Genomic DNA, 56,733 nt, shown 5'->3' on the forward strand with positions numbered 1-56,733 from the left:
CTGCACGATCCCGCTGATGCCGCCGGGCGGCGTGTTCGCGATGGCCCGCGCGAACAGGTCGGGCCAGTCGCGCAGAGGCCGGATGCCCATGTTGCCGCCCTCCAGGGCCTGGGGACCGTTCGACGAGGCGGCGGCGACGCCGGCGAAATCGGCGCCGGACTTGAGCTTGCGCAGGATGGCCTCGGCCTGCTTGCGCTTTTCCTCGACGACGCTGCTGGCGGCGTAGTCGGGGACCTCGATCAGGATCTGCGCCAGTTCGACCAGTTCGGGGCCGGTCGGGGCCGGCGCCGGTTCGGGCGCTTCCGCCGGCGCGGGCGCGGCGGCGGGCGGCTCGGCCAGCGGCCGGCCGGCGTTCATGGACAGGAAGGCGTCGATGTCGCTGTCGCTGATGGTGATGCGGTCTTCGACGAAGCGCTGGCGCAGGATGTCGTCCTGGATCTGGGAGCGCAGGTCGGCGCGGTAGTCGTCCCAGTTCATGCCGCTGTTGGCGATCTCATGCCGCAGCTGGTCGACGGTGATGCGGTTGCGCTGCGCGATGGTCTGCACCGCGCGGTCGACCTGGGCGTCGGACACATGGATGCCGACACGCTGGGCCTCGTGGTCCTGGAGGGCCGCGTTGATCATCTGCTGCAGCACCTGGCGCCGCAGCACGGACGCCTCGGGCACCGGGATGCGCTGCTGCTCCATCTGGCGGCGCACCTGGACCGCCTTGGCGTCGACCTGGGCGAGCGTGATGACTTCCTTGTCGACGACGGCGGCGATGCCGTCCACGAATTGCTCGGACGCGGGGGCGGGCGCCGCCTGGGCGGGGGCCGGGCGGTGCGCCGGCTTTCCGGCCGCCAGGGCGGACGCCGACACCCAGGCGCCCAGCACGATGGCCAGCGACAGGGCGCGGGCGGGATGACGCAAGCCAGACATCATTCGTACCTCTCGAAAACGGTTTTTTCAGGCGTGGGGGGAGTCACGGGCTGGTAGCCGATGACGCGATCGGTCAACAGGGACATGGGATCGGTGCCCAGGGAGCCCAGGCCGGTGAGTTCCAGCTGCAGGAACAGCGCCGTGTTGGTCTTCTGGGCCGACACCGCGTAGCGCTGCATCACCACGCGCGCGGCCCAGCCGCCGTCGCCCCGGTATTCCAGGCCCATGATGGACTGCGTGTTGCGCTTCTCGGCCAGGGAATAATCATAGCGGCCCACCCCGTACCAGCGCCGGGACAGCGGCCATTGGCCGCTCAGGCTGACCTGTTCCCTGGTCTCGGGGACGGTGCCCCGGGGCAGCACCCCGTAAGGATCGGCGTAGCTGTTGACGTCGCGCTCGTAGCGGTAGGACAGCGACACCGTCGCCAGGCGCTTCGGGGTCCAGCGCACGCCGCTGCTGAGCCGGTTGCGCTTCTGGGTTTCGTGGTCGAACAGGCCGTCGAAATACACCGAGAACTTGTCGGTCAGCGCCGCCTTGGCCCCGACCAGGTAATCCGACTGGGTATCGATGCGGGGCGTTTCGCTGGACAGCGTCACCCGCTGGTTGTCGAAGTAGAAGCGCTGGGCGAGCGACAGGGACAGACGCTCGAAGCCGGTGTCGGCGTCCAGCCAGCGGCTCGTCAGACCGACGGTCAGTTGGTTGGCGTTGGAAATGCGGTCCCAGCCGCCGCTGAAGATGTTCTCGTCGAAGGCCTGCTGGTAGTTGAAGGTCGCCAGCCCCGTGTCGAAGACGGGCAGGTCCGACTGGTCGCGGTACGGCACGTACAGGTAGTACAGGCGCGGCTCCAGCGTCTGGATGGCCGCGTTGCCGAACAGCGAGGCGTCGCGCTCCAGCGTCAGGCCGGTGTCCACCGAGGCGATCGGCAGCACCCGCGACTGGCTGCGGGGACGGCCGGCGAATTGTTCCATGCCCGGCGTGCCGGAGAACCATTCCGTCTCGTACTCGCTCATGTGCAGGCCGACCTTGGGCGTCAGATAGGCGCCGGGCAGCACGAAAGGCCGCGCGATCGAGGTATAGGACGTCAGGCGCGTGCCGTTGGGCATCAGGCGCCGGCCGGATTGCTCGGGGAAGGCGTCGCCGCGGTAGATCGGCGCGATGAAGCGGGTCGCCGTGTTCGTGGACACCACGTCCAGGCCATGCCAGCCGTAGCGCTGCGCGGTGAAGGTGAGCTGGGGCAGCATGTCGTAGGGCGGCGCCAGGAAGGACCCCGTGCTGTCCTGCAAAGTCTGGTAGCGGTAGAACTGCAGCGAGCCGGACAGATAGTGGTTGTCCGACCAGGACAGCAGCGCCTGGCTGGGCATGTAGGTGATGGCCGCGTCCGTCAGCCCGAAGGACGAGAAGTCGCGGAAATAGTTGTCGTCCGAGACCTTGCGCGCATCCAGGTAGGCGCTGAAGCCCTTGCCCAGCGTCTGGGTGTGCTGCACCGAATACATCCAGCGCTTGTCGCCCGTTTCGCGGTCGCGCATGATGTAGGTGCCGAACAGTTCGGAATGGGAATTGGCGCTCATGTGCCGGAATTCCGTGCCCAGCAGCAGGCCGCGCTTGCTCAGGTAGCGGGGATACAGCGTGGCGTCGTAGTCCGGCGCCAGGTTCAGGTAGTACGGGGTGGTGATCTCGACCCCGCCGTTGCTGGACGTGCCGTAGGTCGGCAGCAGGAAGCCGGTCTTGCGGTCCTTGCCGAGCGGGAACGTCAGGTAGGGCGAATACAGGATCGGCGCGCCCTTGAAATACAGCACGCCGTTGCGCGCCGCGCCCTCGTTCTCATCCAGGTACAGATCGACGCGGCTGGAATCGATGTACCAGGCCGGATCCGGCCCCGTCCAGCCGCTGTAGCGCACGTTCTTCAGACGCATGTGCTGGCGGCTGAGGATTTCCGCCTCGTCGGCCGTGCCGGCGCCGGCCGAGCCGCCCAGCCAGAAACGCGGCTGCTCGATCAGGCCCTTTTCGGTATCGACGTTGTAGCGCAGGTGCGGCCCGCGCACGAGATTGCCGTCGCGGACCACCAGGCCGTTGCCGCGGACGTCGGCCTCGCCCGTGGACTGCAGGTAGTCGATGCGGTCGCCCTTGATCACGGAATCCAGCCGGCGGACCTGGGCGTTGCCGCGCAGGATCACCCGGCCATCGGCGTCGCGGCTGATGTCGTCGCCGATCAGGAACGACGGCAGGGCGTCGTCCTTCAGGCCCGGATGCAGCCGCAGGCTGCCGACCATCCGCATACCGTCCGCATCCGGCGAGGGCTGCGCCGCGAGGACCGGCGCCGGCAGGCACAGGCCCAGGAAGATGATGCGACCGATCCAATGCGCCAAGACCCGGTTCCCCGAAATGATTGAAAGAGACGACGGCCGATCGGCCCACCCGTGACGACCAGCGACCCAGTATTATAGAGAAGAAGCCGGACCGCATCGCGCCCCGTCCGTTCGGCCGGCCGATCCGTCTCCTTTCCCTTCCCCCTGTTTTCGCCGAATTCCGCGCATGATCCCTACCCCTACCCCGGACTCCCGCCTGGACGCCCTGCGCCGCTGGCTGGACCGGCACTCCGACCGGCTGGGCCTGGTCCAGGACAGCCTCGCTCCCGTCTCCGGAGACGCCAGCTTCCGCCGCTATTTCCGCCTGCGGGCCGCGGGCGGCACCCTGATCGTCATGGACGCCCCGCCGCCCCACGAGGACTGCGCGCCCTTCGTCCGCATCGCGGGCCTGCTGGCCCGGGGCGGGCTGCGCGTCCCCGAGATCCTGGCCCAGGATCTCGAGCAGGGCTTCCTGCTGCTCTCCGACCTGGGAGACCGCACCTTCTACGAGGCCCTGCGCGACGGCCTGGACCGGGACGAGGCCGCCCTGCAGCGGCACTACCGGGGCGCCCTGCGCGCCCTGGTTGCGCTGCAGCGATGCCCGGCCGACGGCCTGCCGCCCTACGACGAGGCCCGCCTGCTCGAAGAGCTGGCCGTCTTTCCACAGTGGTACCTGCGCACCCACCTGGGCCATGCGCCCGACGCCGGCGCCGAGGCCGCGCTGGCGGACATCTTCGGCCTGCTGGCGCGGCGGGCGGCGGCGCAGCCGCGGGTCCTCGTGCACCGGGACTACCATTCGCCCAACCTGATGCTCGGCCCCGACGGGCCGGATCCCGCGCCCGGCGTCATCGACTTCCAGGACGCCCTGAACGGTCCGATCAGCTACGACATCGCCTCGCTGGCCATGGACGCCCGCACCACCTGGGACGAGGCCCGCCAGCTCGACTGGGCCATCCGCTACTGGGAATACGCCCGGGCGGCGGGGCTGCCCGTCCCGGACGACTTCGCCCATTTCCACGTCGACTACGAATGGATGGGGCTGCAGCGCAACCTGCGCATCCTGGGGGTCTTCGCCCGCCTGTCGCACCGCGACGGCAAGCACCACTACCTGGACCACATGCCGCGCGTGCGGGCCTACGTGCGCCAGGTCGCGGGGCGCTACGCCGTCTTCCGCCCTCTGCTGCGCCTGCTGGACCAGGCCGAACGGCTGCCGCAGGCCGACGGATACTCGTTCTGATGCGCGCCATGATTCTGGCCGCCGGGCGCGGCGAACGCATGCGCCCGCTGACGGACACCTGCCCCAAGCCCCTGCTGCCCGTGGGCGGCCGCCCCCTGATCGCCTGGCACCTGGAACGCCTGGCCCGGGCCGGCATCACCGACATCCTGGTGAACCACGCCTGGCTGGGCGAGCGCATCGAGGCCGCGCTGGGCGACGGCCGGGCATGCGGCGTGCGGCTGAGCTATTCGGCCGAGTCCCCCGCCCTGGAAACGGCGGGCGGCATCGCGCGCGCGCTGCCCTTCTTCCAGGGCCGGCCCTTCCTGGTCATGAACGGCGACGTCTGGTGCGACTGGGACCCGGTGCGGGCGATCCGGCTCGCGGCCGCATGGCCGGCGGACCGCCTGGCCCACCTGGTCCTGGTGGACAATCCCGGCCACCACCCCGAAGGCGATTTCGTGCTGCATGCCGACGGACTCGTCGCACCGCGCCCGGATGCCGGCCCCGGCGGCCATCCGGACGGGCACGGGCGCACGCCGCCCGACGACGTGCCGCGCACCCCGGCCCCCGCGCTGACCTTCGCCGGCATCGGCCTGTATCGCCCCGCCCTGTTCGCCGGCACCGATCCGGACCGGCCCGCGCCGCTCGCGCCGCTGCTGCGCAGGGCCATGGCGGCGCGCGCCGTGAGCGGCGAACGGCATGCGGGACGGTGGATCGACGTCGGCACGCCCGCGCGCCTGGCGGCGCTGGACGCCGAGCTGTCCGGGCGCGCCGGACTCCTGACCACATCCGGAAAATCGCAACCGGATGTAGGCGCGGTCCCAGCGAAACCGCGAAACCGTTTATCCTAATTGGTTTCGCGCCCGCGTCCTCACGCGGCGCGGCGCTTCGTGCAAGCCTCAAGCAATTCAGGAATTCGTCATGTCGCTCGGCCCCAAACGCCCCACCTTCAAGCCCACGCCCTACGGCTACACCCGGCGCAGCCGCGGGATTCCCCGCTGGCTGCTGCTGCTGATCACCGGCGTGATCCTGGGAGCCGGAGGCGTGCTGTTCCTGCAGCGCAGCTACGGTCCGCAGCGCCTCACGGTCGAGCAATCCGAACAGCTGCGCACGGACCTGAACACCGCCAACATGGAAAACCAGCGCCTGTCCGTGGAATCCGAGAAGCTCCAGGTCCAGATCAAGCAGGCGCGGCAGGACCAGCAGGAACAGGCCGCCCGGGCCGAACAGCTGCGCAAGCAGGCCGCCGACATGGAAGCCGGCGTCGCCAGCCTGATCCAGGCCATTCCCCCCGATCCGCGCGGCACCTCGCCGGGCATCCGCGGCGCCGACATGGTCACGCGCGACGGCGGCGTGGACTACCGCATCCTGCTGATCCAGGACCTGCCGGAGGGCCAATCCGAAGCCCCCACCCTGCGCGGCCGGATCAAGCTGATCGCCCAGGGATCCTATCCCAACGGCAACACGGCCTACGTCGAACTCGCCGAACAGCCCCTGGACATGGGCCGCTACATCGTCGTCGACGGCCGGGCCGAATTGCCGAACAAGGCCTTCCGCCCGCGCCAGGTGACCATCCAGATCATGGCCGACGGGTCGGACAAGGTCATCGCCACGCGCACCTTCCGCGTCACCGCCGCGCGCTGATCAATCAGGAGACGTGCTGCAGGAAATCGCGCAGGCGCTGGCTGGGCGGCTGGCTGAGCAGGGTCGCGGGATCGCCGTCCTCGGCGATCTTGCCCCCGTCCATGAAGATCAGCCGGCTGCCGACCTTGCGGGCGAATTCCATTTCGTGGGTGACCACGATCATGGTCATGCCTTCCTCGGCCACGTCCTGCATCACCTTCAGGACCTCGTGGCGTAGTTCCGGATCCAGCGCCGAGGTCGGCTCGTCGAACAGCATCAGCAGCGGCTTGATGGCCAGCGCGCGGGCGATGGCCACGCGCTGCTGCTGGCCGCCGGACAGCTGCCCCGGATAATGGCCGGCGCGCTCGGCCAGCCCCACCTTGGACAGCAGTTCCAGCGCCTGCTCACGGGCCTGGTCCCGGGGCGTGCCCCGGGTGTGGATGGGGCCGAACATGACGTTCTCCAGCGCCGTCAGCTGGGGGAACAGGTTGAACTGCTGGAACACCATGCCGGCCTCGCGGCGCAGCTCGCGCACCTGCGCCGGCGGGCCCAGGACGCTGTGGCCGTTGACGATGATGTCCCCGCCCTGGATGGTTTCCAGCACGTTGATGCAGCGCAGGAACGTGGACTTGCCCGACCCGGAGGGCCCGACCACGACCACGACCTCGCCCGCGTCGATGCTCAGGCTGATGCCGTCGAGCACGACGTTGTCGCCGAAGCGCTTGGTGACGTTCTTGAATTCGACGATGCTCATACGATGCGCGTCCTGTGTTCGATGTATTTCAGCGCCAGGGCGATGCAGCCCGTCATGATCAGGTAGATCACCGCCACCGCGCCCCAGATTTCCACGGCGCGGAAGTTGCCGGCGATGATTTCCTGGCCCTGGCGGGTCAGCTCGGCCACCCCGATCACGATGAACAGGGAAGAGTCCTTGAGGCTGATGATGCACTGGTTGCCCATGGTCGGGATCATGCGCCGCAACGCCACCGGGCCGATGATGCGGGCCAGGATCTTGTGGAACGGCAGACCCATGGCCTGGCCGGCCTCGTACAGGCCCTTGGGCACCGACAGCAGGCCGGCGCGCACGATCTCGGCGATGTAGGCGCCCGAATTGATCATCAGCGTCACGGTCGCGGCGGTGAAGCCGTCGATGCGCAGGTTCACCAGCAGCGGCAGCGCGAAATAGATGAACATCACCTGGACCACGATCGGCGTGCCCCGGATCACCAGGATGTAGACCTGGGCCAGGAAGGACAGCACCAGCGGAATCCAGGACAGGAAGCGCCAGGCCAGCAGGACCAGCACCGCCAGCCGCAGCGCCCACCAGACACCGTCAGGCACGCCGGACAGGGGGCCGGCATCCAGCCAGGCCGCCAGCCGCAGCAGGATCGCGGCGGCCGCCAGGACGACGACGCTCCATGCCAGGGTGCGGCGCGTCACGGGCACCGGCACGTACGTCACCACGACTCCGGACAGGGCGCCGATGATCGTGCCGCCGATCAGGCCCAGCAGGGTGATCTGGATCGTCATCCACGAACCGGCCATCAGGTCGGGCCAGGCGGCCCAAATGGCGGACCATTCAAAAGTCACGGTCTTTCCTCGTCAAAATGAAAGAAAACGGCGACCGGACGCATGCATCCGGCCGCCGCCGTCGGATCGGTCGCCCGCGCTCAGTTCACGGCGCTGGCTTTCTGGCCGAACCAGGTTTCATACAGCTTGTCGTAGGTGCCGTTGGCCTTCAGCTCGGACAGCGCCTTGTTGACGACGGGCACCAGTTCGCTGCCCTTGGGGAAGGCGATGCCGTAGAAGTCGCCGCTCTTGAGCGAGCCCACGACCTTGACCTTGCCGTTGCCGGCGGTCTTGGCGTAGTACTGGACGTTGGGCGTGTCGTGCACCACGGCGTCCACGCGGCCCGTGGCCAGTTCCAGGAAGGCGTTGTCGATGTTCGGGAAGAGCTTGAGCTTGGCCGAGGGCACGTTGGCCTTCATGTAGTCCACCGTGGCGGTGCCGATCTTCACGGCCACCGTCTTGCCTTCCAGGTCCTTCGCGGTCTGGATGGGGCTGTCGCTGGCGACCAGGATGGCCAGGCCGGACTCATAGTAGGGTTCGGAGAAGTCGATAACTTTGGCGCGATCCTCGCGGATGGTGATCCCGGCCAGGGCCACGTCCACGTTGCGCGTCTGCAGGCCCGGGATGATGCCGTTGAAATCCATCGGCTGCAGGCGGTACTTCAGGCCGGCCTGCTTGGCGATGGCTTCCCACAGCTGGACGTCGAAACCGGTGTACTTGCCGTTCTGCTTGAATTCGAAGGGCACGAAGGCCGTGTCGGTCGCGACGACCAGGTCCTTGGCGGAAGCCTGGGTCATCGGCAGGGCCAGGGTAAGGGCCAGCCCCGCCAGGGCGGCCTTGAGGGTCTTGGACAGCATCATGGTGTGAAGTCTCCTTGTGGGATTCGTCTGCTGCGGCCGATTCGCCGCGTCCTTGCCCATGTTAACTGAAATGCCCGTGATTCCCGCGCCCCGGAAGGCCGGAATCACGGGCACGGGCCGTGATTTTCGGGAAATCCCCTAAATCAGAACGCCGGGACGATGGCGCCCTTGTAGTGTTCCAGGATGTAGTCGCGGACCTTGGCGGAGTGCAGGGCGTCGACCAGCTTGCGGATCGCGGGATCGTCCTTGCGGTCGGCGCGGGTCACCACGATGTTGGCGTAGGGGGAATCCTTGTCCTCGATGAACAGGGCGTCCTTGACCGGGTTCAGGCCGGCTTCCAGCGCGTAGTTGGTGTTGATCAGGGCCACGTCCACGTCGGGCAGCACGCGCGGCAGCGTGGCGGCTTCCAGTTCGCGGAACTTCAGGTGCTTGGGGTTTTCCGACACGTCGCGGGCGGTCGCCAGGATGTTGGTCGGGTCCTTCAGCTTGATCAGGCCCTGTTTCTGCAGCAGCAGCAGGGCGCGGGCGCCGTTCGAGGGATCGTTCGGGATGGCGACCTGGGCGCCGTCCTTCAGGTCCTTGATGTCCTTGATCTTCTGCGAGTAGGCGCCGAAGGGCTCGACGTGGACCAGGCCCACCGGCACCAGCTTCGTGCCGTGTTCCTTGTTGAAGGAATCCAGGTAGGGCTGGTGCTGGAAGAAGTTGACGTCGATCTGCTTGTCGGAGACCTGCAGGTTCGGCTGGACGTAGTCGGTGAACACCTTGATGTCCAGGTCCACGCCTTCCTTGGCCAGGTCGGGCTTGACGAATTCCAGCAGCTCGGCGTGCGGCACGGGGGTGGCCGCCACGGACAGCTTGGCCGCCTGCGCCGGAGCGGCGAAGGCCAGGGGCAATGCCAGCGCCAGGACCGGCGCGAATTTCTTGAACATGAAAGCTCTCCTGAGTCTAGGAAAATTACCGTCTGTTGAGCCTGGCCACCCAGCGGTCGCCAAACACCTGAAAAACCTGAACCATGATCACCAGGATCACGACCGTGACCGCCATGACGTCGCCCTGGTAGCGCTGATAGCCGTAGCGCACCGCCAGGTCGCCCAGGCCGCCGCCGCCGATCACGCCGGACATGGCGGAATAGCCGACCAGCGTGATGGCCGTGACCACGATGGCCGCCAGGATGCCGGTGGTCGCCTCCGGCAGCAGCGCCCACAGCACCGTCTGGCGGGACGTAGCCCCCATGGCGCGGCAGGCTTCGCTCACGCCCGGATCCAGTTCGCGCAATACGTTCTCCACCAGCCGGGCGAAGAACGGCGCCGCGCTGGCCACCAGCGGCGGAATCGAGCCCTGGACCCCCAGCGCCGTCCCGACCACCAGGCGGGAAAACGGGATCATCACGATCAGCAGGATCAGGAAAGGCACCGAACGCAGCACGTTCACGACGAAGGCGACCGTCTGGTAGACGGCGCGGTTGTCCATGGCCTGCCCCGGGCTGGACAGGAACAGCAGCACGCCCACCGGCAGGCCGATCAGCACGGTGAACAGCAGGGAAAAGCCGGTCATCAGCAGGGTGTCGATCGTGGCTTCGCCGATCATCCACCAGTCCACGTTCGCCATCATGGCCGCAATACCTCGTAATCGACGCCCGCCGCCTCCAGCGCGGGAATGAGCGCATCCAGGCCCTCCCCGGCCCCTTCGGCCGCCACGACCAGTTGGCCGTAGGGCGTGTCCTTGATCCGCCCAACGGAGCCCTGCAGGATGCTCAGGTCCAGCCCCAGGTCGCGGCTCAGGCGGCTCAGCAGCGGGCTGGCCGTGTTGTCGCCCCGGAAGCTCAGGCGCAGCAGGCGGCCCGGCACGCCCTGCGCCAGGGTCCGCCAGCCCTCGCCGCCGTCCAGGCCGCTTTCGGACAGCAGCGCGCGCGTCGCGTCGTGGCGCGGATGCAGGAAGACTTCCAGCACCTGGCCGGTCTCGACGATGCGGCCGCCCTCGATCACCGCCACCCGGTCGCAGACCGCCCGGATCACGTCCATGCCGTGCGTGATCAGCACGATGGTCAGCCCCAGGCGCTGGTTGATGTCGCCCAGCAGGCGCAGGATGGATTGGGTGGTTTCCGGATCCAGCGCCGAGGTCGCCTCGTCGCACAGCAGCAGGCGCGGCTTGCTGGCGAGCGCGCGGGCGATACCCACGCGCTGCTGCTGGCCGCCGGACAGCTGCCCCGGGTATTTGTGCGCCTGGTCGGCCAGGCCGACCAGGTTCAGGACTTCGCGGGCGCGGGCCTCGCGGTCGGCGCGCGGCAGGCCCGACAGGCGCAGCGGAAAGCACACGTTGTCCATCACCGTGCGCGAGCGCAGCAGGTTGAAGTGCTGGAACACCATGCCCACCGAGCGCCGGTATTCGCGCAGCTGGGCGTCGGAGAACGCCGTGATGTCGCGCCCGTCCACCCGCACGCTGCCCTCGGTGGGGCGCTCCAGCAGGTTGAGCATGCGGATCAGGGTGCTCTTGCCCGCGCCCGAACGGCCGATGATGCCGAAGACCTCGCCCTCGCGGATGTTCAGGTTGACGTCGACGAGCGCGTTCACCGCCCGGCCGGCGGATTCGTACGTCTTACGGATGTTCTCGAGATCGATCAAGATACGTGGCCACTGGAAAATGCATCCCGGATCAACGGAATGCGAAACAGGAATTTACCATGCGGATTTGACGGGTTATTCCGATAGCATATTACTCAGAATTATGAAAACGCCCTCGTGCCAGGGGTACGCTAGAATCCCGGCATCCCCACCGCACCCTGCCCCCGAAGGGATCGCATGCCACGAGACGAGCCGTCCGAAGTCCTGGCCTTCCTGGCCGAACACCTGCGCGCCCCCGGCGCCGAGGCCCCCGAAACCATCCAGACGCACATTTCCATCCTGTTGCTGGGCCGCGACCGGGTCTACAAGCTCAAGCGCGCGATCCGGCTGCCCTACCTGGATTTTTCCACTCCCGGCCTGCGCCTGGACGCCTGCCGCCAGGAAGTGGCGCTCAACCGGCGCACGGCCCCGGCGCTGTACCTGGGCGCGCGGCGCATCACCCGCGAAGCCGGCGGCGCGCTCGCGTTCGACGGCCTGGGCGAACTGGTGGACGCCGTGGTCGAAATGCGGCGCTTCGCCGAGGACACCCTGTTCACCCGGCTGGCGCAGGATGGCCGCCTGGACCGCCCGCTGCTGACCGCCCTGGCCCGCAACATCGCCGCCTTCCACGCAAGGGCAGAACGCGCGTCCGGCCATGACGGCGCGCGGCGCATCCTCGACGTGCTCGAACTCAACGAACAATGCCCGGACATGGTCCCCGCGTTCGGCGCCGAAGCCGTGGGCGCGCTGCGCACCGCGCTGCGCGAGTCCTGGGCGCGGCACGCGCCGCTGCTCGACGACCGGGCCCGCGCCGGCAAGGTCCGCCGCTGCCACGGCGACCTGCACCTGCGCAATCTCTGCCTGATCGACGGCCAGCCCACCCTCTTCGACTGCATCGAATTCAATGAGTCGATCGCGACGATCGACGTCCTCTACGACCTGGCCTTCCTGCTCATGGACCTGTGGCAGGCGGGCCTGCGGGCCGAGGCGAACTGGGTGATGAACCGCTACATGGACGAGAGCGGCGACACCGGCGGCCTGCCGCTGCTGCCCTTCTTCATGGCGCTGCGCGCTTCGATCCGCGCGCAGGTCCTGTCCACCCAGGCGGCGATGCCGGGCGCGGCGCAGGACATCGTCCCGCAGGCCCGCGCGTACCTGGACCTGGCCATGGCGCTGCTGCGGCCGGTCCCGGCGCGGCTGCTGGCCATCGGCGGCCTGAGCGGCTCGGGAAAATCCACGGTGGCCGCGGCCATCGCGCACCGCGTCGGCGCCGCCCCGGGCGCCCGGATCGTGGCCAGCGACCGCATCCGCAAGCGCATCGCGGGCGTACCGGCCGAAACAGCCCTGCCGCCCGACAGCTACACGCGGGAATCGTCCGACCGCGTCTACGCCGCGCTGGAGGCGGAAGCGGCCCGCACGCTCGCCCTGGGCCACGCATGCATCGCCGACGCCGTGTTTTCCCGGCAGGACGAACGCCGGGACATCGAACGCCGCGCCGCCGAGGCCGGCGCGCCCTTCCTGGGCGTCTGGCTGGAAGCCGACCCCGGCACGCTGGTCGCGCGCGTGCGCGAACGCAGGAACGACCCGTCCGACGCCACCGCGGACGTGGTGCTCGCCCAGGTCGAGCGGCATACCCGCCCCCGGGGCTGGCTCGCGGTTCAGGCCGGAAAGGACGCCGCGGCGACGGAGGCCGCGGTGCTGTCGGCGGCGGGCATCGCCCCCGACGCCGGATGCTGATCCGGCCCGGGGCCCGATCCGCCGGCTGAAGACGGTTCGCGCGGCCATCCGGGCGAATGCGCGGAAATACGTATTCACGGACCCGGACTCCGATCGCACAATGACACCATCGCACCAGGCGACGGCGGCCGCTTTTTTCCAGCCGCAGCCGCGCCCGGAAAGCGCGACGCCTCCCGGAAGGGAGGCGCCAGTTGCCTGATTCACTTGGAAAATTCTGGTGGGTCGTGCGCGGCTCGAACGCGCGACCAACGGATTAAAAGTCCGGTGCTCTACCGACTGAGCTAACGACCCACGAAGCCTTATATTTTGACATTGCATCAATATAGCGTCAAGCGTCCGGAGACCACGAGAGACCATCCATGCCCGACCCGACCGTCCGCCCGCCCCTGCGGCTGCACATCCTGTCCGACCTGCATCTCAGCCAGCAAGGCCTGGAACTGCCCGACGTCGAGGCGGACATCACCATCCTCGCCGGCGACATCGCCCGGCCCCGGGCGGCCATGGACTGGGCCGGCCGGATCCCCCGCCCCGTGCTGTACGTGCCGGGCAACCACGAGTTCTACGGCGGCACCATTCCCGCCGTGCGCGCGGAACTGGCCGAACAGGCGCGAGCCCACGGCATCCAGCTGCTGGACCAGCGGGCCGTGGTGATCGACGGCGTGCGCTTCCTGGGCGCCACCCTGTGGACGGATTTCGAGCTGTTCGGCGCCGAGCTGCGCGACCTGGCCATGGAGCGCACGGCGGAGTTCATGCGCGACTTCCAGGTCATCGGCAACGGCGACGGTTCACGCTTCACGCCCCGGGACGCCGCCACGCTGTTCCGTGAACAGTACGACTGGCTGGACGCCCAGCTGGACACGCCCCACCCCGGACCGACGGTGGTCGTCACCCATCACGCGCCCAACATGCGCAGCGTGCATCCGCGCTTCGCCGAGTCCCTGATCAGCGCGGGCTTCGTGTCCGAATGCGCCAGTCTGCTGGGCCGGGCCGACCTCTGGATCCACGGCCACACGCACGACAGCTTCGACTACGCGGTGTACGGCGCCCGGGTCATCTGCAACCCGCGCGGCTACTGCCGTGACGGAACGAACGAGAACCCGGACTTCGACCCGGGCCTGTGCGTCGGCGTGCCCCGCCGCGCCGAGGCCCTGCGGGCGTAGGCTCGCGCCCCTACCTCGCGCGGGAAATCCGCACCTCGGCCCCGCGGCGCTTGACCTCCAGGCCCTCGGACGGCAGGATGCGCAGGCCTTCCAGGCCCTTGATGTAGCTGGAGCCCTGCATCTGCATGACGCGGATCTTGTTGCGCATGACCACCGGATTGTGCTCCGGCATGCCGAACATCCAGACCTCTTCCAGGATCCGGGCCGAATTGATCTCGCCGGTGTGCTGGGCGGCGGGCCCCAGGCACAGCATGTGGCCCTCGCGGCCGAACACCGGCAGCGTGTCCAGGCCCGGGCGCACCGTCCAGCGGGTGCCGCCTTCGTAGCGCCAGCCCGTGTTCAGGTCCCACCAGGCGTCGCCCCTGGGCAGATAGACCTCGGTCGCTCCGCCGGGCCGCATCACGGGCGCCACCAGCAGCGCCGGCCCCAGCAGATACTGCGTGTCCCAGGCGTGCGCGTCGGGGTCGGCGGGATAGGCCTGGGCCATCGACCGCTGCACCGGCAGGCCGGTGCGCACGGCGTCGTCGATGATGCCGGCCACGTAGGGCAGCAGGCGGTAGCGCCACTGCAGCCAGTGCGCGACCAGGGCGCGCGTGTCGGCGTCGAAGGCGTCCGGCATCAGCGCCGGCAGCCCCTGGAAGCTGAAATTGGCCGAAAACACGCCCATCGCCAGCCAGCGCAGATAGAGCTCGGGCGTCATGGCGCCGGCCGGGCGTTCGGCATTGCCCAGGCGATGGGTCTGCACCGCCACGCCGCTGTTGCCGACCGACAGGGCGGCCCGCAACGTCGCCGCATAGCCGTTCCAGTCGTTGTCCACGGCCGGGCCCTGCTGCCAGGCGAAGCGCTGCACGCCAGGAAACAGGTCGCGGCTGAGCATGACGCCTTCCTGGGGCGTGCGCGGGCCGGCGACGGCATCGAACAGGGCGCGGCGCGCCAGATGGGGATAGGCCGTGCGCAGCACCGCGCCGGTTTCTCCGCCCCGGGCCTCGACCCCGTCGGGCAGGGCGAACTGCGCCTGGCAGACCGGCGCGCCCAGGCCGTCTTCCACGGCCTGCAGGTGGCGCTCGGTCCACAGGCGGGCCGCGTCCCGGTGCGTCAGGTCCAGCAGCCCGAAAGGCCGCCCGCCGGAAGCCGCCGTGCCGGGACAGACCCAGGGGTCGCCTTCGGCGTCGCACAGCAGCCAGCCCCGGTCCGCCCATTCCTCGAACAACGGCGTGCCGTGCAGGACGCCGGGGATGCAGGGGCCCGCTAGGTGGATGTCGAGCGCGGTCGCCGCCGCCGCGAAGCCGCGCCAGTCGGAGACGCGGTCGGACCATTCGAAGACCGGCTTGTCGGCCTGGAAGCCCAGGATGGCCGGCTCGGCCAGCATCAGCGCGTCGAGCGCCATGCCCTGGCCGCGCAGGCTGCGGACCTGCTGCAGGCTGGACTCGGCCGACTGGCCCGGCGCCTGGTCCAGCCAGACCCCCATGGGCCAGAGATTGGGCTGGCCGGCGCGCCCGGTGAGCGCCGTGTACTGATTGAGGATTTCGGACGGATCCCCGACGAACAGGAACAGGTCCAGGCCCGCGCCCCGCGCCCGGACGGCATAGGCGCCGTCGGCCCGCAGATCGTGCTCCACGCGGTCCAGCGTACTGACGTGCGCGCCCCAGCCGCGCGGGCTCCAGGCCAGCGGCAGGCCGCGGTCCTCCGGCGCGTCGGACACCAGGCGCGCGCCCCGGCGATCCAGATCGCCCAGGGATTCGCCCAGGCCGTACAGGCCTTCGTCGGGCTCCAGCGCCCAATCGAGCGACCAGGCGGCGTCATCGCCGTCGCCGGAAGGCCGGACTGGCAGGCGGGCCCGGGCCACGCACAGGCCGCCCCGGGACAGCCGCAGGCTGGAATCGGGGCCGCCGACCTCCAGGCCGGCCTCGCCCTGGGTCAGGCGCCAGCCGCCCGTTTCCAGGGCCTGGCATTCCATTTCCCCGACGGGTTCCTGGCGGGCCAGCAGCATGTCGGCCTGGCGCTGCGCGCGCAGCGTGGGCTTGCCGGGTTCCAGCCAGGCGCGCGGCCCGCAGCGCAACCGGAACACGCCGGGCGCATGGGCCTCGATCCGAAGGCGCCATTCATCGGCATGAAGCGCCCATTCGACGCACGAAGGCGTCACGACGACCGGGCCGGTCTCGAAAACTTGGTCCGCCAATTCGATGGTGGGCGACACAGCGTGATCCTCTGGGCACTTGCCTTGCAAAAGACGTTATTCTGACGGATTTGCGCCATAAAATAAAATCCCGAGATCAGCGCGGGCCGATACGCCCGACCAGCTCGCGCTCGGCGGGCACCGGTTCGCCATCCAGCGACGCGCCGATCAGGTCTCCCGCCAGGGCGGACCAGCTCAGGCCGCGCGACCCGTAGGCGCAGGCCAGCCACAGGCCCGGCCGATCCGGCACCGCCCCGATCAGGGGCAGATGGTCGCGCGAGGCGGCCCGCCAGCCGGCCCACCCGACGGCCGCGCCGCGCCCCAGCCAGGGGATGTCTCGCGCCTCGACCCAGTCCCGCACGCGCGCCAGGATGTCCTGGTGGCCGGCCTCGTCCGCGACGGCCTCGGCCGCATCGGGCCGGTAGGTGCTGCCGGCCACGCCCCAGCCGTCCCGGGGCGGCAGGCAGTAGCCGCGTCCCGACAGGACGCAGCGCGGCACGGAGGACTCACCCGAGGGATACAGGCTGACCTGGCCGGCGAGGGGCGCGAGGCCGGACAGGACGGGCAGGCGCTCGACCGGAGCCACGCCGGCCAGCAGCGCGCGCGCATGCAGGGCGTTGGCCAGCACGACCTGGTCCGCCCGTCCCAGTTCCCGCCCGTCGGCGGCCCGCAGCGACCAGCCGCCGCCATCCGCCGGGGCCAGCGTCCCGACGGCGGCGGCGCGGCGCGTCACGCCCGGCAGGCCCAGCAAGGCGGCGATCAGTTCGCCCGGGCACACCCGCAAGGCGCCGGGAAACCAGAGGCCGCCCCAGGGCACCCCGACCCCGGCCCGCAGGCCCGCCTGCGCGGGATCGAGCCAGCGCACCCAGACTTCGGGAAAGCCCAGGCGCGCCAGCGCCCGGCGCTGCAGGTCCGCCTGCGTCTCCGACTGCGCGCAGACCAGCGCGCCGCAGGCCTGCGGCCGCGCCGGCTCGTCCAGTTCCAGCCAGCGGGCGCGCGCCCGGGCCAGGCCGGCACGGCTCAGGCGCGAGCGCGTGTCGTCGTCCGGGCTGAGCGCGGGCACCAGGGCGGCCGCGCCCCGGCGGCGCAGGGCCGGGTCGACGTCCAGGGCGCACAGCGGGTCCCAGACCTCGACCTCGTGGCCCCGTCCGGCCAGGGCCTGGGCCACCCCGGCGCCCGCCAGGCCGCCGCCCACCACCGCCACCCGGAGGCGCGCCGACCCGGGCGGCGCGGCGCCCAGGCCGGGACGCAGGACGGCCACCGTCATGTCGCGCTTGCCGGCGATGCCGGGAACCTTGTCGACCAGGAACCCGGCGTCGCGCAGGTCGCGCCGCACCTGCCCGGCCGCGCACCAGGTGGCGGCCGTGGCCCCGGCCACCGCCAGGCGCCGCAACTGGCCGAAGACGGCGGGCGACCACATGTCGGGATTGACCCGGGGCGCGAAGCCGTCCAGGAAGAAGGCGTCGACGCGCGCCTGCGCCTGGCGCGCCAGGCGGCGGATGTCGCCGAACAGCAGGGTCAGGGTAACCCGCCCGCCCTGCAGTTCCAGCCGATGGATGCCCGGCAGCAGGTCGGGCCAGCGTCCAGCCAGCTCGCGGGCCAGGACCTGGTGGTCATCCGGCAGCCGGCGCCAGGCCCGCACCAGGTCCTCCGCGGCGAAGGGGTGCGCCTCGAACGCCAGATAATGCAGCCGGCCGCTGCGCCCGGGATCGTCCAGCCAGGCCCGCCAGGCGGCCAGGAAGTTGTGCCCCAGGCCGAAGCCGGTCTCGGCAATCGTGAACGCCGCCCGCCCGCGCCAGCGCCCGGGCAAGCCGTTGCCCCCCAGGAAGACGTGCCGCGCCTGGGGCAGCGCCCCGGCGTCGCCGTGGTAGACGTCGCCGTATTCCCGGCTGAACGGCACGCCCCGGGCATCCTCGTGCCACGAGGCGGGTTGCAGAATTTGATGCGAGTCCGACATGCGGGGACACTCGTCCTATGGTCACGTACAATGGGATGAACACGCCACGCGGGCCGGCTGGCGGCCTCGCGGGCGCATCACGGGAATCAGCGCGTCATGTCCAGTTCGCACTTCCTGTCGGCAGACTGCCTGGATGCCGCCGTCACGGCGGCGCACGCCGCAGCCGCCATTCTACAAACCCACGCCCTGCACCGCGCGGACCTGGTGGTCGACCACAAGATGCGCAACGACCTGGTATCCCAGGCCGACCGCGAAGCCGAGCAGGCCATCATCGACATCCTGCGCGCCCGCACCCCGGAAATCGGGATCATCGCCGAAGAATCCGGCGGCCGGCCGGGTACCCAGGCGACCTGGTGCATCGACCCGCTGGACGGCACCACCAACTTCATCAGCGGCATCCCCCACTACGCCGTCTCGATCGCCCTGATCGGCCATGCGGGCTGCCGCCCGGACGGCCGCGACCCGCTGCCCCAGGACACGCCGCTGATCGGCGTGGTCTACGACCCGAACCGGGAAGAGCTGTTCTCCTCGCTGCACGGCCTGGGCGCCTGGCTCAACGGCCGCCGCATCCAGTGCTCTTCCACGCAGACGCTGGAACAGGCGGTGCTGGCCACGGGCTTCCCCTTCCGCGACTTTTCCTTCGAATCCCGCTACATGCCGACCCTGCGCGACGCCACCCATGCCACCCGGGGCATCCGCCGCATGGGCTCGGCGGCCCTGGACCTGGCCTGGACGGCCTGCGGGCGCTACGATGGCTACTGGGAAATGGGCCTGGCGCCCTGGGACGTGGCCGCCGGCACGGCGCTGGTCCGCGCGGCGGGCGGCGTCTGCGAGGACATCCGCCACCAGGAACCCTGGCCCGAAGGCGGCTACGTCTACGCCGCCAACCCGCACATCGCCGCCGCGCTGGACGGGCTGGTCAACCGGCGCGCCAAGGGGGCGTCATGAGCGCGGGAGACCATGCCGCGCCACAGGGGGCGGCACCATGACAAAGGGGGCACCATGAAAGAGATCCTCGACACCCTGGACGGCTGGCTGCCCGACCTGACCGACATCCGCCGCGCCATCCACGCCTGGCCCGAGCTCGCCTTCCAGGAAGTCCGCACGGCCGACACCGTGGCGCGCCTGCTGGAGTCCTGGGGCATCGAGACCCATCGCGGCCTGGGCGAGACCGGCGTGGTCGGCCGCATCGCCGGTCGCGGGCCGGGCCGGTCCGTGGGCCTGCGGGCCGACATGGACGCCCTGCCCATGCCGGAGACCAACACCTTCCCGCACGCCAGCCGCAATCCGGGCGCCATGCATGCCTGCGGCCATGACGGCCACACCACCATGCTGCTGGCCGCCGCCCGCTACCTGGCCGGACACCGCGACTTCAACGGCACCGTGCACGTCGTCTTCCAGCCCGCCGAAGAAGCCGGAGGCGGCGCCCGCCGCATGATCGAGGACGGCCTGTTCGAACAGTTCCCCATGGACGCGGTGTTCGGCATGCACAACTGGCCCGGCCTGCCCGCCGGCACGTTCGGCCTGACCGACGGCCCCATCATGGCCTCCAGCAGCACGTTCGAAATCACGCTGCGGGGCCGCGGCGCCCACGGCGCCATGCCCCACCTGGGCGTGGACCCGGTGGTCGCGGCCGCCCAGCTCACCCTGGCCTTCCAGACCATCCTGACCCGCGACTTGGACCCGCTGGAATCCGGCGTCATCAGCGTAACCCAGATCCACGCCGGATCGGCCGACAACGTCATCCCCGACCAGGCCGTGATGCGCGGCACGGTGCGCACCCTGTCCAACGACACGCTGGACCTGATCGAGACCCGCATGCGCGACCTGGCCGGGCCGCTCGCCCAGGCACTGCGCTGCGAAGCCGTCTTCCGCTTCCACCGCGAATACCCGGCCACCGTCAACCACCCCGAACAGGCCGCCCTCTGCGCCCAGGTCCTGACCGAGCTGGTGGGCGCCGACCAGGTCGACGCCCAGGTACGGCCGTCCATGGGGGCGGAGGACTTCGCCTTCATGCTGCAGGCCCGTCCCGGCTGCTACGTCTGGATCGGCAACGGCACGGGCGACCACCGCACGGCGGGCCACGGCCTGGGGCCCTGCACCCTGCACAACGGCAGCTACGACTTCAACGACGCCATCATTCCGCTGGGGGCCGCCTACTGGGTGCTGCTGGCGCGCCGGTTCCTGGCCGGCTGACCGCCCCCGGACGGCCCGGCGTCAAGAAATCGCCATCCGCAAACGGTTAAAATACGCGCTTTGCCGAAACGCGCCCCGCCCGGTCCGGACGCGGCGCCTCGGCATCCACCCCGAGGCCGCCATGTCCACTACCCTGCCCTCCTCCGATCGCCCGGTCACCCTGCGCGTCATGCCCCAGCCGTCCGACGCCAACATCCATGGCGACGTGTTCGGGGGCTGGATCATGGCCCAGGTGGATATCGCCGGCTCGATCCCGGCCACGCGGCGCGCGTGCGGACGGGTCGCCACCGTGGCCGTCAACGCCTTCACCTTCAAGCAGCCCGTCTTCGTCGGCGACCTGCTCAGCTTCTACGCCGAAATCACCCGGACGGGCCGGACTTCCGTCACCGTCTCGGTCGAAGTCTACGCCGAACGCCAGCGCCTGGAGGCCGAGGTCGTCAAGGTCACCGAGGCCACCCTGACCTACGTCGCCACCGACGAGGACCGCCACAGCCGTCCCCTGCCCCCGATCTGAGGAGCCCGTGCCGATGGCCGATCAGCCCGCCGCCGCCGAGACCGCCATCCCGGTCGTCATTCCGCGCCGCCTGGACCCGGAAGACGCCCAATTGGCGCTGCAGGAACTGCAGGCCATCCTGAAACGCCAGGAGGTCGTGGACGCGCTCGCCCAGCGCCAGCACGAAGACGAGGACGAGGACGGCTCGAACCTGCTGGAAGGCATGCTGCAGCGCCAGCACGAGGACGAGATCCGCCAGATCGTCAACGCGCTGCACCCGGCCGACATCGCCTTCATCCTGGAATCCCTGCCGGTGCAACAGCGCCAGGCGGTCTGGCAACTGGTCAGCCAGGAACACGACGCCGACGTGCTCCTGGAAGTCGAGGACTGGGTCCGCGAATCGCTGATCGAGTCCATGGACCACGAGGACCTGATCGCGGCCACGGGCACCATGGACGCCGACGAGATCGCCGATCTCGCGCCCGACCTGCCCGCCGACGTGATGGCCGAGGTCCAGAAGGGCCTGACCGACGCCGAGCGCGCCCAACTGGTCGCCGCCATGGGCTATCCGGAGGACACCGTCGGCGCCATCATGGACTTCGACATGGTCCGGGTGCGCGAGGACGTGACCCTGGAAGTCGTGCTGCGCTACCTGCGCCGGCTGCACGAGCTGCCCGACCACACCGACCAGATCTTCGTGGTGGACCGCGCCGACCAGCTGCGCGGCACCCTGTCGCTGTCGCGCCTGCTGCTCAGCGAGCCCGAGACCCTGGTCAACGCGGTCATGGAGCCCGACGTCCTCAGCCTCAACCCCATGGACCCGGACACCGACGCGGCCAATGCCTTCGAGCGCTACGACCTGGTGTCGGCTCCGGTGGTGGACGAACAGGGCCGCCTGATCGGCCGCGTCACCATCGACGAGGTCGTGGACGTGCTGCAGGAAGACTCCCAGGAACAGGAACTGTCGCGCGCCGGCCTGCAGGAAGAGGATATCTTCGCGCCCGTCCTGGCGGCCCTGCGCAACCGCGCGCCCTGGCTGCTGGTGAACCTGTGCACGGCCTCCATCGCGTCCTTCGTGGCGTCCCGCTTCGAGGACACGGTCAGCCACATCGTGATCCTGGCCTTCCTGATGTCCATCGTGGCCGGGATCGGCGGCAATTCCGGCAACCAGACCATGACCATGATCATCCGCGCCATGGCCACGGGCCGCGTCACCGGCGCGAACATCACGCAGCTGGTCAAGCGCGAGCTGCAGGTGACGTTCCTGGTGGGAACCTGCGGCAGCCTGGTCGCGGCGACCTTCGCCTGGATGATCTCGGGCTCCTACGCGGTCGCCGGGGTGATGATGGCGGCCATGGTCGGCAACATGCTGATCGGCGCGGCGCTGGGGGTGCTGATCCCGCTGCTGCGCGACCGCTTCGGCAAGGACCCCGCCATGGGCTCGTCGGTGCTGCTGACCTTCGCCACGGATTCGCTGGGATTCTTCCTGTTCCTGGGACTGGCGACGGTGTTCTTACTGTAGCGGCACCTCGACCGCACGGCCCCCTTCCGGACGCGCCGCTCACCCGGTTCCGGCTGCGCCGGAACTGCCCAGGCTCCAGGCCATCATCGGGGCGCTCGCCAAACTCGCAAGGCGCTCAGTCCCCCGGACTGAGCGCACCCGTCTTGCTCGAACAGTGGCTCGCTTGCATCCCCGCTGACGGCCTTCCGCCTGGCGGGCTCGAACAGCGCGCCCGGAAGGGGGCCATGCGGTCCGACGAGATCAGGGAAGCTGCAGCAATGCCTTGATCCGGGCCTTGATGTCCGCGAGTTCGGCGGCCGTGGCCTGGCCCTTGCGTTCAGCCTGACGTGATTTCCAGTCCAGGCTCTTGATTTGATCGGCCAGAGCAACCCCCAGGGCGCCGCCGCCACTCAGCGGAACCTCGAAGGGATAGCCTTTGACCTGGCTGGTGATCGGAACACAGACAATCAGGCCAGAACGCTGGTTATAGGCCAAGGGGCTCAGCACCACGGCCGGCCGGCGGCCTGCTTGTTCATGTCCGCTTTGCGGCGTGAAATTCAGCCAGACGATATCGCCTTCCTCTGGCGCGTAGGCACTCTTCACAACAGTTCCCGCCCCAGGGGACCACCAAAGTCCTGTTCGCCATGCCGGTTTTCGGCGGTGATGCCCGCCAGCAAATCGTCCAGTTGATAGACCGGTGCAGCAGGCTCGATCACGATACGGCCGTTTTCAACACGGACTTCGACGGTCTGCTCGAGTGTCAGTTGCGCCGCTTCCATGATCGCAGTGGGCAGGCGGACCGCCGGGCTGTTACCCCATTTCTTGAGGATCTGAAGCGCCATGGCGACCTCCGTAGAAACAAATGTAGATACCTATGAAGTATAGGCAATCCCTACGCAAGTATCAACACCCGTATCTACATGCGGGATCGTCGCCCGTCATTCACCTGCGGCACAAGAGACGCCTCATCAAGCATGCTCAAGCCCCGCATCACCGGCTGGCGGAAGGACGCACTGGGTGACTATCCCGTGAGCTTGCAAGCGCCGCTTCGACATGTCCGACCAGATCGGCGCCTGTGAGCCCGAGCGGTCCGGACAGGGCCAAGACGGTCGCAATGGAGGGCAAGCGCTGACCTCGCTCCAGCATGGAGATGAATGTTCTGTCGAGATTGGCCTCGAAGGCCAGTGTTTCTTGCGACATGCCGCGCGCATTCCGCAGCGACCTCAGCACGTCACCGAACGTTTTCTCGAGCGTTCCTTTTGGAGGCGGTCCCATTGCAGGGAAGATGCTAGTTCCGTAGACTATGGTCTACGGACAACTGTCTACAAGGACAACATCAGCATGACCTGCCAGAGCCGACACGCACGGCCCTCGAAACTCTCAAAAATGATCGCGGCAATCAATGTGGCGGCGCTGCTCAGCGCATGCGCCCACACAACCCCGAATCCCGTGCAGACATCGCAGGTTGGCGATGAAAACATGAGCTGCCGTTCCATCGAGAACGAAATGCAGGATATGGAAACCGAACGCGCGGACAGCGATGCGCGAGGCACCGGCCAGGTCGCGAAGAATGTCGGACTCGGAATCGCTGGTGCCTTCTTATTGGTTCCATGGTTCTTCATGGACACGGGTAATGCCCACTCAGTCGAGGCCAAGGCGGCACAAGCAAGATACAAGCGGCTACATGCGCTTTACCAGGATAAGGGGTGCATGCCCACAGAAAAGCCCGTGGAGAAAACTCCTTCGAGCGAATTGCATGAACCAAAAGAATAATCTGACAGAATAAATTAGCCAGATAGATCACAGAACAGAACTGCGAGGACCATAATGAACTTTATTCAAAAAATTATCCTCGGACACCACCTAACCAAGATGACTAATATCTTTGAGGCTGTTGTCCGCACAAAGATCGGTGCCTTTGCAGGGGCTGGCGGTGGGTTTGACTCGCTACCACCACATCAAATGACGCTGTATCTTAGCGAGCTTAAATCTCGTTCCGAAAAATTGCGCCGCTTCCCTAAACACGTGATCACTCAAGAACTACTGAAGAGCGCGCGCATCTCAGTTCAGCTAAACCGGTCCACCCGAATGGAAGCCCAACAGAAGCTCTTGGATCTGCTGATTGGTGAAGGCATTGCGATGGATCTCAAAACCTTCCAACAATCATTCTCAAATTAGCATCTCGTGTGAAGCACCTGCCACCCGCCTTCCTCGGCAGGCGGCGTCCTGTGGCCGCACCGAGCGCTGTTGGAGTCCGCTGGCCAGAAGCCAGCCAGCGGGGAGGCAAGTGAGCCACTGTTCGAGCGGGACGCTTGCGGTCAGTCCGGGGGACTGACCGCCCCGCGAGTTTGGCGAACGCCCCGATGGCGGGCTGGCGGCCGGGCAGTTCCGGCGCAGCCGGAACCGGACGACCTGCGCCCGGGGCGGCCACAGGACGACGCCGAGGTCTCACAAAAGAACACCGACGGCCGACACCCCAGACCGAAACGCGGCCAGAGACCCCGCCCCCCACCGCAGCAATGAAAAAGGCCGGGACACGCCCGGCCTTTTTCATCATCGACAGAAAGACTTACTTCAGCTGCCCGTGGCAGTGCTTGTACTTCTTCCCGCTGCCGCACGGGCAGGGATCGTTGCGCCCCACGCGCGGCACCGCGCCGGCCGGCGTCGCCGCCTTCTGGCCAGTGGCAGGCGTCTCGTCCAGGCCCAGGTCCTCGCCGCGCAAGGCCGCGTCGTAGTCCGCGTGGTGGTAGCGCACGTTTTCCACCGGGGACGCCGGTTCCTCGACCTCCACCTGTTCGCGCGACTGGATGCGCACCGTCATCAGCACCCGGATCGTTTCGTTGCGGATACGGTCCAGCATGTCCGAGAACAGCGTGAACGCCTCGCGCTTGTAGGCCTGCTTCGGATCCACCTGCGCATAGCCGCGCAGATGGATGCCCTGGCGCAGATGGTCCAGCGACGCCAGGTGGGCGCGCCAGTTCGTGTCCAGCGACTGCAGCAGCACCGAGCGCTCGAACGGCCGCCAGCCGGCCTCGCCGACCAGGGCGACCTTCTCGTCGTACAGCCGCCTGGCCTCGGCCAGCACCCGTTCCAGCAGATCGTCGTCCGTCAGGTTGGGTTCCTTTTCCAGCATTTCAGCCAGCGGCAGCGCGATCGCCCAGTCGGATTCCAGGGACGACTGCAGGCCGGGGATGTCCCACTGCTCCTCCATCGTCTCTTCCGGCACGTAGCGGCGGAACACCGCCGTGATCTCCGCGTCCCGCAGGTTGGCGATCGTGTCGGCTACCGATTCCGCTTCCAGGACCTCGTTGCGCTGGGCATAGAGCACCTTGCGCTGGTCGTTGGCCACGTCGTCGTATTCCAGCAGCTGCTTGCGGATGTCGAAATTGCGGCCCTCGACCTTGCGCTGCGCGGATTCGATCGAACGCGACACCATGCGCGCCTCGATCGGCTCGCCTTCGGGCAGGCGCAGGCGCTCCATGATGGCGCGCACCCGGTCCCCGGCGAAGATCCGCATCAGCGAATCGTCCAGCGACAGGTAGAAACGCGAGGAGCCCGGGTCGCCCTGGCGGCCGGCGCGGCCGCGCAGCTGGTTGTCGATGCGCCGCGATTCGTGGCGTTCGGTACCGATGATGCGCAGGCCGCCGGCCTTCTTCACGGCCTCGTTGGCCGGCGCCCATTCGGCCCGGATGGCCGCGATGCGGGCGTCTTTTTCCTCGGGGGACAGGTCCGGATCGGCGCGCACCAGGTCGATCTGCTTGTCCACGCTGCCGCCCAGCACGATGTCCGTGCCCCGGCCGGCCATGTTGGTGGCGATCGTGATGTGGCCCGGCTTGCCGGCCTCGGCGACGATCTCGGCCTCGCGGGCGTGCTGCTTGGCGTTCAGCACCTCGTGGGGCAGGCCTTCCTTCTTCAGCGCATTGGACAGCAGCTCGGAATTCTCGATGCTGGTGGTGCCCACCAGCACCGGCTGGCCGCGCTTGTGGCAGTCGATGATGTCGTCCAGGATCGCGCGGTATTTTTCCGCGTCGGTCTTGAAGACCTGGTCGTTCTGGTCCTGGCGCGCCATCGGCCGGTTGGTCGGGATGATGACCGTTTCCAGGCCGTAGATTTCCTGGAATTCGTAGGCCTCGGTGTCGGCCGTCCCCGTCATGCCCGCCAGCTTGTCGTACATGCGGAAATAATTCTGGAACGTGATCGAGGCCAGCGTCTGGTTCTCGTTCTGGATGCGCACGCCTTCCTTGGCCTCGACCGCCTGGTGCAGGCCGTCGGACCAGCGGCGGCCCGCCATCAGGCGGCCCGTGAACTCGTCGACGATGACGACCTCGCCGTCCTGGACGACGTACTGCTGATCGCGATGGAACAGGTTGTGCGCACGCAAGGCCACCAGCAGGTGGTGCATCAGCGAGATGTGGCGCGGGTCGTACAGGGACTCGCCTTCGGGCAGGATGCCCTGGCGCGCCATGATCTGCTCGGCCTTGATCTGGCCGGCTTCCGACAGATGCACCTGCTGGGCCTTTTCGTCGACCCAGAAATCGCCTTCGGGCTCGGGCTCGTGGGGCTTGGGCTCTTCCGTCATGCGCGTCAGCAGGGGCGGCACCGCGTTCATGCGGATGTAGAGCTCGGTGTTGTCCTCGGCCTGGCCGGAAATGATCAGCGGCGTGCGCGCCTCGTCGATCAGGATCGAATCCACCTCGTCGACGATGGCGTAGGCCAGGCTGCGCTGGCGGCGGTCTTCCGGACGGAATTCCATGTTGTCGCGCAGGTAGTCGAAGCCGTATTCGTTGTTCGTGCCGTAGGTGATGTCGGCCCGGTAGGCGGCGCGTTTTTCCTCGTTGTCCTGCTGCGGCACCACCACGCCGACCGTCATGCCCAGGAACCCGTAGAGCCGGCCCATCCATTCGGCGTCCCGGCGGGCCAGGTAGTCGTTGACCGTCACCACGTGGACCCCGCGGCCGCTCAGGGCGTTCAGGTAGACCGCCAGCGTCGCCATCAGGGTCTTGCCCTCGCCGGTGCGCATTTCGGCGATCTTGCCGTTGTGCAGGGCGATCGCGCCCAGCATCTGGACGTCGAAGTGGCGCATGCCGAACACGCGGCGGCTGGCCTCGCGCACCACGGCGAAGGCTTCGGGCAGCAGGGAATTCAGGGACTTGCCGTCCGCGATCCGCTGGCGGAATTCGTCGGTCTTGGCCTTCAGCGCGTCGTCGGACAGGGCCTGCATGGAAGGTTCGAGCGCATTGATCTGCGCGACCTGCTTGCGGTACTGCTTCAACAGCCGGTCATTGCGGCTGCCGATGATTTTTTTGAGCAGAGAAACCATATCGTGTCGTCGCTGCGGGCCCGAAGGATGATCGGACGCCGGAAGATTGTGAGGCGCGGCCGCCGAATGGTGACCGCAGGTAAACGCTGCAGTTTAACGCAGGGAGGAAGCCCCCGCATCGGCGGCGGGCCCGGCTTGCGCCACCCGGTCCGCCCCCAGCGCCAGGCGCGTGCGGGCGTCTTCCTGGATGAACAGGGTCGGATCCAGGGGGTAGTCCGCCATCCGCACCTCGAAATGCAGATGCGATCCGGTGGACCGGCCGGTGCTGCCCACCCGCGCGATGAGCTGGCCCTGGCGGACGATGTCGCCCGTTTTCACCAGCACGCTGGAGGCATGGGCGTAGCGGGTGCGCAGGCCGTTGCCGTGGTCGATCTCCACCATCCGGCCGTAGCCGTGCCAGGAGCCCGCCCGCGTCACCAGCCCGCCGGACGCCGCCCGGATGGGCGCGCCGCGGGGCGCGACGAAGTCCAGGCCCTCGTGCATGGTGTGGCGGCCGCTGACCGGATTGCGGCGCCAGCCGAACGACGAGCTGAGGGCGGGATAATCGACCGGGGAGAGCGTCGGCAGGCTGGCCTGGAAGCCGGCCTGGCGGGACAGGGCCGCGTCCACCAGGGCGTAGGCGTCCTCCTGGGTTTCCAGGCGCCGCCCCAGCGCGTCGATGTGCCGCCCCAGCAGTTCCGCCGAGCCGATCGCGGGCGCCGGCAGCGACTGGGCGGGGATGTCGTCCATCACCTGGGCGTCGCCCGCCTCGTCGTCGATCGCCGGCAGGCCGGCCGGACGATCGAGGGATGCGACGCCGGTAGCGAGTTCCGGCGCCGTGTAGTTCAGGCCGGCCGCCCGGGCGACCCGCTCGCGCACGGATTCCATGGCCAGCACGCGGCCCTGCAGTTCGCCCAGCTTGCCCGCCAGGCCCGCGATGCTGCCCTGCAGGGTCGCCGAATCCTGCCGCAGGCGGGAATCGATCGCCTCGCGCTGGCCGGGGTCCAGGGTCGGCGTGCGCCAGGCCTGCCACTGGGCGCCGCCCCAGGCCGACAGCGCCAAGGCGCCTGCCATGCCCAGCCCCCGCAGGAGGCGCGCGTTAGAATGCAGCCAGAGCGCTGCGCGAGCAGTGTGTTTCGATTTCGTCACTCAAAATTCCTCATGTCCATGGCGATGACGCCCCGGCGGAACCGATCATCCGGCACTCCGGCCCTGGAATGGCTGGACCGCCATCCCCAGGGCGCGCCCATGATGCAGACGGCCCGCGAACTGCTGGCCGTCCAGGCCGTGCTGGCGGGCACCTTGCCGCCCGCCCTGGCGCGCCGGATCCGGGTCGCCCGCATCGATGGACCGCAAATCACCGTGATGGTTCCCGGCCCGGCGCACGCCGCCCGGCTGCGCCAGATGACCGAAGCCGCCGCCGGCCGGATCCGGGAAGCCGGCTGGCCCGTCGAACGCATTGTCGTCCGGATCGACGCCGCCATGGACCGGACCTGGACGGAAAAGCCACGCCGGGAAGCCGAACCCCTGGGGGAAGACGCCCTGAGATCCTTCGAGGACCTGGAACGCCGGGTGGCGCCCGGCCCCCTGGCCGACGCCATCGGCCGGCTGCTGCGCCATCATCGTTCGTGACGGCGATGAAACGGCGGCCGCATGGCGGCCGCCGCCCGAGGACCGGTCCGCCCGCTCAGGCAAGCTGCCAGTCGCGCGTGAAGGCGGCGGGCGCGGTGTCGCGCGATTCGTAGCTGACCAATTCCCAGCAATCCTGCCGGGCCAGCAGGGCGCGCACCAGCTGGTTGTTCAGGCCGTGGCCGGACTTGCAGGCGACGTAGCGCGCCACCAGGGGCTTGCCGGCCAGGTACAGGTCCCCGATGGCGTCGAGGATCTTGTGCTTGACGAATTCGTCGTCGTACCGGAGCCCGTCGGCGTTCAGGACGCGGTATTCGTCCATGACGATGGCGTTGTCCAGGCTGCCGCCGCGCGCCAGGCCCATGGAGCGCAGGGCCTCGACTTCGCTGGCGAACCCGAAGGTGCGCGCGCGGGCGATGGTCTTGACGTAGGAATCCCGGGCGAAGTCGACTTCGGCCGCGTTGGCCGTGGAATCGATGGCGGGATGCCGGAAATCGATGGAGAAGGACAGAGCGAAGCCGTCGTAGGGTTCCAGCCGCGCCCATTTGGCGGCCGGACCTTCGCCTTCGCACACTTCGACGGGCTTCAGCACCCGCAGGAAGCGTTTCGGCGCGGCCTGCTCCAGCAGGCCGGCGCTGCGCAGCAGGTAGACGAAAGTGCCCGCGCTGCCGTCCATGATGGGGACTTCCTCGGCGTCGAGGTCGACGTGCAGATTGTCCACGCCCAGCCCGGCCAGGGCCGACATCAGGTGCTCGACGGTGGACACACGCACGGAACCCTGCTGCAGGACCGAGGCCATGCGGGTATCGCCGACGGCGTCGGCGCGCGCGGGCAGGTCCACGATCTCGGGCAGGTCCACGCGGTGGAAGACGATGCCGGTATTGGGCTCGGCCGGGCGCAGGGTGATTTCCACGCGGCGGCCGGAATGCAGGCCCACTCCGGTGGTGGACACGGCTTGTTTGATGGTGCGCTGCAGGAGCATGGGAGTCTTCGTCGATGTAAAAGCGGCCCTGCGAAGCGCGCCTCGCATAGCCTGATCTCACGCATTGTAATCAATATCCGGGTTTTCCACGATGGCCGAATGCAACACAACCGATGCGAATGCAAGCAAAACCAATGCGAAGGCGCGCCTTCCCCCAGGGGCAGGGGAAGACGCGCCAGGCGCCGCGAACTGCTGTGTACGACAGCCGCGATGTGAGGTGATGCGCCGAAGCGGACCGGGTCAGTCGGCCTGCTTGCGCAGGAAGGCCGGAATGTCGAAGTGATCCATGCCGGCCGTCTCCAGCGCCCGGACCTGGGCCGAGGCATGGCTGCGCGGATTGCGGATCACGGACGGCACGTCCGTGCCGGAGAAGTCATGGCCGACTCCCACCGGCATGTTGTCCGTGCCGGTGCGCTGGGCCTCGACATTGTTCGACACCAGCTGCGGACGGGCCGCGGCGGAACCCAGGCCGGTGGCGACCACCGTGACGCGCAGGTCCTCGCCCATGGACTCGTCGTAGGCCGTGCCGAAGATCACCGTGGCGTCGGCCGAGGCGTAGCTGCCGATCGTGTCCATGATCTCGCGGGTCTCGCGCATCTTCAGCGAACGGCTGGCGGTGATGTTCACCAGGACGCCGCGCGCGCCGTGCAGGTCCACGCCTTCCAGCAGCGGGCAGGCGATCGCCTGCTCGGCCGCGATGCGGGCCCGGTCGGGACCGGAAGCCACGGCCGTGCCCATCATGGCCTGGCCCTGTTCGCCCATGATCGTCTTCACGTCCTCGAAGTCGACGTTGACGTTGCCCTCGACGTTGATGATCTCGGCGATCCCGGCGCAGGCGTTGTGCAGCACGTCGTCGGCCGCGCGGAAGCAGTCTTCCTGCGTGGCGTCCTCGTCCATCAGCTCGTACAGGTTCTCGTTGAGCACGACCACCAGCGAATGGACATGGCGCGACAGTTCGCGGATGCCTTCCTCGGCCATGCGCATGCGCTTGCTGCCTTCGAAGACGAAGGGCTTGGTGACCACGCCCACCGTCAGGATGCCGAGCTCCTTGGCGACTTCGGCCACCACGGGGCCGGCCCCCGTCCCGGTGCCGCCGCCCATGCCGGCGGTGATGAACACCATGTGGGCGCCGTTCAGCGCCGCGCGGATTTCCTCGCGCGCGGTCTCGGCGGCGGCGCGCCCCTGCTCCGGCTTGGCGCCGGCGCCCAGGCCGGTGCGGCCCAGCCGGATCTGGACCGGCGCCTCGCTGGTGACCAGCGCCTGGGCATCGGTATTCGCGCAGACGAATTCCACCCCCTGCACGCCCGAACGGATCATATGGGCCACGGCGTTGCCGCCCGCCCCGCCGACACCCACGACCTTGATCACGGTGCCGTTCCTGCTGGTATCCAGCATTTCAAAATTCATCATGATTGACTCCCTCACATACGGAAAAACGAACAACTTCCCCTGAAAAGCCCACGTCCAGGGCGGCCTTGCCGCCGCCTCAGTTCATGAACCACTCCTTCATGCGCGCCAGAATGGATTTGACCGTTCCCTTCTGCTGCGCCACCTTGCGGCCGCGGGCACGCTGCATGCGCGCCTCGGTCAGCAAGCCCATCACCGTCGAGAAGCGCGGATTGCGCATCACGTCGGCCAGACTTCCTTCGTACATGGGCACGGCGACGCGCACCGGCTTGAGGAACACGTCCTCGGCCAGTTCCACCATGCCCGGCATGAGCGCCGTCCCGCCGGTCAGCACGACCCCGGACGACAGCAATTCCTCGTAGCCCGATTCGCGCACCACCTGCTGCACGAAACCGAACAGTTCCTCCATGCGCGGCTCGATCACCGCGCCCAGGGCCTGGCGCTTGACGCTGCGGTTGGGGCGGTCCCCCAGGCCCGGCACTTCGATCATTTCCTCGGCGTCGACCAGCGCCTGCTTGGCGATGCCGTGGCGCAGCTTGATTTCCTCGGCGTCCGGCGTCGGCGTGCGCAGCATGGCCGCGATGTCGCTGGTGACCTGGTCGCCCGCGATCGGGATCACCGAGGTGTGGCGGATCGCGCCGCCGGTGTAGATGGCGATGTCGGTGGTGCCGCCGCCGATGTCCACCAGCACCACGCCCAGTTCCTTCTCGTCGGCCGTCAGGCAGGACAGGCTGGAGGCGAGCGGCTGCAGGATCAGGTCCTGGACCTCCAGGCCGCAGCGGCGCACGCACTTGACGATGTTCTGGGCCGCGCTGACCGCGCCCGTGACGATGTGCACGCGCACTTCCAGGCGCATGCCGCTCATGCCGATCGGCTCGCGGATGTCCTCCTGCGCGTCGACGATGAATTCCTGCGTCAGCACGTGCAGCACCTGCTGGTCGGTCGGGATGTTCACGGCCTTGGCCGTCTCGATCACGCGCGCCACGTCGGTGGCGGTGACTTCCTTGTCCTTGACCGCCACCATGCCGCTGGAATTGAAGCTGGTGATGTGGCTGCCCGCGATGCCGGTATAGACCTCGCGGATCTTGCAGTCGGCCATCAGCTCGGCTTCCTCCAGCGCGCGCTGGATCGAATTCACGGTGGACTCGATGTTGACCACCACGCCCTTGCGCATGCCTTCGGATTCGTGCTGTCCCAGGCCCAGCACCTCGAACCCGCCGTCGGGCAGGATTTCGGCAACGACGGCGGCCACCTTGCTGGTGCCGATATCGAGTGCAACGATCAGGTCTTTGATGTCACGGGTCATGGTCTGGTCGATCGGGAGGGTGCTGAGGTTTCGGGAGACAGCGTGATGGCGAATCCGTTCGGATAGCGCAGATCGGCGCTGGCGATCATGCGGCCGCCCAGGCGCCGGGTCAGCTCCGGCCAGGCCTGGACGAAACGTTCGATGCGGGCGGCGAACGGCAGGGCGCCGGAGCGCCCATGAGGGTCGGCGACGTCGGCGGCCGGGTCCCGGCCCAGCGTCAGGCGCACGTCGTCGGACAGCGTGACCTCCCAGGCGTAGCGCGGGGTCAGCGTGGCCTCGCGCACGCTCAGGCCCAGCGGAGCGAACCAGCGGGCGATCTCGGCGTAGCGCTGCACCACCAGCCGCTCGGAATTCACGGGGCCGTTCAGCTGGGGCAGGTCCAAGTCGTCGGGCAACTCGCCCTGGTTGGCCGTGAAGGCCTCGCCCCAGGTGTTGATCATCTGGTTCTCGTTCCAGTAGGCCAGCGGCTGCTGCTCTTCGATGCGCACCTGCAGCGTGGACGGCCACACCCGCCGGACGATGGCATGCCGCACCCAGGGCGCGGTCTCGATGCGGCGCCGGGCCGCGTCCAGGTCCATCAGGAAGAAATTGCCCCGCACCTGCCCCGCCAGGGCGGTCTGCAGGTTCAGCGGCGTGACGTATTGCAGGGTGGAGCCGGCCGCCGGGGCCAGCTCGATCCGGGAAATCGAGAAATAAGGCCGCCGGATGGTCCAGACCACGGCCCCGACCACGATGGACAACACCGCCAGCAAAGCCAGCAGGTTGGCGATCAGATTGGTCAGTCGGGCTTCGGCGAACACGTCCGGCTCCTCCCTCAGGCCGCGGGGCGCAGCTTGCAGCGCGCCGTCGACAGGATTTCCACGCACAGCCGGCCGTAGCTCATGCCGGCGGCCCGGGCGCCCATGGGCACGAGCGAATGGCTCGTCATGCCCGGCGAGGTGTTCATTTCCAGCAGCCAGGGCCGGTCCTGCCCGTCGAGCATCACGTCGGCCCGGCCCCAGCCCTCGCAGCCCAGCGCCCGGTAGGCCCGCACGGCCAGGTCCTGGATGTGCCGCGTCAGGTCGGCCGGCAGATCGGCCGGGCAGTCGTAGCGGGTGTCGTTGGACACGTACTTGTGCTCGTAGTCGTAGTTGCCCTGGGGCGCGATGATCTCGATCACCGGCAGCGCCCGGGCCTCCGCCCCCGCGCCCAGGACCGGGATGGTCAGCTCGCGCCCCCGGATGAACTGCTCGGCCAGGGCGATGTCGTCGAAACGGCAGGCCAGCGCCTGCGCGTCGCGCAGCTGGCCGGCCGACTCGACCCGCGTCAGGCCCAGCGTCGAGCCCTCGTGCGGCGGCTTGACGATCAGCGGCAGGCCCAGCGTCTCGATCAGCGCCGACGGGTCGGCGTCGCAGGCCAGCTCGGCGAAGCGCGGCGTGGGCAGCCCGTGCTGCAGCCACAGGCGCTTGGTGGCGATCTTGTCCATGGCCAGGCAGGAGGCCAGCGGCCCGCTGCCGGTATAGGGGATCCGCAGCAGTTCCAGCGCGCCTTGCAGCGTGCCGTCCTCGCCGTAGCGCCCGTGCAGGGCGATGAAGACGCGATCGAAGCCCGCCGCGGCCAGCTCCGCCAGGCTGCGCTCCCCGGTGTCGAACAGATGGGCGTCCACGCCCTCCTCGCGCAGCGCGGCGCAGACCCCGGCGCCCGACATCAGCGAGACTTCCCGCTCGGCCGAACTGCCGCCGTACAGCACGCCCACGCGGCCGAATGCCTGGCTCATAGCGGACTCCCCAGTTGCGCGGGGACGCGGCTGATGGAACCGGCCCCCATGATGATCACGACGTCCCCGTCGCGGGCGAAATCCCCGATCGCGGCCGCCATGTCGGCCACGTCCTCGACGAACACCGGCTCGACCTTTCCGGCCACCCGCAGGCCGCGCGCCAGGGCGCGGCCGTCGGCGGCGACCAGGGGCGCCTCGCCGGCCGGATAGACCTCGGTCAGCAGCACCGCGTCGGCCGAGCCCAGCACGCGCACGAAATCCTCGAAGCAGTCGCGCGTGCGCGTGTAGCGGTGCGGCTGGAAGGCGAGCACGATGCGGCGGTCCGGCCAGGCGCCGCGCGCCGCCGCCAGGGTCGCCGCCATCTCGACCGGATGGTGGCCGTAGTCGTCGATCACGGTGTATGCGCCGCCACCGTGCTTTTCCGCCACCGGGAAGCGGCCGACCTGGGTGAAGCGGCGCCCCACGCCCCGGAACTGGGCCAGCGCCTCGGCGATGGCCTCGTCCGGCACGCCCAGCTCGGTGGCGACGGCGATGGTGGCCAGCGCATTGAGCACATTGTGCCGGCCCGGCAGGTTCAGGCGCACGGACAGGGGCGCCAGGTCGCCCTGGGCGCCCTGGCGTTCGACCTCGAAGCACATGACGGTGCCGTCGGCGCGCAGGTCGCGCGCGCGCACCTGGGCCGGCATGTCGATGCCGTAGGTCGTCACGGGCCGCGACACGAAGGGGATGATCTCGCGCACGTTGGCGTCGTCCACGCACAGCACCGCGCTGCCGTAGAACGGCAGGCGCTGGGTGAATTCGACGAAGGCGCTCTTCAGGCGCGCCACGTCGTGCCCGTAGGTGTCCATGTGGTCGAGGTCGATGTTGGTGATGATCGCCATCACCGGCAGCAGGTTCAGGAACGAGGCGTCGGACTCGTCGGCCTCGACGACGATGTAATCGCCCTGGCCCAGCCGCGCGTTGGCGTCGGCCGCGTTCAGCCGCCCGCCGATGACGAAGGTGGGGTCCAGCCCGCCCGCCGCCAGCACGCTGGCCACGAGGCTGGTGGTGGTGGTCTTGCCGTGCGTGCCGGCGATGGCGATGCCGCGCTTCAGGCGCATCAGCTCGGCCAGCATCAGGGCGCGAGGCACCACCGGGATGTGCGCGGCGCGGGCCGCCAGGACTTCGGGGTTGTCCGCGCCGATGGCGGTGGACGTGACCAGGGCGCCCGCGCCCTGGATGTTTTCGGCGGCGTGGCCGATCAGGATGCGCGCGCCCAGCGACGCCAGCCGTCGCGTCACGGCGGTTTCCTGGACGTCGGAGCCGCTGATGGAATAGCCCAGGTTCAGCAGGACCTCGGCGATGCCGCTCATGCCCGAGCCGCCGATGCCGACGAAGTGGATGTTGCGGATGCGATGCTTCATGCCGATTCCTCCAGGCTATGGACGCAGGCATCGGCGATCAGTTGCGCGGCGTTCAGACTTGCATGTTCGCGGGCATGGGCGGCCACGGCGGCGAGTTCGGGCCGCTGGCGGGCGGCCAGCCAGGCCGACAGCCCGGCCGCGTCCAGGTCGGCCTGGCGCATCATCCAGCCGCCCCCGCATTCCGACAGGTAGCGGGCGTTGGCCGTCTGGTGGTCGTCGATGGCGTGCGGCAGCGGGATGAACAGGGCCGCCACGCCCACGGCCGCGACCTCGGCCACGGTCATGGCGCCGGCCCGGCAGACGACCAGGTCGGCCCAGCCCAGGGCCTCGGCCATGTCGTCGATGAAGGCCGAGACCTCCCCTTCGACGCCCAGGCGTTCGTAATTCCGGCGCACGCCCTCGGCGTGGCGCTCGCCCGCCTGGTGGCGGACCCACGGCCGGGACTCCGCCGGCAGCAGCGCCAGGGCCTCGGGCACCAATTCGTTCAGGCGGGCCGCCCCCAGGCTGCCCCCTACCACCAGCAGGCGCAGCGGCCCCTGGCGGCCGGCGTAGCGTTCGCCCGCCGGCGCCATCGATTCCAGCGCGGCGCGCACCGGATTGCCCACCATCAGGGCATCGGGCAGCGCCCCCGGAAAGCCGCACAGCGCCCGGCTGGCGAAACGGGCCAGGACGCGGTTGGCGGTGCCCGCCACGGCGTTCTGCTCGTGCACGACCAGGGGGATGCCCGCCAGGCGCGCCATCAGCCCGCCCGGGAAGGCCGCGTAGCCGCCCATGCCCAGCACGACGTCGGGACGGTGCGCGCGCAGCAGCCGGCGCGCCCGCAGGCAGGCGGCGCCCAGGGTGAACGGCAGTTTCAGCAGGGCCGCGGCGCCCTTGCCTCGCACGCCGCCGAAGCGCAGCGGCAGCAGCTCGATGCCGCGCGCCGGCACCAGCCGGCCTTCCATGCGGTCCGGATCGCCCAGCCACAGCACCCGCCAGCCGGCGGCGCGCAGGACCTCGGCCACGGCCAGCCCCGGCATGATGTGCCCGCCCGTGCCGCCCGCCATGACGAGGATCGTGCGCGCGCTCATCGGCGTTTCCCCCGCATCATGCAGCGGGTCTCGTAGTCCACCCGCAGCAGCAGCGCGATGGCCGCCAGGTTCATGACGATGCCCGAACCGCCGTAGCTGACCAGCGGCAGGGTCAGCCCCTTGGTGGGCAGCAGGCCCAGGCAGACGCCGACGTTGATGAAGGCCTGCACGCCCATCCACAGGGCCACGCCCTGGGCGACCAGGCCGTCGAAGACCCGTTCCAGCACCATGGCCTGGCGGGCGATGTCGAAGCCGCGCAGCACGACGTAGACGAACACGGCGATCAGGCACAGCACCCCGACCAGGCCGAGCTCCTCGCCGATGACGGCGACGATGAAGTCGGTATGCGCCTCGGGCAGGTAATGCAGCTTTTCGATGCTGGCGCCCAGGCCGACGCCGAACCATTCCCCCCGCCCCAGCGCGATCAGGGAGTGGGACAGCTGGTAGGCGCTGCCGTAGGCGTTGTCCGGGTTCCAGGGGTCCAGGTAGACGAACAGGCGCTCGCGGCGCCAGGGCGACAGCCAGATCAGCATCAGGAAGCTCGACATCACCCCGCCCAGCAGCAGGGTGAACAGCTTGAGGTTGATCCCGCCGATGAAGAGGATGCCGACGGCGATGGCGCCGATGACGATGAAGGCGCCCAGGTCGGGCTCCAGCAGCAGCAGCACCCCGACCAGCATCAGCGCCAGCGCCATGGGAGCGAAGCCGCGCACGAAGCCGCGCACGAAGCCCTGCAGGTGGGACTGCTTGCGCACCACGTAATCGGCCGCGTACAGCAGGATAGCGGCCTTCATCAGTTCCGAGGGCTGGAAATTCACCGGCCCCAGGGGCAGCCAGCGCCGGGCGCCGTTGACCTCGCGGCCGATGCCGGGCACCAGCACCACCACCAGCAGGGCCAGCGCCAGCGCGAACAGGGGCAGCGAGACCTTCTGCCAGATCCGCATCGGCACGCTGGCGGTGAACAGCGCCGCCAGCAGGCCGATGACGATGAAGGCGGCATGGCGGCCGACGAAATAGAAGCGGCCGTAGCTTTCATAGCGCGGCCCGTCGGCCAGGGCGATCGAGGCGGAATACACCATGAGCAGGCCGAACAGGACCAGGGCGCTGACCGCCACGATCAGGCCCACGTCCACGCTGGGCATGGCGGTGCGTCCCGGACGCACCGCGTTCACGCCGCCGCTCAGGGTGCCCAGTACGCTCATGCGATTTCTCCGCGCTCGATCGCCAGTTCACGCACGGCCTCGACGAAGCAGGCGCTGCGGTGGGCGTAGTTGCGGAACATGTCCATGCTGGCGCAGGCCGGCGACAGCAGCACGGCGTCGCCCGGCCGCGCCAGTTCCAGGCCCCGGGCCACGGCTTCCTCCAGCGTCGCGCAGGATTGCAGCGGCACCTCGCAGTCCGCCAGCGCCCGGCCGATCAGCGGCCCGTCCTGGCCGATCAGCAGCACGGCGCGCGCATGGGCGCGCACGGCCGGCGCCAGGGGCGCGAAATCCTGGCCCTTGCCCAGGCCGCCGGCGATCAGCACCACCGGCCGGCCCAGCCCCTTCAGGGCGGCCAGGGTGGCGCCCACGTTGGTGCCCTTGCTGTCGTCGATGAAATCGACGCCCGCGACCGAGCGCACGAATTCCGTGCGGTGGGCCTCGCCCCGGTAGGTCCGCAGGGCATGCAGCATCGGCGCCCATTCCAGGCCGATGGCGCGGCCCAGGGCCAGCGCCGCCAGCGCATTGAGCGCGTTATGGGCGCCCTGGATCCGCAGCGCCTCGGCCGGCATCAGCGCCTGGGCGGCGGCTGCGGGCCGCCGGGCGGGGGCTTCGTCGCGCGCCGCGCGGCGGCGGCGGACCGGGACGGCGGGATCGGCTTCGGCCTCGGGCGCGGCGGCCAGCCAGGCCAGGCCCTGCTGCGTCAGCAGGCCGAAGTCCCCCGCCAGGACCGGGGCGTCCGACCCGAAGGCGCGCACGCGCTCGCCGGCCAGATCGCCGGCCATGTCCCGCACCAGCGGATCGTCGCGGTTGACGACGGCGATCCGCGCCATCTCCAGCAGCCGCGCCTTGGCCGCCGCGTAGGCCCGCATCGAGCCATGCCAGTCCAGGTGATCCTGCGTGACGTTGAGCACCGTGGCCGCGTCGGGCGCCAGGGTGGAGGTGGCCTCCAGCTGGAAGCTGGACAGTTCCAGCACCCAGACTTCGGGCAGGTCGTCCCGGTCCAGCGCGTCCTTCAGGCTGGCGAGCGCGGCCGGGCCGATGTTGCCGGCCGCGCGCACGCGGCGGCCGCTCGCCTCGACCAGGTGGCGCGTCAGCGACGTGACCGTGGTCTTGCCGTTGGTGCCCGTCACCGCCAGCAGGGCCGGCGCATAGCCGTGCGCGCGCAGGTCGGACAGGGCGCGGGCGAACAGTTCGATCTCGCCCAGGATCTCGACGCCCCGTTCGCGCGCCGCCGCCAGCAGGCCGGCCACGGGGGCTTCGTGAGGGTTCAGGCCCGGGCTGAGCACCAGCGTATGGACTTCGTCGAGCGCCTCGGGCGCCAGGGCCCGGGGCCCCAGGCGCAGGTCGGCGTCGATGCCGTCCGCCTTCAGGTCGTCCAGCCCGCCCGGCCGCTCGCGCGTGTCCAGCACCCGCAGGCGGGCGCCGCACGCGGCGCACCAGCGCGCCGCCGCCGCGCCCGTTTCCCCCAATCCCAGGATCAGGGTCAGGCCGTCGCGGCGCAGGGAGGGGAAGTCGCAGGCGTTCGTCATCGCAGCTTCAGGCTCGCCAGGCCGATCATGACCAGCATCATGGTGATGATCCAGAAACGGACCACCACCTGGGTTTCCTTCCAGCCGCCCACCTCGAAGTGATGGTGCAGCGGCGCCATGCGGAAGATCCGGCGGCCTTCCCCGTAGCGTTTCTTGGTGTACTTGAACCAGGTGACCTGCAGCATCACCGACAGGGTTTCGACCACGAATACCCCGCCCATGATGAACAGGACGATCTCCTGGCGCACGATGACAGCGATCGTGCCCAGCGCGCCGCCCAGCGCCAGGGCGCCCACGTCGCCCATGAAGACCTGGGCGGGATAGGTGTTGAACCAGAGGAAGGCCAGGCCCGCGCCCGCGATGGCCGCGCACAGCACCATCAGCTCGGACGCGCCCGGAATGTAGGGGAACAGCAGGTACTTGGAATAGTCCACCCGCCCGACCACGTAGGCGAAGATGCCCAGGGCCGTCCCGATCATCACGGTGGGCATGATCGCCAGGCCGTCCAGGCCGTCGGTCAGGTTGACGGCATTGCTGGTGCCCACGATCACCAGCCAGGTCAGGGCCACGAAGCCGAACACGCCCAGCGGATAGCTGACGGTCTTGAAGAAGGGCACGATCAGGTCGGCGCGCGCCGGCAGCGGCATGGAAAAGCCGCTCAGGACCCATTCGCGGAACAGCGGCCAGATTTCGGTGTTGGCCGGGACCGACACGGCGAAGCTGAGATAGACGGCGGCCACGGCGCCGATCAGCGCCTGCCAGAAGAATTTCTGCCGCGCCGGCATGCCCTCGGGGTCGTGGTGCACGACCTTGCGGTAGTCGTCGGCCCAGCCGATCCAGCCGAAGCCGAAGGTCACCAGCAGCACCACCCAGACGAAACGGTTGGTCCAGTCCGCCCACAGCAGGGTGCTGATGCCGATGCCGATCAGGATCAGGGCGCCGCCCATGGTGGGAGTGCCGTTCTTCTGCAGGTGCGTCTGCGGGCCGTAGCTGCGCACCGCCTGGCCGATCTTCAGTGCCGTCAGGCGGCGGATCAGCCAGGGGCCGGCCAGCAGGCCGATGGCCAGCGCCGTGGCGCAGGCCAGCAGCGCGCGGAACGTGATGTATTCCACCACGCCGAAGGCGCGGAAATGCTCGTCGGACAACCAGCGCGCCAGCTCAAGCAGCATGATCGCCCCCCCGCGCGGACGCGTCCGTATCGAGCGCCTGCACCACGCGCTCCATACGCATGCTGCGCGAACCCTTGACCAGGATGTGGCCCGGACGCGCCGCCAGCAGGTGCGGCAGCAGTTCGTCGAACGCGTCGAAGGCCTGGGCCCGCGGGCCGAAGGCCTGCGCGGCCCCCCGGGCGGCGGGACCGAGGGTCAGCAGCGCGTCCACGCCGCACTGGCGGGCATAGGCGCCGACCTCGGCGTGCATGGCCGGCCCCTGGTCGCCGACTTCCGCCATGTCGCCCAGCACCAGGATGCGCCGGCCGTCCAGCCCGGCCAGCACGTCGATGGCGGCGCGGACGGAATCCGGATTGGCGTTGTAGCTGTCGTCGATCAGCTGGAAGCCATCTGCCAGCGGCCGGGGCTGCATCCGGCCGCCCACCGGGGCGAAGGCCGCCAGGCCGGCCGCGATGGCCGCCGCGGGCGCGCCGGCCGCCCAGGCGCAGGCCGCCGCCGCCAGTGCGTTGCGCAGATTGTGGCGTCCCGGAGCGTGCAGGACGACCGGCACGGTCTCCGCGCCCAGGTGCAGGCGGAATTCCGTCTGCGCCGTCCCGGCGCGGATCTGCGAGGCATGCGCGTCCGCCGTGTCGATGAAGCCGAAGCACCGCGTCCGCCGGGCGCCGGCCAGTTCCCGCCAGAGTCCGCTGTATTCCTCGTCGGCCGGGAACACCGCCACGCCGTCGGCGGGCAGCGCCTGCAGCACGGCGCCGTTCTCGCGCGCCACGGCCTCGACCGTGTTCATGAATTCCTGGTGCTCGCGCTGCGCGTTGTTCACCAACGCCACCGTCGGCTGGGCGACGGCGGCCAGCACGGAGATCTCGCCCGGATGGTTCATGCCCAGTTCCAGCACGGCGGCGCGATGCGCCGGGCGCAGGCGCAGCACCGTCAGCGGCAGGCCGATGTCGTTGTTGAGGTTGCCGCGCGTCGCCAGGCGTCCGTCCTCGCCGCACCAGGCCGCCAGGATCGCGGCGATCATTTCCTTGGTCGTGGTCTTGCCGTTGCTGCCGGTCACCGCGATGACCGGCATGCGGAACTGGCGCCGCCAGGCCGTGGCCGCGCGCCGCAGGGCCAGGCGGGTATCGCCCAGCACGATCTGGGGCAGGCCGGCGCCGGGCACCGGCCGGGCGACGACGGCCGCGCGCGCGCCCGCGCCGGCGGCAGCGTCCAGGTAGTCGTGGCCGTCGAAGCGTTCGCCTTCGAGCGCCAGGAACAGGGCGCCGGGCGGCAGCGTGCGGGTGTCGGTGGACAGCTCCGCGCCCTGCCGCCAGGTCAGCGCGAAACGCGCCCACTCGCGATCATCGAAGGGACTGCGCACATGATGGACTTCCTGGTAGGTCTCGTGGCCCTTGCCGGCCAGCAGCACCACGTCCCGCTCGCCCGCGCCCCAGATGCCTTCCAGGATGGCGTCGGCCCGGTCCGTCCGGACGTCCGGACGGGCCGGCATGCCCGCCACGATCTGTTCGATGATGGCCTCGGGCGATTCGGTGCGCGGATTGTCGGTGGTGACCACGACGACGTCGGCCAGCCGGGCCGCCGCGGCGCCCATCAGGGGCCGCTTGCCGGCATCCCGGTCGCCGCCGCAGCCGAACACGCAGCGCAGGCGGCCGCCGCGGTCCCGGGCCAGCGGCCGCAGAGCCTCCAGTGCCCGTTCCAGCGCGTCCGGCGTATGCGCGTAATCCACCACGACCAGCGGCTGGGGCCGCGCCGCGCCGGCGCCGCCCAGCGCCGTGACCACCTGCAGGCGGCCCGGCACCGGATGCAGCACGGACAGGGCGCGGGCGATGCGGCTCAGGCCCCAGCCCAGCTCGCGCAGCACGCCGGCCACCAGCAGCAGGTTGGAGATGTTGTGTTCCCCGACCAGGTGGGTCAGGATCTGGGCGCTGCCGTCGGGCGCGACCAGGTTGAAGACCAGGCCGTTGGCGCCGTGCTGGATGTCCTCGGCCCGGAAGGCCGCGGCGCTCTCGCGCCGCAGGCTGTAGCCCACCCGGTGGCCGGATGGCGCCGCGCCTTCCAGCAGTTCCCGTCCCGCCGCATCGTCGGCGTTGATGACCGCGCCGCGCAGGCCCGGCCGGGAGAACAGGGCGAACTTCGCCTGCTTGTAGCGCTCTTCCGTGCCGTGATAGTCCAGGTGGTCGCGGGTCAGGTTGGTGAAGCCCGCGACCTGGATGCTGACCCCGTCCAGGCGGCCCTGCTCGATCCCGATCGAGGAGGCCTCGATGGCGGCCGCCACGCCGCCCGCGCGCACGATGGCGGCCAGGCTGCGGTGCAGCGTCAGCACGTCCGGCGTGGTCAGCGCGCCGCCCAGGTTACCGCCATCGGCCAGCGTCACGCCCAGCGTCCCGACGGTGCCGCAAGGCATGTCCTCGGCGTTCAGCGCCGCCGCGATCCATTGCGTGGTGGACGTCTTGCCGTTGGTGCCGGTGACGGCGATCACGGTCAGGGCGTCGGACGGCCGGCCGTACCACAGGTGGGCGACCTCGCCCAGCAGCGCGGCCAGGTCCTCGACTTCCAGGACCGGCACGGCGGCGGGAGAAGGATGGCCGCCGCCGGCCTGCCGGACGATGGCGGCCGCTCCGGCCACCACGGCCGCTTCCATGTAGGCGCGGCCGTCCGCGGCGATCCCGGGGCAGGCGAAAAACACGTCGCCCGGCCGAAGCTGGCGCGAATCCAGGCAGAGATCCGCCTTGCGATCGACCCGCTCGTCCAGCCAGGCCATGATGTCTAATAGGATCATTGTGTGCGTCCCCCCTGCTCCGCCACGGCCACGAGGGAATCCACGGGCGCGTCCGGCCGCACGCCGAGACGGCGCAGGGTGCTTGAAACGATGTCGGAAAAGACGGGTGCGGCCACGCGGCCGCCATAATACCCCCCGGCGCCCGGCTCATCGATGGACACGGCCACGACGATGCGCGGATCGGACACCGGAGCCAGGCCGACGAAGGACCCGCGGTATTTGGTCTTGCTGTACTGGCCGTTGACGATCTTGCGCGCGGTGCCGCTCTTGCCCGCCACCCGGTAGCCCTGGACGCGGGCGAGCTTGGCGCCATCCGGCCCGGCGGCGGCCTCCAGCATGCCGCGCATCAGCTTGGCGATCTCGGGCGTGTAGACCTGGACGCTGGTGGGCTGGCCCTCGCGGCGCAGCAGGGACAGCGACACCATGTCGCCGTTGCGGGCGAAGACGGTGTAGGCGTGCGCGACCTGGAGCAGGGACACGGACAGCCCGTAGCCGTAGGCCATGGTGGCGCGCTCGATCGGCCGCCAGCGCTGCCAGGGCCGCAGGCGGCCCGAGGCCATGCCCGGGAAATGCGTCTGGGGCACGCGCCCGAACCCCAGTGCCGAGAATTTCTCCCACATCGACTGGGACGTCAGGCGCTCGGAAATCATGGTCATGCCGATGTTGCTGGAGCGCTGGATGATCCCGCCCACGTCCAGCACGCCGTTGCGGCTGACGTCGGAGATCACGGCGCCTTGATAGCTGTAGCGGCCGTTGCCGGTGTCGAACAGCGTGCGGGTCGTGATCTTGCCCTCGTCCAGGGCCAGCGCGGCCGTGAACGGCTTCATGATGGAGCCGGGCTCGAAGGTGTCGGTCACGACGCGGTTGCGCAGCGCCTCGCCCGTGCGCGCCGAGTTGTCGTTCGGATCGTAGGACGGCAGGTTGACCATCGCCAGGATCTCGCCCGAACGGGCGTCCAGCACGATGGCCGCCGCCGCGCGCGCCTGGTGCTCCTTCATGGCGGTCTTGAGCGCCGTGTAGGTGTCGAACTGGATGCCGGCATCGATGGACAGCTGCAGGTTCTGGCCGTCGACCGGCGGCACCACGGCCTGGACGTCCTCGACCACGCGGCCCAGACGGTCCCGGATCACGCGCCGGGACCCCGGCTGGCCCGACAGCCGGTCGTTGAACGCCAGCTCGATGCCTTCGATGCCGCGATCCTCGATGTTGGTGAAGCCGACGATGTGCGCCATGACCTCGCCTTCCGGATAGAAGCGGCGCGTCTCGGCCAGCTGCTGGACTCCGGGGATCTTCAGTTGCTGGATCGCCTTGGCCTTGTCGGCGGCCACCTGCCGCTGCAGGTAGACGAAATTCTTGTCCTCGTCCTGGGTGCGCTGGCGTAGTTCGGCCGGCTTGATGTCCAGCAGGCGCGCCAGTTCGGAGACCTGGGCGTCGGACGCCTTGTGGAAGTCCTCGGGGATCGCCCAGATGGCCTTGGCCGGCACGCTGGAGGCCAGCACCACCGAGCCGCTGCGGTCCAGGATCTTGCCGCGCGAGGCCTGCAGGACCAGCGTGCGCTCGTAGCGGCGCTCGCCCTGGCGCTGCAGGAACTCGTTGGACAGGATCTGCAGGTTCAGCGCCTTGGCCACCAGCGCGGCGAAGCCCAGCATGAGCACGATCACCACCAGCCGCGCGCGCCAGAAGGCCGGACGGCTCGCCAGCACGGGGCTTTCGTGGAAGCCGAAGCGCTTCATGGCCGGCCCCCCTGGGTGGCGGGGGCGGGCTGCTGCAGATAGATCGTGCGGTCCGGCGTCACCGACACCAGGTGCAGGTCCGCGCGGGCCAGCGAATCGATGCGGGCGTTGCGCGCCAGTTCCGCGCGCTCGAGCTGCAGGCGGCGCCACTCCGCGTCCAGTTCGTGCGCGTGCGACTTCAGCCGCTCGGACGCCACGAACAGCTCGCGCGTCTGGAAGCGCACCGTGACCAGGGAAATGGCCGAGGCCATCAGCAGGAACGCCAGGAACAGGGTCAGCCGGATCATCGCGCCGCCCTCCCCGCCCGGCCCCGCGCGGGCGCGCGGCCCGGCAGGCGGACGAAGCCGGCCGCCTCGTCCGGCGACAGGGGCGTACTGGTGCGCTCGGCCACCCGCAGCACGGCCGAACGCGCGCGCACGTTGTCCGCCACCTCGGCCTCGTCCGCCAGGACCCGGCCCAGCAGGGTGACGTAGGGTTGCGGCATGTCCCGCTCGGGGATCGGCAGCCGCGCCCGGTCCCGGCCCGGGTGGGCGGCGGCGGCGAAGCACTGCTTGACCATGCGGTCTTCCAGCGAGTGGAAGCTGATCACGGCCAGGCGCCCGCGCGCGCGCAGGCGGGTCAGCGCTGCCGGGAGGGCGTGCGCGAGCTGCGCGAGCTCTTCATTGATGTGAATCCGTACAGCTTGAAAGGTGCGGGTGGCCGGGTGTTGACCCTTTTCGCGCGTACGGACGGCACCGGCGACGAGCTGGGCAAGTTCGCCCGTGGTGCGCAGCGGCCCGGATTGGCGGCGCGCAACAATCGCCTTTGCAATCTGGAAAGCAAACCGTTCTTCGCCATAATCTGCGATGACCTCCTTGATCTGTTCCTGGTCGGCCTCGGCCAGCCATTGCGCCGCCGTCTGTCCCCGGCTGGTGTCCATGCGCATGTCCAGCGGGCCATCCCGCATGAACGAGAATCCACGTTCCGCCTCGTCGATCTGGGGCGAGGACACGCCCAGGTCCAGCAGCACGCCGTCCACCCGGTCGATGCCCAGGCGGTCGAGCTGCGCGCCCAGGGTGGCGAAACCGTCGTGCACGATCTCGACCCGCCCGTCGGCGGCGCGCAGCGCCTGCGCCTCGGCGATGGCGGCCGGGTCCTTGTCGAACACCAGCAGCCGCGCCCGCGGGGCCAGCCGGCTCAGCAGCAGGCGGCTATGCCCCCCGCGCCCGAAGGTCCCATCCACGTAGACTCCGTCCAGCGGCGGGGCTTCCGCCGCCGGCACCGCCGACCGGCGGCCGAACGCGGGGCTCAACAATGCGTCGATGGCCGGTTCCAGCAGAACGGTGCGATGGGAATACGCCATGTGCGGGTTCAGAAAGAGATCTGTTCAAGAATGGCCGGATCGAGGTTGCCCACGTCCGCCATGCAGCGCGCCTCCCACTGGGCGCGATCCCACAATTCGAAGTTCGACCCCAGCCCCAGCAGCATGACGTCCCGGCTCAGCCCGGCCGCCGCGCGCAGTTCGGGCGCCACCAGGATGCGGCCCGCCCCGTCCATGTCCACGTCCTGGGCGTTGCCCAGCAGCAGGCGCTGCAGGGGCCGCGCCGAGGCCGGCAGCGCCGCGATCTGCTCGCGCTTGGCCTCCCAGGTGGAGCGGGGATAGATCATCAGGCAGCCGTCCGGATGCCGTGTCAGGGTCAGGCGCCCCTGTTCCGAGGCCTGCAGGGCGTCACGATGCCGAGCCGGAATGGACATCCGGCCCTTGGCATCCAGCGTGAGCGCGCTGCTTCCTTGAAACACGAGGGGGTTCCTCCCACTTCATGACACAAAAATCTACTTTGTCCCACTCTACGGGATGGATCGATGCCGGTCAAGGCAAAAATTGAAATTTATTCAATGACAACAAGCACTTACAACTGTTTTTAAGAATTAAGACGGAAATAAAAACCTGAAAAATCAATAGATTGCAAACTAAACTGAAAGTCCTTTATCAGGTCGGGGCCTTTGCGTCCGGCGGCTGGCCGGCCCTGGACCTGCACCAATTCCCGATTGACACGCCAGGGGGCAGCCGATGTAATGAACTTGCGCCATCCCGGGCTGAAACACCGGCATTCCCGGGTGCCAGACTCGAAAGCATCCGAGCCTTTTTTGCGTTTGTCTGCGATTTCGTCAGCCACCAGAAAGGAGATCTCACATGTCGGATCAGACCCACTTCCCCCGCTCGCGCCGCCATTTCCTGCAATCCGTCGGGGCTTCGGGCGGCCTCCTGATGCTCGGCGGCGTCCTGCCGCTGCAGCGCGCCCTGGCCGCGGGCGCCCCGCCCGCCATCAACCTGGGCCAGGTCCTGCCCATGACCGGCTCCGCGGCCGAATTCGGCCCCTATTACCGCGACGCGGTGCGGCTGGCCGTCGACCAGATCAACACGGCCGCCAAGGAAGTCTTCGGCGGCCCCCTCATCGCCCACCACGTCACGGCCGACAGCGCGACCCTGCCCACGGTCGGCGTCCAGGCGGCCCGCCAGATGATCGACACTCAGCACACGCCGGTCATCATCAACGGCTGGTCCAGCGGCGTCACGGTCGCCGTGGCGACCTCGGTCACCATCCCGTCCGGCGTCCTGCAGATCGGCAACGGCACCACGTCCCCGCTGGTCAGCGTGCTGCCCGCCGACGCCAAGGCCGACCTGCTGTTCCGCACCAGCGCGTCCGACGCCATGCAGGGCGTGGTGGCCGCCCAGTTCGTCAACGGCGAGATCGACCCGAACTACAAGTTCAAGCGCGTCGCCACCATCTACATCAACAACCCCTACGGGCAGGGCCTGTCCAACGCCTTCGCCGCCGCCTTCAAGAAACGCGGCGGCACCGTCCTGGCGGAAGTCCCCCACCCCGAGGAAGTCCAGCCCACCTACAAGTCCATGCTGTCCCAGGCCCTGAAGGACAAGCCCGACCTGCTCCTCATCGTCAGCTACCCGGCGCACACCATCGCCATCTGCAAGGAATCCCGCGACACCTTCAACTTCACCCGCTGGCAGTTCACCGACGGCAACGCCAGCGTCGACATCATCAAGGAAGTCGGCGCCAAGGACATGGACGGCCGCTACGGCACGGCGCCCGGCGAGGACACCAGCACGCAGTCCTACAGGGACTTCGCCAAGACCTACCTGTCCACCTACAAATACGACCACTTCCCGCCCTTCACCACCTGCTCGTACGACGCCGGGCTGGTCGCGGGGCTGGCCATGGCCGCCGTCGTGGCCGGCGGAGCCACCGACGCATCGAAGATCACGGGCGCGATGCTGCGCGACGAACTGCGCAAGGTCTCCAACCCGCCGGGCGAAATGATCGACGGCGGCGACCAGGGCCGGGTCGTCGCCATGCTCAAGGCGCTGAAGGACAAGAAGAAGATCAACTACAACGGGGTCGCCGGCCCGTGCGACTTCGACAAGAACGGCGACGTCATCACGCCCGTCAACATCTGGAAATATGGCGGCGGCCAGATCGAGACGGTGAAGATGGTCGCCGCCAAGGACATCCCGGCCGGTTGATCCGCGCCGCGCGCCACAGGAAAAGGGCCACGTCCGCGTGGCCTTTTTCTCATCGTGGGCATCGGCGGGCCGGGATCAGTCCTCCGGCTCCCCGTCCAGGAAGCGGGACACGCGCTTTTTCTCGGGCAGGATGCCCTGCGGGCGATACAGCACGATCAGCGCCAGCAGCAGCCCCACGAAGGCCCAGCGCAGGAAGGACATGCGCGAGGCCACGTCGGGGGCGACCCCCTGCAGGGCGACCTGCAGGTAATCCGTGACGAAGCCCGTGCCGCTCCAGACGGCCCAGATCACGAAGGCGCCCAGGATGGCGCCCTTGTTGTTGCCGCTGCCCCCCAGCATCAGCATCACCCAGACCAGGAACGTGGCGAACAGGGGCTTGAAGTGGCTGTAGTCGATCGTGACCATGTACGGCGCATACAAGGCACCGGCCACGCCGATGACGACGGCGCCCAGCACGAAGGACTGCACGCGCAGGGACTTGACGTGCTTGCCGCTCATGGCGGCCGAGTCCTCCTCGTCCCGCACGGCGCGCAGCGCGCGCCCCCAGGGCGAGCGCACCATGGCCTCCAGCACGACGTAGGTCAGGGCCAGCGCGATCGCGACGATCACCAGGTACAGATAGCTGTAGTCCCGGGGCTGCATGATCGACAGCGCGGCATGGAGGGCGTCGGGCAGCCAGCCGCAGCCCGCGCCATCGAAGACGCAGGACAGGGGCTGCGGGATGCCGGACATGGGTTGCGGCCCGTTGGCCAGCCAGCGCTCGTTCTGGAAAACGAGCCGGATGATCTCGGCGATCCCCAGCGTGGCGATCGCCAGGAAATCCGCCCGCAGATGCAGGATGGGCTGGGCGATCAGCCAGGCCACGACGCCCGCCATGATGCCGGCGGCCGCCACCCCCGCCAGATAGGGCGCGTCCAGGCCGAACCACTGGTGGGCGTAGGCCGCCATCAGGCCCGAGGGCGGCGAAGTGACGAACAGCGCCATGGTGAAGGCCCCCACGGCGAAGAAGCCGGCCACGCCGAAATTCAGGTGGCCGTTGTATCCCCATTGCGCGTTCAGGCCCAGCGACAGGATCGAATAGATGATCGCCATGATGCTGAAGGACACCAGGTAATCCATGATGCCGGGCAGCCAGCCCGCCACGCCGAAGGCCAGGGCGCCGCCCAGCGCCAGGGCCGCCGGCAGGCGCGCCCGCCAGCGCCAGCGCGAGAACAGCAGGCACCCCAGCAGGAAGGCGGGGACCAGCAGGAAGCAGGCCTTGAGCAGATTCAGGGTATCCATGTCCGGCTCCTAGCGTTGGGCGAACAGCCCCTGGGGCCGCATCAGCAGCACCAGCACCATCAGCACGAAGGCGACCGCCGGCCCATAGGCGGGGTTCAGGAAAGCGGAAGTCAGCTGCATGGCGATCCCGATGATGACGGAACCGACCAGCGCCCCCCAGGCGTTGCCGATCCCGCCCATGATCACCGCCGCGAACAGGGGCAGCAGCAGCACGAAGCCCATGTCCGGGCGCATCTGCGACGCCAGCCCGTACATGACGCCCCCGATGGCGGCCAGGCCCGCGCCGATGCTCCAGGTCCAGGCGATGACCTGTTCGGTGTCGATCCCGCGCACCTGGGCCAGGTCGGGATTGTCGGCCGTCGCGCGCATGGCCTTGCCGATGCGCGTGCGGGTCAGCATCCAGTACAGCAGCGCCACCAGGACGACGGCCAGGGCGAAGACGAAGAGCTGGTCCGCCTGCAGGCGCAGGCCGAAGGGCAGGTACAGCGCCGGATTGGAGCGCCCGGAATAATAGAAATGGAAATCCGATCCCCAGATGAGATAGACGATGCCCCGCAGCAGGAATTCCATGCCCAGCGAGGCCATGGCCAGCAGCACGAGCGGCGACTGGTGCCTGCGCAGCGGCCGGTACAGCAGCCGGTCGAGCACGATCGCCACGACGGCGGTGACCGCCGCCGCCAGCGCCAGGCCGACGACGAGCTCCCAGCCGAAGGAAAACAGCCAGATGGGATTCGACTGCGGCAGGACGAGCACCATGCCGTAGGTCACATAGGCCCCCAGGGTCAGGAATTCGCCATGGGCGAAATTCGGGAATTTCAGGACGCCGTAGCAAAGCGTGAGGCCGATGCCGCCCAGCGCGATGATGCCGCCCAGCATCACCCCCCACGCCGTCAGGGACAGCATGTCCTCTGCGCTGGTGCCCGAAAGCCAGCCCGCGACCCACATGCCGGCCAGCACCAGCAGCAGCACGCCGCCGACGAAGCGGCTGCTGCGCGCGCCGCCCGAATCCCGGGCGTCCACCGCCCCGGCATCCGCGGCCGCCGGAGCGTCCGAAGCGCCTGGAACGTCCGGAGACATGCCCTTGTCCGCCGCGGACCGCGCCGTATCGATCATCGCGTCATCCTCCCAGGTAGAGGCGCCCGACGTTCGGATCGTCGAGCAGGTCCCGGCCCGTGCCTTCGTGGCGGTTCTCGCCGTTGGCCAGCACGTAGCCGCGATGGGCCATCCCCAGGGACTGCCGGGCGTTCTGCTCGACCATCAGGATGCCCACGCCGCTGTCGTTGATCCGGGCGATGCGCTCGAAGATCTCGTCCACCAGCTTCGGGGACAGGGCGGCCGTGGGTTCGTCCAGCAGCAGCAGCCGGGGACTCATCATCAGGGCGCTGCCCATCGCGACCATCTGCCGTTCGCCGCCCGACATCTTGCCCGCCAGCTGCCGGCGGCGCTGGCGCAGCTTGGGGAACATCGCATAGACCCGGTCCTTGTTGTCCGACAGGTCGACCTTCCCCATCGGGAAGGCGCCCATTTCCAGATTTTCCTCGACCGTCAGCGAGGTGAAGACGTTGGCCACCTGCGGCACATAGCACATGCCCAGCCGCACGATGCGATGCGGCGCCTCGCGCGTGATGTCGTGGCCGTCGAAGGAGATGGCGCCCTGGCGCGGATGCAGCAGGCCGAAGATCGTCTTCATCAGGGTGGACTTGCCCGCGCCGTTGGGACCGATGATGGCGACGACCTCGCCGGCCTCGACCCGGATGGACACCGCGCGCAGGATCTCGGTATCGCCGTAGCCCGCCGTGACGGCGTCAACCTGCAGCAGCGGCATATTGCCCTCCCAGGTAGGCCTCCAGCACCGCCCGGTCGTTGCGCACGGCCTCGGGCGCACCCTCGGCCAGCTTGCGCCCTTCGCTCATGACGATGACCGGGTCGCACAGGTTCATGACCATGTTCATGTCGTGCTCGATCAGCAGGAAGGTGATGCCGCGCTCTCGCGACAGGGCCTGGATGTTCCGGACGATGCTTTGCAGCAGCGTGCGGTTGACCCCGGCCGCCGGCTCGTCCAGCAGGATGATCCGGGGGTCCGCCATCAGCGTGCGGCCCATTTCCAGCAGCTTCTTCTGTCCGCCCGACAGGTTGGCCGCGTATTCGTGCTGGACATGGGTGAGCTGCAGGTATTCCAGGACTTCCCGCGCCTTGAGCAGGTGGCGGGTTTCCTCGGCGCGGACCCGGCCCGGACGCAGCAGGGCGTTCCACCAGCGCTCCCCCGACTGGCCCGGCGGTACCAGCATGAGGTTTTCCAGGACACTCATGGTGCCGTGCTCGCGGGGGATCTGGAACGTGCGGCACAGGCCGCGGGCGAAGATCTGGTCCGGACGCAGGTGGCCGATGTCTTGGCCGTCCAGCAGGATCCGCCCCGAATCGGGGGGGATGAAGCCGGTCATGAGATTGAACACCGTGGTCTTGCCGGCGCCGTTGGGACCGATCAGGCCGGTGATGGTGCCGCGTTCCACCTGGAACGAACAATGATCCACGGCGCGCAGGCCGCCGAAGCTTTTCGTCAGGTCACGGACTTCGAGCAGCGGACGCCGCTGGCCGACATCCGTTTCCGACAGGGAAGATGCTGTCGAATCCGCCACCGATGCCTCCTGCTGGATTTCCACGACGGGAATCCGGCCGGCGTACCCATCGCGCATCCGCGCGGCGGGCCGTCGGTTGGAAATGATGGTTCAGGGTATCACAGCCGCCGTGGCGGCCGAATGCGCATAATTCCCTATGGCCATGGCCGCATGCGTCGGAAAGAAAAGAAGCGGAACAGATCTATAGGCCGGATTCTGTACGCCGGGTTGCCCCGGCGGGCGATCATTCCTCTGGGCGGGCCATTGCTGGACCGCTCTAGCCATCTACCCGCATGCTCGGACGGGCCGCCCTGTCGGCACGAAGCCGGCGCATGCCTATTTGATGTTGCTCCCGATAGAGGTTGCCGCGTTTCACCCTGCCGCGGACCGCCCGGGCTGGCCGGACGGACGGTACGGAGATGGCCGTACCGGTGTGCGCCTCGCGGCGCACCCCCGCGGCAGACTCGTCTCTGTGGCCCTGGTCCTCGGCTTTCCCCGAAAGGATCGCCGGACGGCCGTTAGCCGCTATCGCGCCCGATGGAGTCCGGACCTTCCTCGATGCCTTCCGGCACCGCGATCGCCCGATCTGCCCCGCAGCGGCATTGTACGACAGCGCCACGGCACGCCCCCGTCCAAACTGCGACAATATGCCTTTGGTCCCGGCGCGCCCGGCCCCGGCGACCGCCTCACCATTGCCCGCATCATGTCCGACACCCTGCTCGCCCTCGCCCAGGCCCAGCTTGCCTACGGCCACCACCCCTTGCTCGATCACGCCGACCTGACCCTGCTGGCCGGCGAGCGCATCGGCCTGATCGGCCGCAACGGCGCGGGCAAGTCGTCCCTGCTGCGCGTCCTGGACGGCCGCGCCCGTCTCGACGACGGCGAGATCCGGCGGCGCGGCGGCCTGCGCATCGCCACCGTCGAGCAGGAACCCGAGCTGCCCGAGGACGAGACCGTCCTCGGCTATCTGTCCGGCGACTTGCTGGCGACCGAGGACTGGCAGCGCTCGGCCCGCGCCGGGGCGCTGATCGACGCGCTGGGGCTCGACCCCGACCTGCCCATCCGCGGCCTGTCCGGCGGCACGCGCAAGCGCGTGGCCCTGGCCCACGCCCTGGTCCAGGAGCCCGACCTGCTGCTGCTCGACGAGCCGACCAACCACCTGGACTTCGCCGGCATCGCCTGGCTGGAGGACCTGCTGCGCGCCACGCGCGCGGCGGTGGTGCTGATCACCCACGACCGCCGCTTCCTGGACGCCGTCGCCACCCGCATCGTCGAGCTCGACCGGGGACGGCTGCTGAGCTTCCCCGGCAATTTTTCCGCCTGGCAGGCCCGCAAGGCCCAGTGGCTCGACGCCGAACAGCAGGCCAACGCCCGCTTCGACAAGTTGCTGTCCCAGGAAGAGGTCTGGATCCGCAAGGGCATCGAAGCGCGCCGCACCCGCAACGAAGGCCGGGTCCGCCGCCTGGAGGCCCTGCGCCGCGAGCGCGCCGAGCGGCGCGACCAGCAGGGCCAGGTGCGGTTTTCCCTGGCCGACGGCCAGCGCTCCGGCAAGCTCGTGGCCGAACTGCTGAACGTCACCCACGGCTACGGCGAACGCATCCTGATCCGGGACTTCAGCACCCTGATCCAGCGCGGCGACCGCATCGGGCTCATCGGCCCCAACGGCGCGGGCAAGACGACGCTGCTGCGCATCCTGCTGGGCGAACTGCGGCCGCTCAAAGGCAGCGTGCGCCTGGGCACCAACCTGTCGATCGGCTACTTCGACCAGCTGCGCGACCGGCTCGACGAATCCGCCACCCTGGCCGACACCATCAGCCCGGGCAGCGAATGGGTGGAGATCGGCGGCCAGCGCAAGCACGTCATGAGCTACCTCGAAGACTTCCTCTTCCCCGCCGCGCGCGCCCACTCCCCCGTGTCCAGCCTGTCGGGGGGCGAGCGCGCCCGCCTGGCGCTGGCGCGCATGTTCGCCCAGCCGCACAACGTGCTGGTGCTGGACGAGCCCACCAACGACCTGGACATCGACACCCTGGAACTGCTGGAAGGCCTGCTGCAGGACTACCAGGGCACCGTCCTGCTGGTCAGCCACGACCGCAGCTTCCTGGACAACGTGGTCACGCAGACCATCGCCGCCGAGGACGACGGCCACTGGCGGGAATACGTGGGCGGCTACGCCGACTGGGAGGCCCAGCGGCCGCGCCCCGCCGCGCCGGAAGCCCCCGCCGCGCGCGCCGGCCGGCAACCCGAACCCGGCGCGGCGAAGAAGGCCGGAACCGGCGCGCAGGCCCCGGCCGACGCCGCCGACAAGCCGCGCAAGAGCCGCCTGGCCCCCTGGGAGGCCGAGGAGCTGGCCGGCCTGCCCGACCGGATCTCCGCCCTGGAAACGGAACAGGCCGCCCTGGCGGCGCGCCTGTCCGACCCCGGCCTGTACAGCCAGGGCGCCGACGAGGCGCAGCGCGTCCAGCAGGCCCTGGGCGAGCTGGAAAGCCGGCTGGAGGCCCTGTTCGAGCGCTGGACCCTGCTGGAAGACAAGCGCGGCGAGTGAGCCGCCCGGTTCAGCCGGCCTCGGCCACGCGCCAGGCCAGGGATTCCCCGGCGGCCAGCGGCACGACCACGTCGTCGCCCAGCGGCAGGTCCTGGGGAACGGAATCCGCGACCCGCTCCAGGGTCAAGGTGCCCGTGTTGACCGGCAGGCCATAGAACGCCGGGCCATGCCGGCTGGCGAAGGCCTCCAGGCGGTCCAGGCGGCCGACGGACTCGAACGCCGTCGCGTACAACGCCATGGCGTGGCGGGCCGTGTAGCAGCCCGCGCAGCCGCAGTCCTGCTCCTTGGCGCCGCGCGGATGCGGGGCGCTGTCCGTGCCCAGAAAGAATCGCGGATTGCCGCTGGTCGCCGCCTTCAGCAAGGCCTGGCGGTGGATTTCCCGCTTCAGGACCGGCAGGCAGTACCAATGGGGCCGCAGCCCGCCCTTGAACAGGGCGTTGCGGTTGTACAGCAAGTGCTGCGGCGTCAGCGTGGCGCCGATGGGGCCGTCGGCCTCCGTGACGTAGGCCGCGCCGTCCGCCGTGGTCAGGTGCTCGAACACCACCTTCAGTTCGGGAAAGGCGCGCCGCAGGGGCAGCATGACCCGTTCGATGAAGACCGCCTCGCGGTCGAACAGGTCGACCGCCGGATCGGTGACCTCGCCGTGGACCAGCAGCGGCATGCCGCATTCCTGCATGGCCGCGAGGGTCGCCCGGCACTGGCCCAGCAAGTCCGTCACGCCGGCGTCCGAATGGGTGGTCGCCCCGGCCGGGTAGAGCTTGACCCCGTGCACGAAGCCGCTGTCGCGCGCGCGGCGGATCTCGTCCGGCGCGGTCCGGTCGGTCAGGTACAGGGTCATCAGGGGTTCGAAGGACGGCGTTCCGTCCCCGCCCGCGCGCTCGCAGGCCTGCCGCAGGGCGTCCAGGACGCGCGCGCGGTAGGCGCGCGCATCCTCGGTCGTCAGCACCGGGGGCTTCAGGTTGGGCATGACGATGGCGCGACCGAACTGCCGCGCGGAGTCCATCACCACGCTGCGCAGCACCGCGCCGTCGCGCAGGTGCAGGTGCCAGTCGTCGGGACGGGACAGGCGGATGCGCGCGGGCGCGGCGGAAGCCTCGGCCACGGGTGCGTCGCAATCGGGTAAAGCAGGGGAAGAAGTCTGTGACACGGTCTGACAATCC

At 69.4% G+C, this 56,733-nt stretch carries 49 protein-coding genes, 1 tRNA gene and 1 other RNA gene (1 of these 51 cut by a window edge); 14 read left to right on the top strand and 37 right to left on the bottom strand.

Annotation, left to right across the window (positions count from 1 at the left end):
- Both ACFO27_RS07850 and ACFO27_RS07855 read right to left on the bottom strand, forming a co-directional pair.
- Positions 1-921: the 5' portion of a peptidylprolyl isomerase gene (locus tag ACFO27_RS07850; RefSeq protein ID WP_376816838.1), read on the bottom strand. It extends 633 nt beyond the left edge of the window; only the first 921 of its 1,554 coding nucleotides appear in the window; it begins with the start codon at positions 919-921; its stop codon lies beyond the left edge, outside the window.
- Positions 918-3,284, bottom strand: a complete 2,367-nt coding sequence (locus ACFO27_RS07855) for an LPS-assembly protein LptD (protein ID WP_376816839.1) — start codon at positions 3,282-3,284, stop codon at positions 918-920. Before ACFO27_RS07855 ends, ACFO27_RS07850 begins: the two co-directional genes overlap by 4 nt.
- Positions 3,285-3,450: 166 nt before the next feature.
- Here ACFO27_RS07855 and ACFO27_RS07860 point away from each other — a divergent pair, with 166 nt between their 5' ends.
- The 3 genes from ACFO27_RS07860 (at position 3,451) to ACFO27_RS07870 (ending at position 6,123) form a co-directional block, all read left to right on the top strand.
- Positions 3,451-4,500, top strand: coding sequence for an aminoglycoside phosphotransferase family protein (locus tag ACFO27_RS07860; RefSeq protein ID WP_376816840.1), 1,050 nt, complete (start codon positions 3,451-3,453; stop codon positions 4,498-4,500).
- Positions 4,500-5,330 carry a nucleotidyltransferase family protein gene (locus ACFO27_RS07865; RefSeq protein ID WP_376816841.1) on the top strand — a complete coding sequence of 277 codons (831 nt, stop codon included), beginning with the start codon at positions 4,500-4,502 and terminating at the stop codon, positions 5,328-5,330. Before ACFO27_RS07860 ends, ACFO27_RS07865 begins: the two co-directional genes overlap by 1 nt.
- Before the next feature lie 70 nt (positions 5,331-5,400).
- Complete coding sequence (locus tag ACFO27_RS07870) at positions 5,401-6,123, top strand: hypothetical protein (protein WP_376816842.1); 723 nt, start codon at positions 5,401-5,403, stop codon at positions 6,121-6,123.
- A 4-nt stretch (positions 6,124-6,127) separates the two neighbouring features.
- Here ACFO27_RS07870 and glnQ read toward each other — a convergent pair whose 3' ends face one another.
- The 6 genes from glnQ to ACFO27_RS07900 form a co-directional block, all read right to left on the bottom strand.
- A complete protein-coding gene (glnQ, locus tag ACFO27_RS07875) occupies positions 6,128-6,856 on the bottom strand; it encodes a glutamine ABC transporter ATP-binding protein GlnQ (protein WP_376816843.1) in 729 nt (242 codons plus the stop codon).
- Entirely contained in the window at positions 6,853-7,692 is an 840-nt protein-coding gene (locus ACFO27_RS07880) for an ABC transporter permease subunit (protein ID WP_376816844.1), read from the bottom strand. The genes glnQ and ACFO27_RS07880 overlap by 4 nt, the downstream gene beginning before the upstream one ends.
- Positions 7,693-7,772: 80 nt before the next feature.
- On the bottom strand, positions 7,773-8,528 hold the full coding sequence (gene glnH, locus ACFO27_RS07885) for a glutamine ABC transporter substrate-binding protein GlnH (protein ID WP_376816894.1): 756 nt from the start codon (positions 8,526-8,528) through the stop codon (positions 7,773-7,775).
- Positions 8,529-8,674: 146 nt separating this feature from the next.
- A complete protein-coding gene (locus ACFO27_RS07890) occupies positions 8,675-9,460 on the bottom strand; it encodes a MetQ/NlpA family ABC transporter substrate-binding protein (RefSeq protein WP_376816845.1) in 786 nt (261 codons plus the stop codon).
- Positions 9,461-9,485: 25 nt separating this feature from the next.
- Positions 9,486-10,142, bottom strand: a complete 657-nt coding sequence (locus ACFO27_RS07895) for a methionine ABC transporter permease (protein WP_043684645.1) — start codon at positions 10,140-10,142, stop codon at positions 9,486-9,488.
- Positions 10,139-11,152, bottom strand: coding sequence for a methionine ABC transporter ATP-binding protein (locus ACFO27_RS07900; protein WP_376816846.1), 1,014 nt, complete (start codon positions 11,150-11,152; stop codon positions 10,139-10,141). Before ACFO27_RS07900 ends, ACFO27_RS07895 begins: the two co-directional genes overlap by 4 nt.
- Before the next feature lie 177 nt (positions 11,153-11,329).
- Here ACFO27_RS07900 and ACFO27_RS07905 point away from each other — a divergent pair, with 177 nt between their 5' ends.
- Entirely contained in the window at positions 11,330-12,868 is a 1,539-nt protein-coding gene (locus ACFO27_RS07905) for a bifunctional aminoglycoside phosphotransferase/ATP-binding protein (protein ID WP_376816847.1), read from the top strand.
- Between the two features lie 215 nt (positions 12,869-13,083).
- On the opposite strand, the gene ACFO27_RS07910 is transcribed toward ACFO27_RS07905, so the two are convergent.
- A tRNA-Lys gene (locus tag ACFO27_RS07910) sits at positions 13,084-13,159 on the bottom strand.
- 68 nt (positions 13,160-13,227) lie between these two features.
- Here ACFO27_RS07910 and ACFO27_RS07915 point away from each other — a divergent pair.
- Positions 13,228-14,028, top strand: a complete 801-nt coding sequence (locus ACFO27_RS07915) for a metallophosphoesterase (protein ID WP_376816848.1) — start codon at positions 13,228-13,230, stop codon at positions 14,026-14,028.
- Between the two features lie 10 nt (positions 14,029-14,038).
- Here ACFO27_RS07915 and ACFO27_RS07920 read toward each other — a convergent pair whose 3' ends face one another.
- Positions 14,039-16,171, bottom strand: a complete 2,133-nt coding sequence (locus ACFO27_RS07920) for a glycoside hydrolase family 31 protein (protein WP_376816895.1) — start codon at positions 16,169-16,171, stop codon at positions 14,039-14,041.
- A gap of 130 nt (positions 16,172-16,301) precedes the next feature.
- Positions 16,302-18,161: a bifunctional tRNA (5-methylaminomethyl-2-thiouridine)(34)-methyltransferase MnmC2/FAD-dependent 5-carboxymethylaminomethyl-2-thiouridine(34) oxidoreductase MnmC1 gene (gene mnmC / locus ACFO27_RS07925; RefSeq protein ID WP_376816849.1), complete on the bottom strand. Its 1,860-nt coding sequence runs from the start codon at positions 18,159-18,161 to the stop codon at positions 16,302-16,304.
- A 96-nt stretch (positions 18,162-18,257) separates the two neighbouring features.
- On the opposite strand from mnmC, the gene ACFO27_RS07930 reads away from it, so the two are divergent.
- The 4 genes from ACFO27_RS07930 to mgtE all read left to right on the top strand — a co-directional run bounded on the left by ACFO27_RS07930 (position 18,258) and on the right by mgtE (position 22,372).
- Positions 18,258-19,109 (top strand): inositol monophosphatase family protein, encoded by an 852-nt coding sequence (locus ACFO27_RS07930; RefSeq protein WP_376816850.1) that lies wholly within the window; start codon positions 18,258-18,260, stop codon positions 19,107-19,109.
- 54 nt (positions 19,110-19,163) lie between these two features.
- A complete protein-coding gene (locus tag ACFO27_RS07935) occupies positions 19,164-20,357 on the top strand; it encodes a M20 aminoacylase family protein (RefSeq protein ID WP_376816851.1) in 1,194 nt (397 codons plus the stop codon).
- 121 nt (positions 20,358-20,478) lie between these two features.
- Positions 20,479-20,871 carry an acyl-CoA thioesterase gene (locus ACFO27_RS07940; RefSeq protein ID WP_376816852.1) on the top strand — a complete coding sequence of 131 codons (393 nt, stop codon included), beginning with the start codon at positions 20,479-20,481 and terminating at the stop codon, positions 20,869-20,871.
- Positions 20,872-20,884: 13 nt separating this feature from the next.
- Positions 20,885-22,372 (top strand): magnesium transporter, encoded by a 1,488-nt coding sequence (gene mgtE / locus ACFO27_RS07945; RefSeq protein ID WP_376816853.1) that lies wholly within the window; start codon positions 20,885-20,887, stop codon positions 22,370-22,372.
- Positions 22,373-22,612: 240 nt separating this feature from the next.
- Here the strand turns inward: mgtE and mazF are convergent, their stop codons facing one another.
- The 3 genes from mazF to ACFO27_RS07960 form a co-directional block, all read right to left on the bottom strand.
- A complete protein-coding gene (gene mazF / locus ACFO27_RS07950; protein ID WP_376816854.1) occupies positions 22,613-22,954 on the bottom strand; it encodes an endoribonuclease MazF in 342 nt (113 codons plus the stop codon).
- Positions 22,951-23,193, bottom strand: a complete 243-nt coding sequence (locus ACFO27_RS07955; RefSeq protein WP_376816855.1) for an AbrB/MazE/SpoVT family DNA-binding domain-containing protein — start codon at positions 23,191-23,193, stop codon at positions 22,951-22,953. The genes mazF and ACFO27_RS07955 overlap by 4 nt, the downstream gene beginning before the upstream one ends.
- Before the next feature lie 148 nt (positions 23,194-23,341).
- The gene (locus ACFO27_RS07960) at positions 23,342-23,551 is read right to left on the bottom strand and encodes a helix-turn-helix domain-containing protein (RefSeq protein WP_376816856.1); all 210 of its coding nucleotides are present in this window, start codon (positions 23,549-23,551) and stop codon (positions 23,342-23,344) included.
- Between the two features lie 141 nt (positions 23,552-23,692).
- On the opposite strand from ACFO27_RS07960, the gene ACFO27_RS07965 reads away from it, so the two are divergent.
- On the top strand, positions 23,693-24,124 hold the full coding sequence (locus ACFO27_RS07965; protein ID WP_376816857.1) for a hypothetical protein: 432 nt from the start codon (positions 23,693-23,695) through the stop codon (positions 24,122-24,124).
- A gap of 54 nt (positions 24,125-24,178) precedes the next feature.
- On the top strand, positions 24,179-24,529 hold the full coding sequence (locus tag ACFO27_RS07970; protein ID WP_320347095.1) for a hypothetical protein: 351 nt from the start codon (positions 24,179-24,181) through the stop codon (positions 24,527-24,529).
- A 391-nt stretch (positions 24,530-24,920) separates the two neighbouring features.
- Here the strand turns inward: ACFO27_RS07970 and secA are convergent, their stop codons facing one another.
- Both secA and ACFO27_RS07980 read right to left on the bottom strand, forming a co-directional pair.
- Complete coding sequence (secA, locus tag ACFO27_RS07975) at positions 24,921-27,671, bottom strand: preprotein translocase subunit SecA (protein ID WP_376816858.1); 2,751 nt, start codon at positions 27,669-27,671, stop codon at positions 24,921-24,923.
- A 93-nt stretch (positions 27,672-27,764) separates the two neighbouring features.
- Positions 27,765-28,724, bottom strand: coding sequence for a M23 family metallopeptidase (locus ACFO27_RS07980; protein ID WP_376816859.1), 960 nt, complete (start codon positions 28,722-28,724; stop codon positions 27,765-27,767).
- Positions 28,725-28,811: 87 nt separating this feature from the next.
- Here ACFO27_RS07980 and ACFO27_RS07985 point away from each other — a divergent pair, with 87 nt between their 5' ends.
- Positions 28,812-29,282 (top strand): DciA family protein, encoded by a 471-nt coding sequence (locus tag ACFO27_RS07985; RefSeq protein ID WP_376816860.1) that lies wholly within the window; start codon positions 28,812-28,814, stop codon positions 29,280-29,282.
- Between the two features lie 55 nt (positions 29,283-29,337).
- Here ACFO27_RS07985 and lpxC read toward each other — a convergent pair whose 3' ends face one another.
- The 15 genes from lpxC to mraZ form a co-directional block, all read right to left on the bottom strand.
- Positions 29,338-30,261 (bottom strand): UDP-3-O-acyl-N-acetylglucosamine deacetylase, encoded by a 924-nt coding sequence (gene lpxC, locus ACFO27_RS07990; protein WP_376816861.1) that lies wholly within the window; start codon positions 30,259-30,261, stop codon positions 29,338-29,340.
- 240 nt (positions 30,262-30,501) lie between these two features.
- On the bottom strand, positions 30,502-31,671 hold the full coding sequence (ftsZ, locus tag ACFO27_RS07995; protein ID WP_376816862.1) for a cell division protein FtsZ: 1,170 nt from the start codon (positions 31,669-31,671) through the stop codon (positions 30,502-30,504).
- A gap of 76 nt (positions 31,672-31,747) precedes the next feature.
- Positions 31,748-32,974: a cell division protein FtsA gene (ftsA, locus tag ACFO27_RS08000; protein ID WP_323026434.1), complete on the bottom strand. Its 1,227-nt coding sequence runs from the start codon at positions 32,972-32,974 to the stop codon at positions 31,748-31,750.
- The gene (locus ACFO27_RS08005; RefSeq protein WP_376816863.1) at positions 32,971-33,774 is read right to left on the bottom strand and encodes a cell division protein FtsQ/DivIB; all 804 of its coding nucleotides are present in this window, start codon (positions 33,772-33,774) and stop codon (positions 32,971-32,973) included. Before ACFO27_RS08005 ends, ftsA begins: the two co-directional genes overlap by 4 nt.
- Before the next feature lie 14 nt (positions 33,775-33,788).
- Positions 33,789-34,730, bottom strand: a complete 942-nt coding sequence (locus tag ACFO27_RS08010) for a D-alanine--D-alanine ligase (protein ID WP_376816864.1) — start codon at positions 34,728-34,730, stop codon at positions 33,789-33,791.
- Positions 34,727-36,133, bottom strand: a complete 1,407-nt coding sequence (gene murC / locus ACFO27_RS08015; RefSeq protein ID WP_376816865.1) for a UDP-N-acetylmuramate--L-alanine ligase — start codon at positions 36,131-36,133, stop codon at positions 34,727-34,729. Before murC ends, ACFO27_RS08010 begins: the two co-directional genes overlap by 4 nt.
- Positions 36,130-37,203, bottom strand: a complete 1,074-nt coding sequence (gene murG, locus ACFO27_RS08020) for an undecaprenyldiphospho-muramoylpentapeptide beta-N-acetylglucosaminyltransferase (protein WP_376816866.1) — start codon at positions 37,201-37,203, stop codon at positions 36,130-36,132. Before murG ends, murC begins: the two co-directional genes overlap by 4 nt.
- Positions 37,200-38,405 (bottom strand): putative lipid II flippase FtsW, encoded by a 1,206-nt coding sequence (gene ftsW, locus ACFO27_RS08025; protein ID WP_376816867.1) that lies wholly within the window; start codon positions 38,403-38,405, stop codon positions 37,200-37,202. The genes murG and ftsW overlap by 4 nt, the downstream gene beginning before the upstream one ends.
- On the bottom strand, positions 38,402-39,934 hold the full coding sequence (murD, locus tag ACFO27_RS08030) for a UDP-N-acetylmuramoyl-L-alanine--D-glutamate ligase (RefSeq protein ID WP_376816868.1): 1,533 nt from the start codon (positions 39,932-39,934) through the stop codon (positions 38,402-38,404). Before murD ends, ftsW begins: the two co-directional genes overlap by 4 nt.
- Positions 39,931-41,103, bottom strand: a complete 1,173-nt coding sequence (gene mraY / locus ACFO27_RS08035) for a phospho-N-acetylmuramoyl-pentapeptide-transferase (RefSeq protein WP_376816869.1) — start codon at positions 41,101-41,103, stop codon at positions 39,931-39,933. Before mraY ends, murD begins: the two co-directional genes overlap by 4 nt.
- The gene (gene murF, locus ACFO27_RS08040; RefSeq protein WP_376816870.1) at positions 41,093-43,879 is read right to left on the bottom strand and encodes a bifunctional UDP-N-acetylmuramoyl-L-alanyl-D-glutamate--2,6-diaminopimelate ligase MurE/UDP-N-acetylmuramoyl-tripeptide--D-alanyl-D-alanine ligase MurF; all 2,787 of its coding nucleotides are present in this window, start codon (positions 43,877-43,879) and stop codon (positions 41,093-41,095) included. Before murF ends, mraY begins: the two co-directional genes overlap by 11 nt.
- Complete coding sequence (locus tag ACFO27_RS08045) at positions 43,876-45,612, bottom strand: peptidoglycan D,D-transpeptidase FtsI family protein (protein ID WP_376816871.1); 1,737 nt, start codon at positions 45,610-45,612, stop codon at positions 43,876-43,878. The genes murF and ACFO27_RS08045 overlap by 4 nt, the downstream gene beginning before the upstream one ends.
- Positions 45,609-45,899 (bottom strand): cell division protein FtsL, encoded by a 291-nt coding sequence (gene ftsL, locus ACFO27_RS08050; protein ID WP_323026424.1) that lies wholly within the window; start codon positions 45,897-45,899, stop codon positions 45,609-45,611. The genes ACFO27_RS08045 and ftsL overlap by 4 nt, the downstream gene beginning before the upstream one ends.
- Positions 45,896-46,954 (bottom strand): 16S rRNA (cytosine(1402)-N(4))-methyltransferase RsmH, encoded by a 1,059-nt coding sequence (gene rsmH / locus ACFO27_RS08055; RefSeq protein WP_376816872.1) that lies wholly within the window; start codon positions 46,952-46,954, stop codon positions 45,896-45,898. The genes ftsL and rsmH overlap by 4 nt, the downstream gene beginning before the upstream one ends.
- Before the next feature lie 8 nt (positions 46,955-46,962).
- Entirely contained in the window at positions 46,963-47,391 is a 429-nt protein-coding gene (mraZ, locus tag ACFO27_RS08060) for a division/cell wall cluster transcriptional repressor MraZ (protein WP_376816873.1), read from the bottom strand.
- A 394-nt stretch (positions 47,392-47,785) separates the two neighbouring features.
- On the opposite strand from mraZ, the gene ACFO27_RS08065 reads away from it, so the two are divergent.
- Positions 47,786-49,135 (top strand): ABC transporter substrate-binding protein, encoded by a 1,350-nt coding sequence (locus ACFO27_RS08065; RefSeq protein ID WP_376816874.1) that lies wholly within the window; start codon positions 47,786-47,788, stop codon positions 49,133-49,135.
- Positions 49,136-49,210: 75 nt separating this feature from the next.
- Here ACFO27_RS08065 and ACFO27_RS08070 read toward each other — a convergent pair whose 3' ends face one another.
- From ACFO27_RS08070 to rnpB, 5 genes are all read right to left on the bottom strand, one after another.
- The gene (locus ACFO27_RS08070; RefSeq protein ID WP_376816875.1) at positions 49,211-50,416 is read right to left on the bottom strand and encodes a branched-chain amino acid ABC transporter permease; all 1,206 of its coding nucleotides are present in this window, start codon (positions 50,414-50,416) and stop codon (positions 49,211-49,213) included.
- A 9-nt stretch (positions 50,417-50,425) separates the two neighbouring features.
- Positions 50,426-51,493 carry a branched-chain amino acid ABC transporter permease gene (locus ACFO27_RS08075; protein ID WP_376816876.1) on the bottom strand — a complete coding sequence of 356 codons (1,068 nt, stop codon included), beginning with the start codon at positions 51,491-51,493 and terminating at the stop codon, positions 50,426-50,428.
- A gap of 40 nt (positions 51,494-51,533) precedes the next feature.
- On the bottom strand, positions 51,534-52,241 hold the full coding sequence (locus ACFO27_RS08080) for an ABC transporter ATP-binding protein (RefSeq protein ID WP_376816877.1): 708 nt from the start codon (positions 52,239-52,241) through the stop codon (positions 51,534-51,536).
- The gene (locus ACFO27_RS08085; protein ID WP_376816878.1) at positions 52,222-53,076 is read right to left on the bottom strand and encodes an ABC transporter ATP-binding protein; all 855 of its coding nucleotides are present in this window, start codon (positions 53,074-53,076) and stop codon (positions 52,222-52,224) included. The genes ACFO27_RS08080 and ACFO27_RS08085 overlap by 20 nt, the downstream gene beginning before the upstream one ends.
- Before the next feature lie 144 nt (positions 53,077-53,220).
- Positions 53,221-53,624, bottom strand: an RNA gene (gene rnpB, locus ACFO27_RS08090) — RNase P RNA component class A.
- A gap of 107 nt (positions 53,625-53,731) precedes the next feature.
- Between rnpB and ACFO27_RS08095 the strand changes: the two genes are divergently transcribed.
- Positions 53,732-55,573 (top strand): ATP-binding cassette domain-containing protein, encoded by a 1,842-nt coding sequence (locus ACFO27_RS08095; protein ID WP_415830980.1) that lies wholly within the window; start codon positions 53,732-53,734, stop codon positions 55,571-55,573.
- A gap of 10 nt (positions 55,574-55,583) precedes the next feature.
- On the opposite strand, the gene pyrC is transcribed toward ACFO27_RS08095, so the two are convergent.
- Positions 55,584-56,675 carry a dihydroorotase gene (gene pyrC, locus ACFO27_RS08100; protein ID WP_376816896.1) on the bottom strand — a complete coding sequence of 364 codons (1,092 nt, stop codon included), beginning with the start codon at positions 56,673-56,675 and terminating at the stop codon, positions 55,584-55,586.
- Positions 56,676-56,733 lie beyond the last annotated feature (58 nt).

This window comes from Castellaniella denitrificans (assembly GCF_042653765.1).
Lineage (GTDB): Bacteria > Pseudomonadota > Gammaproteobacteria > Burkholderiales > Burkholderiaceae_B > Castellaniella > Castellaniella denitrificans.

Coding starts and splice junctions, on each gene's coding strand:
- ACFO27_RS08080 (WP_376816877.1), bottom strand. CDS start 52,241: ATGCCGCTGCTGCAGGTTGACGCCGTCACGGCGGGCTACGGCGATACC.
- ACFO27_RS07940 (WP_376816852.1), top strand. CDS start 20,479: ATGTCCACTACCCTGCCCTCCTCCGATCGCCCGGTCACCCTGCGCGTC.
- murF (WP_376816870.1), bottom strand. CDS start 43,879: ATGATCCTATTAGACATCATGGCCTGGCTGGACGAGCGGGTCGATCGC.
- ACFO27_RS07865 (WP_376816841.1), top strand. CDS start 4,500: ATGCGCGCCATGATTCTGGCCGCCGGGCGCGGCGAACGCATGCGCCCG.
- ACFO27_RS07890 (WP_376816845.1), bottom strand. CDS start 9,460: ATGTTCAAGAAATTCGCGCCGGTCCTGGCGCTGGCATTGCCCCTGGCC.
- ACFO27_RS07870 (WP_376816842.1), top strand. CDS start 5,401: ATGTCGCTCGGCCCCAAACGCCCCACCTTCAAGCCCACGCCCTACGGC.
- rsmH (WP_376816872.1), bottom strand. CDS start 46,954: ATGGCGTATTCCCATCGCACCGTTCTGCTGGAACCGGCCATCGACGCA.
- ACFO27_RS07965 (WP_376816857.1), top strand. CDS start 23,693: ATGACCTGCCAGAGCCGACACGCACGGCCCTCGAAACTCTCAAAAATG.
- ACFO27_RS08010 (WP_376816864.1), bottom strand. CDS start 34,730: ATGAGCCAGGCATTCGGCCGCGTGGGCGTGCTGTACGGCGGCAGTTCG.
- secA (WP_376816858.1), bottom strand. CDS start 27,671: ATGGTTTCTCTGCTCAAAAAAATCATCGGCAGCCGCAATGACCGGCTG.
- murC (WP_376816865.1), bottom strand. CDS start 36,133: ATGAAGCATCGCATCCGCAACATCCACTTCGTCGGCATCGGCGGCTCG.
- ACFO27_RS07915 (WP_376816848.1), top strand. CDS start 13,228: ATGCCCGACCCGACCGTCCGCCCGCCCCTGCGGCTGCACATCCTGTCC.
- ftsA (WP_323026434.1), bottom strand. CDS start 32,974: ATGACCCGTGACATCAAAGACCTGATCGTTGCACTCGATATCGGCACC.
- ACFO27_RS07935 (WP_376816851.1), top strand. CDS start 19,164: ATGAAAGAGATCCTCGACACCCTGGACGGCTGGCTGCCCGACCTGACC.
- ACFO27_RS08065 (WP_376816874.1), top strand. CDS start 47,786: ATGTCGGATCAGACCCACTTCCCCCGCTCGCGCCGCCATTTCCTGCAA.
- ACFO27_RS07980 (WP_376816859.1), bottom strand. CDS start 28,724: ATGGCAGGCGCCTTGGCGCTGTCGGCCTGGGGCGGCGCCCAGTGGCAG.
- ftsL (WP_323026424.1), bottom strand. CDS start 45,899: ATGATCCGGCTGACCCTGTTCCTGGCGTTCCTGCTGATGGCCTCGGCC.
- ACFO27_RS07895 (WP_043684645.1), bottom strand. CDS start 10,142: ATGATGGCGAACGTGGACTGGTGGATGATCGGCGAAGCCACGATCGAC.
- murD (WP_376816868.1), bottom strand. CDS start 39,934: ATGACGAACGCCTGCGACTTCCCCTCCCTGCGCCGCGACGGCCTGACC.
- ACFO27_RS07955 (WP_376816855.1), bottom strand. CDS start 23,193: ATGGCGCTTCAGATCCTCAAGAAATGGGGTAACAGCCCGGCGGTCCGC.
- mraY (WP_376816869.1), bottom strand. CDS start 41,103: ATGCTGCTTGAGCTGGCGCGCTGGTTGTCCGACGAGCATTTCCGCGCC.
- ACFO27_RS07985 (WP_376816860.1), top strand. CDS start 28,812: ATGTCCATGGCGATGACGCCCCGGCGGAACCGATCATCCGGCACTCCG.
- ftsZ (WP_376816862.1), bottom strand. CDS start 31,671: ATGATGAATTTTGAAATGCTGGATACCAGCAGGAACGGCACCGTGATC.
- ACFO27_RS07960 (WP_376816856.1), bottom strand. CDS start 23,551: ATGTCGCAAGAAACACTGGCCTTCGAGGCCAATCTCGACAGAACATTC.
- ACFO27_RS07970 (WP_320347095.1), top strand. CDS start 24,179: ATGAACTTTATTCAAAAAATTATCCTCGGACACCACCTAACCAAGATG.
- ACFO27_RS07860 (WP_376816840.1), top strand. CDS start 3,451: ATGATCCCTACCCCTACCCCGGACTCCCGCCTGGACGCCCTGCGCCGC.
- ACFO27_RS07905 (WP_376816847.1), top strand. CDS start 11,330: ATGCCACGAGACGAGCCGTCCGAAGTCCTGGCCTTCCTGGCCGAACAC.
- glnQ (WP_376816843.1), bottom strand. CDS start 6,856: ATGAGCATCGTCGAATTCAAGAACGTCACCAAGCGCTTCGGCGACAAC.
- glnH (WP_376816894.1), bottom strand. CDS start 8,528: ATGCTGTCCAAGACCCTCAAGGCCGCCCTGGCGGGGCTGGCCCTTACC.
- ACFO27_RS08045 (WP_376816871.1), bottom strand. CDS start 45,612: ATGAAGCGCTTCGGCTTCCACGAAAGCCCCGTGCTGGCGAGCCGTCCG.
- lpxC (WP_376816861.1), bottom strand. CDS start 30,261: ATGCTCCTGCAGCGCACCATCAAACAAGCCGTGTCCACCACCGGAGTG.
- ACFO27_RS07930 (WP_376816850.1), top strand. CDS start 18,258: ATGTCCAGTTCGCACTTCCTGTCGGCAGACTGCCTGGATGCCGCCGTC.
- mgtE (WP_376816853.1), top strand. CDS start 20,885: ATGGCCGATCAGCCCGCCGCCGCCGAGACCGCCATCCCGGTCGTCATT.
- murG (WP_376816866.1), bottom strand. CDS start 37,203: ATGAGCGCGCGCACGATCCTCGTCATGGCGGGCGGCACGGGCGGGCAC.
- mnmC (WP_376816849.1), bottom strand. CDS start 18,161: ATGTCGGACTCGCATCAAATTCTGCAACCCGCCTCGTGGCACGAGGAT.
- ACFO27_RS08070 (WP_376816875.1), bottom strand. CDS start 50,416: ATGGATACCCTGAATCTGCTCAAGGCCTGCTTCCTGCTGGTCCCCGCC.
- ftsW (WP_376816867.1), bottom strand. CDS start 38,405: ATGAGCGTACTGGGCACCCTGAGCGGCGGCGTGAACGCGGTGCGTCCG.
- ACFO27_RS08075 (WP_376816876.1), bottom strand. CDS start 51,493: ATGTCTCCGGACGTTCCAGGCGCTTCGGACGCTCCGGCGGCCGCGGAT.